Consider the following 57,671-nt stretch of genomic DNA (forward strand, 5'->3'; position numbering starts at 1 on the left):
CTTCTCCTTTTTGGGTTTCGTCGCCTTCCAGCTTAGCTAGACGGTTAAGCTGGAGGAGAAGGCTCAATGAATATCAAGGCTATAAACAGGGACGCTTTGTCAATGCGGTAGCTTTTCAACGTGTTGTGAATACAAAGGATTAAAGCAGTTTTGGGCGGTTTGGTAAGCGCCCGTTATTGCGACGTTATATTTAGATGGAGAAAGTGGTGGAAACAACAAGTGCATTTTTGAAGGTGATATCATCTTTAACATCGGTGAAAACATCAATAAAATTTGTGATTATGGGTGTCCTTTGGATGTCATTTCCTGAGTTAACTCGATTGTTGGAAAAGATGGGGTTAACTTTGCCATTGGAAAATAGTGTTTCAACTTCGATAGTTGTTTTTGGCCTAGGTTCTATTCTCGGGGAAACTTTTTACTTTATTGCAAAAATAATGAAGAAGTATTCGTTTGATATAGTTAAAGAAAAAATTGAAAATGCACATAAGGAAAAAATAGAACAAGAAAAAAAGGAAAAATTTCTTAGTAACTTTACTGAAGTTTTCCAACACTTTGAGCCAAGATCCGTTTTTATGTTGCAGGAACTATCAAAAGGTCAGCAATCTTTTTCTCACGATCCAGAAGGAATTGCTATTTTGAATGGTCTCTTAGATTCAGGATATATTAGAAAGAGTATTGATGTTAACGAATATGAATCTGTATACAGGCTTAATCCTTACCTCAAGGGATTTTTAGAACAACACCTCCAAGATGAACTGGCGTCTAGCCAAAATGCTTTAGATGAATGCTCGTCATCGACTAAAAATATGTTGTTTGAAGTGTTTAAAAATCCTCCATCTGAATTGTCATCAGAAGACTATGACTCTTTGAAAAACTATTGTAAGCACCATTCAAGTATATTTAACTGCCACGAAATTCACGAAGATGGCGATTGGGAAAAGCCGGTTGTTTGCTATCGATTCTATGTTCTTACTCGCTATAGAAGTTTTGTGAAGACAAAGTTCTTACTAGCTAATTTTGATATTGAAGTGCAAGCAACATAAATATAACAATCTGTTTAAGAGTGATTCTGGACCTCCCCCGATTTAGTGGACACGCAAAACCCACACTCGCCATTTATAACAGACAGCTAGCAACTGGAGGGTAGATGAACATTGGCGCTCAGTTATTCGGCATTCCCGAAAAAGTCTTGAAAAGTGACTTGGCACACGTTCTTAAGTTTATAAGTGAAACTGGTTATGATGGCGTTGAATTACCTTTCCTTCTAGAAGCCGAGAGAGAGCTTAATCAGTTTGGGTTAGATTGCGTTGGGGTGCATGTTGCGCCAGAACAACTGGTAAAACATGATGAGCTAATAAGCTATTTAAGCCGGCATGAATGCCGAAACCTGTATGTTTCTGGTCCGTTAGGATGGCACGATAGAAGTCTGGGCAATTTCAAGGCTACATGTGGTTTATTAAATCGTGTGGCCGAACTGTATGCCAAAGAAGGTATTAAAGTTCAATATCACAATCATGACTTTGAATTTTTAATAAACCGTGGCGAAACATCTACTCCTTTTTTAATACTTGAAAATGAGCTTCATTTTGAACATATAGATCTTTGTATTGATGTTGGTTGGCTTCATTTAGCTAACGTAAATATTAATGACTTTCTTCATGAACACAGAGACAAAGTATCACACCTACATTTAAGAGACTTTGCCAATGCAGAGTCTGTTGCTCTAGGCCAGGGAAGTGTTCCGTTGCCCGAAGTATATGAACAACTTAGTGAACTTAATCGGCTTAAGTGGGTAGTCGTCGAGTTTGAGCCAACCTCGAATTTCAAAACGCTCTTTAAACAAAGTTGGCAGAATTTAAACCTTCTACGCGAAAAAATTGCACAATAGACTCTTCAGGCGGATTCGTAACGCTCGGCAATTTTAGCGTCAAATTGGGATTACGTGTTTAAGATGATCAATTTTGGTTCGGTGAGGCGTCACTCGCCACTTGATCGGTTGCTCGCCTCTAGTTATCCGGCGCTGTAAGTAAGGAATACTTTACGTGACAGAGATTCATATTTTTAGACATGGTGAAACTGAATGGAACATTGAAGGCCGCATGCAGGGCTTCAAAGATTCGCCGCTTACGGAACTTGGAAAGGCTCAAGCTGTAGCTGCCCGAAAAAAGATAGAGCACCTAAACTTTGATGCTGTCTTTTGCTCAACAAGTTCGAGGGCTTCTGACACAGCAAAGATCTTAGTCAATGACGTAGATATCCCAATCTATGAGACCGATGAGCTAAGAGAGATCAATATGGGCTCTTGGGAAGGCATGAAACATAGTGATGTTAAAGAACAATTTGCAACGGACTATTATGATTTCTGGAATCGACCTGGTTGCTTTCGAATGACAGGTGCAGAGTCTTTTCATGACTTAAAAGCTCGGTCTACCGCCTGTATTAAGAGAATTTCGCAAGAGCATAAAGGTAAAAAGATACTGGTCGTGTCACACGCGGCATTGATTAAAACATTGCTTACGAGTTTACAGTCGAAGCCCTTGGATGAGATATGGGAAGGGCCATTCGCTACCAACTTATCGCATAGCATAGTTATGGGGGGTGTTGGTTCGGAGTTAGTCGTTAAGCGGTTCTGTGACGAAATTTAGTTATTCGAGCAAACACGAAATTAGCTTGAACAAAGTACTGTGCATCGGTAAATGCCTTGCTGCGCTCCCGGTTTCTTGGCGGGCGCAGCGTCATCACTTATAAACTCATCACCTATACAGAAATCAAATGAAAGAATATTGGAACCCGATGGTACCGGAGCTATCAGTATCGGACTTTGCTAAATCCCTACATTTCTATTGCGAAATCCTCGGCTTCAAAGTTAGAAGCCAAAGGAAAAATCCTGACTTTGTCTACCTTGAACTTGAACTGGTTCAAATCATGTTGGAGCAAATCCATGACAAAGCGTGGGTGACCGGTGAACTTAGTGCTCCACTAGGCAGGGGAGTGAACTTCCAAATTGAGCTCTCAGATATTTCCCCAGTTTATGAACGTATTCAGGCTGCAAACATCAAGCTCTTTAGAGAGCAAAAAGAGACATGGTACGAGGTGGACGAGTCTTTGTCGGGGCAAAGAGAATTTTTGGTGCAGGATCCTGATGGTTACCTGTTAAGGTTTTCGCAGTACTTAGGGGAAAAAGAAATACAAAACACGTAATGAGGTATCCTGATTTTCCGTAATGTCTTCATGACGTTGTTTGGGATCCAAGCCATCATGTCTTAGACATATCGCCTTATAATCCCCTGTTATGCTGACGTCATAGCGCAGGAGGCTCAAGTATCGAAATCCTATTAGGAATACTCGCTTTAGCGACTTCAATGGTTGCTGCGGTCGTGGGCTTCGGCGGTGGTATGCTGCTGATTTCCATTCTTCCCTCATTCTTGGCACCCAGCCTTATTATCCCAATACATGGGCTTGTGCAGTTGGCGAGCAACTCTTCCAGAATGCTGTTTTCACTCAGCAAGGTTAGGTGGGATTTGCTACCGGGTTTCGTCATCGGTTCTGTTCTTGGCGCGGTCGTGATTGGCTATGGCTTGTCGCATATCTCCATGGAATATGTGCCTTTGGCTATTGGGCTTTATATCTTGCTCAACCTTTGGAGTAAGCACTTTTCATCTGCAATCAGTAAATATGAGAGTTTTTATCTTATCGGGTTTCTCCAGACCGGTTTAGGGCTTGTCGTTGGTGCTACGGGGCCGCTTGGACTCAGTGTCCTAACCAAAAAATTAGCCTGCAAAGATGAAATCATTGCGACAAGCTCGCTGTTTATGACCATCAGCCATTTAGCAAAGATACCCGTGTATCTTGTTATCACCACATCACTACTTTCCGAACTTTCTGTGATTGGTTTTATGGTTGCGGGTGCGGTGATTGGCTCTTATTTGGGTACAAAGCTCCGCCTCAAGGCAAAGAACGAGCTTGTGGTAAAAGTGATTAAGGTTCTACTGTCGCTGCTGGCGGTGCGGATGATTGTCGGTGTGGCCTTATAAAGGGCGATCCCTGTCGAATGCCAAATCGATACTACCAGCACCTAACCCAATGAAATTCATTGCTCAATAATGTGTCGGAGAACACGCATCTTTCCCTATCCGCACGTTGACTAGATTTGTTATGGTAAACGCCAGTTAGCGGGTGGAAATAGAACCAGAACGACACTTAATTTAATTGCCACTGCGCATCGGATTCTGAGAATGAGTTAAGGAGAACTAAGATGAACATTATCGCTGTTTTTCAGGGTAAAGCGGCTTCATTGCTGGCTGAGAGCGAACAAAGTGCAAGTGAAAAACTCATTGAGCTCGCGACGTTTTTCTACAAAATTGATAACCGCGTAGCGTTGGCCGAGCAAAAATACATGGATGAGCTTCTGCAAACCATTGAGTGGAAATCGACTGTCAGTGTGGAATCATTCCAACGTAACTGCATTGGTAAGATTAACAGCGTGCTCGATGGTTCAGATGAGGAAGCTTCTGCCTACCTGTCGCAACTGATGCAAGAGCTCTCTGAGTTGGGCGCAGCAGAAAAAGCGAAAACGTTGGCGAAAGAAATTTCTGATGCCGATGGCGAAATCGCTGACGATGAAGTGCGGTATCTCGACCTCATTAAAAGCTTCAAGTAATCCCAATAACCCGCTGCCGAAATCAGCGGGTTTTTTGTCAGGTTGAAACCATGATTCGAGCTGCTTCGGAATCGGATGCTGATGGTATTCGCGAGGTATCAAAACACTTAGGCTACGCTGAGCTTTCTCCCGAACAATCTTTCCTCAACCTTCTGGCAATTCTCTCTTCGCCTAATGATCATATTTATGTTGCCGAATGCGATGGCTCCATTGTTGGGTGGTTGCATCTTTTCTATGCTCAAAGGTTGGCATCGGAGGGCTTCCATGAAATTGGCGGTTTGGTGGTATCGTCACTGTATCGCGGACAAGGTATAGGTCGTGCGCTTGTCGAATATGCTTTGGATAAAAATGACGGTGAAATCCGTGTCCGCTGCAATGCGCAGAGAAGTGAGTCCCATGGGTTCTACGAAGCGATTGGGTTTCGTTGCAGCAAAGCTCAACACGTCTTTCATATCCGAGCACAATAAAGCGTTGTGAATTGTCTCGCGTGTCTTTTGCGGGACCATAGCATTTTAAACCTCATAAGGGCGCAATATCTGTCAGGTAGGAAGCGCTAACATCAATTAAATTTGCGTGTTTATAGTTTCACCTTTAGATAGGCAAACGCATCAATCGCGGAGGACACATGCCCCTTAAAGAACTCATTGAATGGCAATGGAAAGGCTATTCAACATTTCATCAATCGAAGAAAAACCTTCTTATCCATATCATCTTTGTTCCCTGCTTTATCGCTGGGTTTGCGTCTTTTGTGTTTTCACTACTTAGTCTTGATTTGATAGCTGTGCTGATGTCAGTGTTCTTGATGGCAGTTTCATTCGGTTTGCAGGGGTTAGGACACAGCAAAGAGGCAAACCCGGCAGAGCCATTTACAAGCTTTAAAAATGCGATGTCGAGAATCTTGCTTGAGCAACTTTATACCTTTCCTAAATTTGTGGTGACGGGCAGTTGGTACAGGGCGTTTGTCGCATCAAAGCATTAAGCGCTAAAAGGATAGGCGCTTAAGAGAAGCCCAATGCATAACGAGAGATAAACATGAACCCTGAACAGATAGGAAAAGCCTACGATCAAATCACTCATCTCTGGACAGATGAGGGCTTCAACATGACCAATGGTATTGCCCAGCATAAGAAAGCGATGAGCTTTGCAAAGCATCGGGGCAATGCGTTGGATATTGGTTGTGGCTGCACAGGCCGGTTTATGGATCTGCTGGTGAGCGAAGGGTTTACGCCTTCTGGTTTGGATGTTTCTAGTGAGATGCTCAAGATTGCGAGAGAGAAACATCCGGAGATTCACTTCATTCAAGGTGATATCTGTGAATACGTAACCTCCGAGAAGTATGACTTTATCACCGCGTGGGACAGCATTTGGCATATTCCTTTGTCTGAACAAAAGCAGGTTATGACCAAGATCGTCGAGCGTCTCAATGAGGGTGGGGTATTCATTTTTTCGTTCGGTGGTACAGAAGAGCCAGGAGCCCACAAAGATGATTTTATGGGGCCTGAAGTCTACTACTCATCACTTGGCACCAATGGTTTCTTAAATCTGTTCATAGAACTCGGTTGTATTATCAGACACTTGGAGTATGACCAATACCCAGAGTTACACACCTATTTGATCGTGCAAAAAACGTAGCCACCTCTTACATCTGGTCATGGAAATACAAAGCGTATTCGTTGAATATAGTGCGGTTAGGTACAATAAAAACTGAGAAATAGAATGACGAATAAGCTGGAAAGCATCGGATTTAGCCATTGGTTCGAGAGCCGGATTGACGAGAGCAAAGCAGCCAACCATGGTATTGCTCGTGTCGTCTCCGTGCATAAAAACAGCTACACAGTGACAAAAGGCGGGGAGGAGGTCTTTTCTGAACTGTCGGGAAACCTGCTTTACGGTGCAGAGTCCTCAAACGATTTGCCGACCACGGGCGATTGGGTCTATGCAGATTTTTACGACGAGGATTCACACGCCATTATTTATGGCGTCTTTCCACGAAAAACACTCCTGAAACGAAAAGCTCCGGGAAAACAAATCGACGTTCAGCTTATCGCTGCAAACATTGACACTGCTTTTATTGTCCAGTCATTGAATGAAAACTTCAATTTGCGAAGGTTGGAGCGATATTTGGTGATGGTGAATGAGAGCAATATTGAGCCTGTGGTTCTGCTCAGTAAAAGTGACCTTCTATCAACAGAAGAGATTGAGGACATTAAGTCGCAGGTGCTGAGTATTGCTCCTCATGCAACGGTGATTGAATTTAGTAGTCTTAATCAGGAAAACATGGATTCGATTCTTGAGCTGTTGAAGTTCGGACGCACTTATTGCTTGTTGGGCTCATCAGGGGTTGGGAAGACAACACTGCTCAACAAACTCTTAGGCAGTGAAGAGTTCGAAACCCAAGAGGTGAGCAAAATACAAAGCAAAGGCCGCCACACCACAACCAGTCGTCAGTTAGTCCAGTTAGAGAGTGGCGCGTTGATCATTGATACCCCCGGGATGCGCGAGCTCGGCAGCATGTCGCTGGATGAGGGATTAGATGAAACCTTTTCAGAAATCTTAGCGCTATCGCTTAACTGTAAATTCAAAAACTGCTCGCATACGAATGAAAAAGGCTGTGCCATTCTGAAAGCCATCGAAACGGGTGAGTTATCTGAACAGCGGTATAAGAACTACCTCAAGATGAAAAGAGAATCCGAATTTAATCAAATGTCTTACTCTGAAAAGAGAACGAAAGACAAGAACTTCGGAAAAATGATTAAGTCGGTCTTAAAAAACAAGAACAGATAGAGCAAGGGACATCGCGTCCCTTTACTTTATGGGTTGAACCTTTGACCGACCGCTGCTCACCCTCGATATCAATATGACCAGATCTATGAAATTCAAAAGCCAATCTTTGACACCTAACCATAAAGATTTCACTTCGCTTATCGACGAACTCAATGTTTCGCTGGGCAATGTCACGGGTGATTCCGGCGAAAGCTCGTTCGTTGCCGATGATTTCGATTTGAGCTGTGATGGTTGTATCGTGGTGTACTTCGGTAACGAGGCTGTCGCATGTGGTGTGTTTCGATTTCATTCAGACCAAACCTGCGAGCTAAAGCGCATGTATTCAAACTGTTCAGGTGCTGGTGTTTTTCTACTGCGAGGGCTCGAAAAGCTTGCTGCAAACAAAGGTTATCAGTATGCAGTTCTTTCCACGCGCAGGGTGAATCAAAAGGCTGTAGAGTTTTATCGACGTAACGGCTTCGAAGAAATCGAGTCTTATGGTAAGTATGTGGGTTTGGAGAGATCGATCTGTATGGGAAAGCCATTGGCCAGTGAATGAGTCTTGCACATGACTTTGGTAGCAGTCATTTCAGCTCATAACAATAATGTCTTTTTGTTCAAAGTCGCTTGATTTATGGCTACAAAAAGCCTTTTAATCACCTAGTCTGATTGTTCATCACTCAAAAAGAGACGACGAATATGTCGATAACCTTGTTAACAGACGATGAGATTTTGGCCATAGCCATACCCATGATTGATGCGGTTGTGAAGGCATCCAACGATAAGGATTGGGATGCTTTTTGTGTTTATCAAACGAAAGAAGAAGCCGAAGATCCGGAAAACAAAGCAGGCGTTATCAAGGCATGGGAGGAATTTGACTTCTTCTCTTCCTTAACGCTGGAGCGTCAAATTCTCGGTGTCCTCCGAAACGATGATGTTGCACAGATTGTTTGGAAGCAAACAAGCACCAAGGTGGAAGGCGAGTATCTTGCACGTTATTTCATCACAGAAATTGATAAAGAAATCAAAGAAGTGGGCTTCGTGATTAACTAAAGGCTTTTTCTGTGTAGTCTGTTTATGTGTCGAATGGAAAAGGAGAAATGGCCTTGCTGGATGCTTATGAAACGCAGCCGAAACGACTCAGAGAGCTAAATGGTTTTGGACCACGCAGCGAAGAAATCTTGGCGGAAGTTGGCATTCATTCTGTTCAAGACTTTATGGCGATCGACCCTTATGCGCTGTACGCCAAGATTAAACCAATGAAAGGAATGGGTCTGAACTCCATCTATTCCATTATTGGCGCACGGGAAAATATCTCCTGGATTGAAATTAAAAATACCCGCAAAGAAGAAATTCTCATGGTGCTGGATGACATGGGGCTTGCACCCAAATAGTCATTCTCATCAATATCTTGAATGTAAGGTCACGAGCCTTTTCGTCGCCAGTTACTAACTTCCTTTCCTCATCTTTGGGCTCGCAGGCCAGTTCCAGAGTGCCTTGATGGATAAAACCGAATGACCGACCTCGGGTAAACCTCTCATCCCTTCAGCACGATAGCGTTTCCTATTTGCCCTATATATAACAAAATGTGATGTTTTGAATCTATTTTCATGCATGTATTGCTATGGGTTTGCACGTTAGATTAAGCCCATACCCAAAATGAAAACCCCAAGAGGTTCAACATGAAAACTCAATTCGTCCCTTCAGTACTGTCTCTCGCGATCGTTGCGTCTTTCGGCGCTTTTGCCAATGACTATGCATCTATCGATACCTATGAAGGCAAGCCTGCCTCGAAATACACCATTAACGCAAATGCCGCTGTAGCGAAAACATTACCTTGGGAAGACACTACGGCGTTCGAGCGCACAACACGTGGTTTGATTGCTGAATTCGGCACGCATGAAGCGGGCGAGTTGAAAAACCGTTTCGAATACATGACTGACATGTCTGTTGATGATCTGCCGCCAACCGTTAACCCATCTATCTGGCGTCAAGGCATGCTGAACTATGCAGCAGGCGGCTTGTATGAAGTCACTGACGGCGTATACCAAATTCGCGGTGCTGACCTGTCAAACATGACAGTCTATCGCTCTGAGAACGGCTATGTGATTCACGACCCTCTGCTTTCACGCGAAGCGGCAGCAGCTTCTTGGGAGTTTGCGAAACAGCACCTACCGGCAATTAATGGTGAACACAAAATCACCGGCATGATCTATTCACACATGCATGCCGACCATTTTGGCGGCTCTCGTGGTGTCTTTGAATCTGGCGATTTCGCGGCAGACGCCGAAATTTACGCGCCGAATGACTTCATTAAAGAGCTGGCAGACGAGAACGTGATTGCCGGTACTGCGATGGGACGTCGTGCGAACTATCAATACGGCACCACCTTGGACACCAACACCAAAGGCATCGTCGATAACGCGCTTGGTTTGGGGACATCACGCGGCGAAGTGACGCTGGTGGCACCCACACAGGAAATTCAAGAGCGTGAGGCTGTTATCAACATTGATGGTTTAGACTTCCATGCCATCAACATGCCTGGCGCGGAAGCACCTGCTGAGATCGTGCTTTATGTGCCTAAGTATCGCTCGCTGAACACAGCAGAGCTGACTTATGACGGCATGCACAATATCTACACTTTCCGTGGTGCAAAAGTTCGTGACTCGCTGGTTTGGACTAAGTACCTCACTGAGCTGAAGATGCGTTTTGTCGACAGTGGCTTGGTCGACAATATCCATGCGGCTCACTCAGCGCCAGTGTGGAATGATACTAACACTGAAGCGAATGAAATCTCAGACTACATGACGCTTCAGCGCGACAACTATGGCTTTATCCATAACCAAGCGATGCGACTGGCAAACCATGGTGTGACCATTCATGACGTAGGCCGTGAAATCGAGAAGATTGTTCCTCAATCTCAGATTGATACCTGGCACACGAATGGCTATCACGGTTCATACAGCCATAACGCTCGAGCGGTTGTGAATCTCTATCTCGGATATCACGACATGAACCCAGTCAACACCAACCCACTGCAGACCACAGAGAAGTCGTGCGTATACGTTGAAGCTGCGGGAGCGGACGCCTTCTACAAGGCGGGTATGAAGCACTTTAATGCGGGTGAATACCAGGAAGCTTCTCAGCTGTTCAATGATTTGGTTCAGTGTGAGCCAAGCAACATCAAATACCGTTTTGCGTTAGCAGACAGCTTTGAGCAGCAAGGTTATCAGTCTGAAACCATGGCATGGCGTAACAGTTATCTGCAAGGTGCCGTTGAGCTGCGTACTGGTGACATTCAGCCTTCAATCAAACTGGCGTCACCAGATGTGATTGCGAATACGCCAACGGGTATGTTCCTCGACTTCATCGCGGTAAGTTTGAATGCTCCGAAAGCAGAAGCAGCAGGCTTAGACTTTAACTTCGGTGTGTACCACCCAGATTTGGGCGAGCGTTACTATGGTGAAGTGTCTAATGCAAACATGGCTAACATCCAAGTTGATGAGCTGCCAAAAGTAGATTTTGAACTCATCATTCACAAAACCGACTTCACCAAAGTGGTATTGGGTGAAACCAGCTTGGAAGACCTGATTAAATCTGGTCAGGCAGGTGTCAAAGGTGATGCAGAGTTGCTTACGAAACTGGCTGGTACGCTGGATAGCTTCGATGGCATGTTTGAAATCTTGCCAATGCCTAAGAAGTAGCACTGTAAGATACTGAAAAATAAAAAGCCCAGCTTTATGCTGGGCTTTCTGTATCTAACATTTCCATTAAAACGGTGCGTAACTATCCGGGATTGACTCTGGCACTGTCCAGCGCACTTTCGCATCAATTTCTTGGGTCAAACCACGAATAGGGATCTGCCTGCGATCGCCATATAGCCACAACACGATGTTGGTGCGTGAGCCGCTGGTGATGGGTTGTGCAGCATGCGGCACACTGCCACGGTGAATCATTGCAATACCCGGTTCAAAGCTGAGTCGGCGCACCATACCTGTGGCTGGGTCGTAGTAATCAATCTCTGAGCCAGTGAACGCTTCACCCGGCAGGTTGAGATTGATGTTCATTGTCGCCGCGGAAGCATCGGTATGTAGCCGCAGTGACGTATCGACACCAGGTTGATACTGAATCGAAAATCCGAAGGTTTGCGAATCATAGCCCATGACTTCTGGAAACAGCAGTCGAGCGACAGGGCGCATGTATCTATCCATCAAGATTTGATAGAACGCCTGAAACTCCGGTGCGGCCAGATAGCCTTCGGAGCGTTTATCCAACATAGCTCCGTGTCTGTTTAGCGCGATGCCATAAGGAGGACGCAAAGGAATTTCCGCGTTAGCGACGTTTTCCAAATAACCACGGAGCTCTGCCAAACGTTCTGGGTCGAAAATTTGGCATTGGAATACACCCGGAGCCACTTGTTCCCACAGCTCTTTCACATCCAACTCTGTTTTTGGGTTTTCCCATGCTTTGTTCACCGCGTCTCGGAGGTTTGCACTCAGTAAAGAATCATCCAACTTGAATGCATTGCCCTGCTCAGTGAGCTGCCACTCTCTCCACGCGCTGCTGAGCAATTCTCGGTTGTTATCCCAAAACTGTTGAACAACAGGTGCTCGCATTAACATTTCTTGTCTTGAAGGCAGCGTGAGATTACGTGCTTGATCCAAAGCGTTGACTGCTGCTTGGTCATTGATGATGGCTGCATGACTCATCTTTCATTCTCCCATTCTTATTGTTCGTTTTGCCTGAGTAGTGGCGATGGGAAAACGTTATTGCATACTTCATTATTGATAAATGAGCTAAAAGTAAAGACAGTTTCAATAATTTCTAAATAATCAGGGGTGGTTAAGCTTTTCGGGTTTGGAGCAGGCAGGCTGGATTATCGTTGAAGTGGGTTTCATCAAAAGGTAATAAAAAGCCCGGCAAGTCGCCAGGCTTCTTTTGTTCGCTGAGATGTTCTTAGCTGTTTCGAATTACTTTACTTTCCAGCTAACGGTTTCGCCAGCGCGGATTGGCACGACAATGTCAGAACCAAATGGCATGGTATCTGGCACTGGCCACTCTTCTTTGGTCAGCGTTACGGTATCTGTGTTACGTGGCACACCATAGAAGTCTGGGCCGTTTTGACTTGCGAAAGCTTCAAGGTTCTCCAGTTTACCTTCTTGTTCGAACACTTCAGCGTAGAGCTCCAGTGCTGCGTGTGCGGTGTAAGAACCTGCACATCCACATGCGGATTCTTTCGCGCCTTTCGCGTGTGGCGCTGAATCTGTTCCCAGGAAGAACTTCTTGCTGCCGTTGGTCGCTGCTTCAACAAGTGCTTTCTGGTGCGTGTTGCGCTTCAGAATTGGCAGGCAGTAGAAGTGAGGTTTGATACCGCCAACCAGCATGTGGTTACGGTTATACATCAGGTGGTGAGCGGTGATGGTTGCTGCAACGTTCTCGTTCGCGTTTTTCACGAAGTTTGCCGCATCCGCTGTGGTGATGTGCTCAAGGACGATTTTCAGGTTAGGGAAATCGTTAACGATGGGCGCCAGAACGGTATCAAGGAATTCTTTCTCGCGATCGAAGATGTCCACCTCGTGGTGAGTCACTTCACCATGAACCAACAGTAGCATGCCGACTTCCTGCATGGCTTCAAGAACGTGGTAGATGTTTTTCGCATTGGTCACGCCTGAATCCGAGTTGGTGGTTGCACCGGCAGGGTAAAGCTTCGCAGCAACAACAGCGCCAGAGGCTTTCGCTTTGCGGATTTCGTCTGGTGTGGTGTTGTCAGTCAGGTAGAGCGCCATCAGTGGCTCGAATTGCTCAGAAGGCTTTTGCGCCATGATGCGTTCGCGGTAAGCAAGCGCCATTTCAGTGTTGGTCACAGGAGGAACGGTGTTTGGCATGATGAGCGCGCGACCGTTGTAACGGCTGATGTCGCGGACGGTATCTGTCAGCACTTCGCCATCGCGAAGGTGAACATGCCAGTCGTCAGGGCGAGTAATTGTAAGTGTGGTCATTAAGGCGTCCCTCCATAGCTAAAATATCGGATTGGCGCCTGTCGGCAAGGAATGTGAAATAAAAAGCAAACGCTTGCGCTCAGGCGGCAGGATGATAGTGGAAAAGGGCTTTTATTTCATCTTCTTTCTCGAGTTTTACTGTTTCCATGTGTTTTTATGAGAGTCGGAAAAGCCAGATAAACTGACAAATAGGGATGTTTACTGCCGCTAACCGAGTGTTAGCTATTAATACAGGATATTGTTGTAATCCTCTGTATTTACAGGGTTAATGGTTGACTTCCTTATTGGCATTGACAACTATAGGTGTATGAAAACGAATTCAATGCTCAAACTCATCCGAATTATCATCATTCCAAATGGGTCTGTTGGCCTTTGATGGTTGAATTTTGTTCTAGCGAAAAGCGTTTTAGGCGCGGCGAGGTGTATGCAGCCTAGTCATTCTAAGCAAGTACACCTCAACAAAGCATAAAACGCTTTTAGCAGAACCCTTCGGGCAGCGTTTGTGGGAACTTTCTGCTGCGTTATCGGCTTCTCATGTAGGCTAGCTACACATCGAAGCCTCTGCCTTGCATAAAATCCCCACAAACTGCTGCAAAAAACCATCATCAAAGGTCAACAGACCCTTAATGGTGGGGATGCTGTCGCGCGTTATATTTGCAGAACCCACCCAAGAGGTGGGTTTTCTTTTATCTGCTTCTTGGTTTTATCTTGGAGGCGACATGAAGAAAATAGCGGTATTTGGAAAACCGGGAAGCGGTAAATCCACCCTAAGCAAAAAACTGGCGTCTGAGACCGGGATTGATCTCTATCAGTTGGACTCCATGCTTTATCAGAAAAATGGCGAGCAAGTGAGTCACGATAGTTTTGAAGCACGGCATGATGAGATACTGGCCTCGGAGAGCTGGATACTGGATGGTATGGGATTGCTCGGTTCGTTTAACAAACGTTTGGAAGCGGCAGATACGCTGGTGTATGTCGAACTGCCTTATCTGACCAGCTATTGGTTGGTCACCAAGCGACTGCTGAAAGGTTTGCTCATTAAACCGGAAGGATGGCCTGATGGAAGTTCGGTGCTCAAAGGCAGTTTGCAAAGTTACAAGTTTCTCAAACTGTCGCCGAAGTTCTGGAATGACAATTTCCTGAAAAGGCTCGAATTCATGTCCGAGAACAAAAACGTGTATGTCATCCGCTCGGTAAAGGAACTGAATGAATTCGTGCGCGCTAATGTGGAGCTTGAGAAGCGAACGCTTGGAAAGAAATAGGTATACCCAAACGACCTGAAGATGCTCGCATTCAGAGGTCATCAATGCGTTCAATTCGAGGCAAATTTTGCGAGGAATAGTGGTTCTATTTCCGTGGAATTTAACGAAGAAGTGGGCGCATTGAGGGCCTCCCTTCGGGCGAGTTGACTGACGCCGTGCTCTTTGTTGTTCCTTTTTGATGGAGATGACTACACCTGCAAAGGAACGCCGCAATCACAACGCCAGTCAATCTCGCTGAATCTGGCATCTTCAGGTTGTTTGGGTATATAAGGAAATAGGGTCGATATGAAAATCCAGTTTGAGCTAATGGCAAAGTACAACCGGTGGATGAATGAGCAATTGCTGGGTCATATGGAAAATCTCAGTGACGAAGACTTGTATGAAGACAGAAAGGCTTTCTTTGGCTCTGCTTTTCATACCATGAGTCATATTCTGACTGGGGATTTGTTGTGGCTGAATCGCTTTACCCTCGTTCCTAGCGAGGTGATGCTTGAACAGTTGCTAAGCCGTTACCCATCACCCCCAAGTAACACAGTGTATCTAGTGGAAGACTTGGCCTCTTTGAAAGCACTGAGAACGTCGCTTGATGATGATATTTCCCGCTGGGTAGCGTCTATTCCGGAGTCGGAATTCAATAACAGTTTGACCTACCGAAATACGGCAGGGGCAGAGTATTCTGAAAATCTCGCCTCTGTGCTTTTGCATTTTTTTAATCATCAAACCCATCATCGCGGCCAGTTGACAACCTTGTTGAGTCAATCTGGCGACAACGACTATTTCACCGATCTTATTGCGGTTATCAGGCAATAAAACTGTGTAGTTAAGGAGAAAGGAATCATGACCATTGCTTCTGGTATCGCACTGTTTTTCGCTATGGCACTGTCCGCGCTTATTCCAGGCCCGAGCGTGTTTGCGACGATTTCACGTTCGATGGGGAGTGGAATGAAGCAGGGTATGTTGCTCGCGTTAGGGATCCTGATTGCGGATTACATTTTCATCTTCCTTGCGCTTTCAGGGCTTTCCGCACTATCGAAAGTGCTGGGTGAAGTGTCTTTCGTCATCAAGTATGCCGGCATTGCTTATTTGTTTTGGCTCGCCTACGTCAGTTGGACGGCAGAAGTCCCTGAGGACGGAGAATCTGTTCCTTCGCAATCATCGAGGTTTTCGAGCTTGCTGACGGGAGTTGTGGTCGGTCTCTCTAACCCCAAAGCAATCTTGTTTTACATGGGCTTCTTCCCCGCGTTTGTGGACGTCACTCAAATCAGTGGGCTGCATGTGGGTGTCATTCTTCTGATTTCTACCGTAGGTGTGGGCGGTGTGTTGGGGATGTATGCTTATTCCGCAGCTAAAGCAGGCAAGATGCTGAAAAGTAAGCGTGAAAAGCAAATTCTGAACAAGGTGTCCGGCGGCTTTATGGCGTCGTGTGGCGCGTTTTTGTTCGCCAAGTCTTGATAGAACGAGCAGTAATGTAGCTAGGGAGAATGTCATGAAGTGTTTGGTGGTGCTTTCGCACCCTCTTAAGGAAAGCTTGTGCAGTTACCTCTGTCAGGAAACGATTAAACACCTTGAGTCGAAAGGCTATGACATCACCTTGCTGGATCTCTATGGCGAGGTTTTTGATCCAGTGTTAAGTGCAGAAGAAAGGCAAAGTTACTACGCCGAAGACTTTGACCGAAGTCAGCTTAACAAAGAGCTTGAACAGCTGGTGGAGGCGGAATCCTTAGTGCTTGTCTTTCCTACCTGGTGGTTCAGCTTTCCCGCGATGCTGAAAGGCTGGATTGACCGCGTATGGGCCCCTGGATATGCCTACGATCATGATGCGGAACTAGGAGCGATTAAGCCGAGATTGGGCAACCTTAAAGAAGTGAAAGTAGTGACAACACTGGGTTCACCTTGGTGGGTGGATAACCTGGTGATGCACAAGCCGCTGAAGCGCGTATTGAAAACGGCGATTTTAGGTGCGTGCGCGAAAGACTGTAAGGTGACTTTCCTTTCTCTTTATAACGCCGAAAAGGCGGGTAGGGAGCAGGTCGATAAATTTGTCCTGAAGATCAAAGCGAAGTTTTAAGGTCAACAGTAGGGAGAGAAGATGGAAATCCGCAAAGTGGTGTTAAGGGATTTGGAAGCGGCTCAGGAACTAGTGAGCTCGGTATCAGAAGCAGACGTTATTCCTTTGTTTGATGAACAAGGACAGGATGAGTTCAAATCCCGGATCCTGCCAGATCTTGCTACCACTTTTGATGATTCTCGCTTCTACACAGTCATCGCGTTGAACAAGGATGAGGTAGTCGGGTTTGCAGCGCTGCGTGAAGGGAATTATCTGACCCATCTTTTTGTAGCCAAATCTGAACAAGGCACAGGGTTAGGGAAACGCCTGTTAGAGCATGTATTAACAACAACGAGTGCGAAGGAAATATCGCTTCGGTCATCGGTCAATGCTTTGGCGTTTTATGCATCACAAGGTTTTGAGGCAACAGGTGAAGAATCAGATTTCAATGGTATTCGTTTTGTGCCTATGAGGTTATCTCGATGATGTTTGCCTGCTCGTGAGAAAACCAGATATAGGCAGGAAAAGAAAAGGGCGGTTAATCCGCCCTTCGTTGTAGTCAACCGTACAGAGACTGCATGACCAGTTTCGGTGTGCGGTCCACCTTGAACAGACCCCAGTGTTTCTCAGGCTCTTCAGGGTGGTTGTCACCTTTCCACGGCTCGTCAAACGCTTCGAAGACGAAGGTAAGGATCTTCTCATCGCGCGTCCATTGCAGCAGTTGGTCATAGTAAGCAGCCTGAAGTTCTTCAGACGCGTTCCATGCTTCAATGCCGCGGCCATTCGAGGCTGTTGCCCAGCCAGCTTCGGTGATAACGACAGGCTTACCTGGGTGACGATCGGCGACATCGCGGTAGTTTTGCTTGGTGTATTCCAGCGCGTCGTCGATAGTTTTGTATTCCCAAACTGGGTATGTGTGCAGGGAAATGAAGTCAATCACTTCAACCAGTGCGTCCAGTTTGTATGTCCAAGGCACATAGTTTTCACAGAAAGTGACAGGTTGGCTGATGCTGTCTTTTACTTTCTGAACGTGCTCAACCAGTTTCTCTACAGAGATCAGGTGATCAGTCCATTCAACACTCGCTTCATTGCCGACTGATACATAACCCACGATATCTGGGTATGCGTTTGCAAGCTCGATGAGGCGGTCAATTTCTTCCTTGTTGTGCTGGCGGTTTTTCTCCAGCAATTCTTCACTGAATTGTGCGCCCCAAGGGCAATTGGGGTTGTTCATTTCAGCCGCAACATCGGCGCCGAGCATTACTTTGAAATCAAGTCCTTCGTCGCGAATAACATCCAACACCAGTCTTGCATGAGTGCCGCAGTCATATAGACGCAGTGCAGACCAGTTGTGGGAGAGGATAAGAAGGTCTTCTTTGATCTCTTGGTACGTTGGGTAAATTCCCTCACGAGGGTTTTGACCTTCACGATAGCCTGAGTAACAAATGGCGTTTCTGTATTCCATAGCGCTTTTTACCTTAGTTTTCTTATGCCCGCGGATAACCCGCGGGCGCCTTGTAATGTGTTCTGTTAGGTTGAGTACTTAAAGTTGCCGTCTTTATCCCAAAGACCCCAGTACGCACCTACCGCGCCTTCCTTTTCCACCTTCCAGGCTTCATCGAAAGACGAGAAATAGAACACATCAATGTTCTCTTCTTCTGCCCATGCATAAGTTTCAACAAAATACTTAAGGGCATTTTCTTCAGAAGGCACTGAGCCACGCTCAGGAACCCCTTCGTTAGGCCAGCCGGTTTCTGAAATAATCACTGGCTTGCCTTTGCCGGCATTTATGGCACGGCGATACATTTCCTTCATATATGGCACGGCGAAGTCTATCGGACAGCCTTCCCAGAATGGGTAACAGTTTGTCAGGATCACTTCGCAGGCATCAGCTACTCGCGGATGGTTCTCAAAAAGGTAGTAGGCATCCACATAACCCACCTGAACGTCTGGTAGTTCTGCCTTCGCGCGTTCGATGTAGCTGATAAGTTCGTCTTCATGAATGTCTTCGCGAAGCAGCACTTCGTTACCGACACCCAGAATGTCTACATAGCCTTCACGTGCGACTGCGATAGCGTTCTGTAGCTCTTCCTCATTTTTTTCATGTTTGCCGTCAATCCAAACGCCAACCATGGTTTTGAGACCATACTCCTTGGCGATTTTTGGAATCAGCTCGTTACCATCTGTACATGAGAAGGTACGGATCCAATTGACGTGTGGGGCGATAATCTGAAGCCTTTCGTGGATTTGTGCTTCAGTGATCTTTGACCCTGGCCCTTGTCCATCAACATAAGGGCTGAAAGAGATCCCATGGATCTTCGCATCCACCAAATCACGTGTTTTTTGCTTGAGGTAGCTCAGCCACTCCTCTCCATGAGGCGCAGCTCGGTTGATTCTGCTTGACACTCTCCAAACTCCCTTTCGGATAGTCGCACTTTCTTTGAGTGCGGTTATTCACTGTCGGTTTTTTTATTTTTTAGATTGACCTTCGAATCGTTCTTGTCTCGGCACCAAAAAACGAAAAGAAAGCGCTTTCTTTTTCGAATTAAGCCATAGGGAAGAAATATGACAACCCGAAATGTTACGAACATGTACTTAGATCACATTTGAATAGTTGTGAGTCAAAAACAGTTTTATATGCATAATGATTCATTTGGTGGGAGTTAAGATTCTGGAAATTAAGGAGTTGCTCACGGGCTAAACTGGGATTTTGACGTAAGGTATAGCCTTGATGGTGCATAGGTGAAAATGTATAGAAAATTGGGGTTGGGAATATGGAAAAGTTTGATTTTGCCAAATGGATTGGTGTGGATTTCCCCTTGATTCAGGCCCCCATGGCTGGTGTACAAAACAGCAAGTTGGCGCTTGCGGTTTGCAAAGCTGGCGGGCTAGGTTCAGTGCCTTGTGGCATGCTGGATGCCGATGCCGTCGTTGAAGAAATTAAGCGCATGAAAGAGGGAACCGATAAGCCTTATAACCTCAATTTTTTCTGTCATACCTCATATCCCTTTGAAGCGGAGCGCCACCAAGCATGGCGCATTCAGCTTAAACCTTTCTTTCAGCGATATGGAATTGATGAGTCTGCATTGGGAAACAAAGCCAGTCGTCTTCCGTTCAGTCACAAGATGGCTGATGCCATTGAGGACTATGCGCCGCCTATTGTTAGCTTCCATTTTGGTTTGCCAGAACCTTCACTACTGGCACGTGTAAAAGGGTGGGGGGCGAAAGTCTTTTCCTCTGCGACAACGTTGGAAGAAGCACGATGGTTGGAAGACAACGGCGCTGACGCTGTTATCGTTCAGGGTATTGAAGCGGGCGGGCATCGCGGAATGTTTTTGACTGAGTCATTGGATTCTCAGCGGCCGACCATGGAGTTATTGCCCAAGGTGGCCGATGCGATCAATTTGCCCGTGATAGCGGCGGGTGGTCTCGCAATTCGCGATGAGGTGGTGCAGGCGCTGGCTTTAGGCGCAGACGCGGTTCAGATTGGTACGGCCTACTTGCTGAGTGACGAAGCCAGCACTTCGGCGTTACACCGTCGCGCTTTGACGTCGGAAGCAGCAAAAAATACGGCGCTGACCAATGTGTTTTCTGGCCGTCCGGCGCGGGGAATCATTAATGGCGCCATGGCTGCATTGGATTGTATCAGTGAAAAAGCACCGGTGTTTCCTTTTGCCTCTATTGAAATGGGACCACTGCGTGCAGCAGCAGAAAAAGAAGGCAGGGATGATTTCACACCATTATGGTCAGGAGTGAATAACAGCCATTGTGAAGCGATCAGCGCGGCAGCGATCACTCGAAAGTTGATGGGTATCTGAAAGTAGAGACCAATAAAGAAGCGGGCATTTAGCCCGCTTTCTTGTTTGGTGCTTTTGATTACACCGTGAAGCGATGAACCAGTTCGTTCTGGTTAACGGCTTGTTGGTCCAGTCGTTCACTCGCGCCAGCCACGTCTTGCATGGCGGTATAGCTGCTGTCGGCAATAAAGCTGATGTGCTCAACGTTGCGAGCGATATCCGCAGAGGTGGTGCTTTGCTCGGAAGCGGCTTGCGCAATCTGGCTGCTCATGTCGCTGATCATCATGATGATGGCTTCAATTTCTTCCATCGCAGAATTGGCGTCGGACGCCTGCGCAACACTGTTACTCATTTCTTCCACACATTCCTGCATTACCAGAACCGCTTGGCTTGACTGGGTCTGCAGCTTGCTAATCATCTCTTCGATTTCAGACGTTGAGTCGGAAGTACGTTTCGCCAGGACACGAACTTCATCTGCTACCACCGCAAAGCCTCTGCCTTGTTCACCGGCACGGGCTGCTTCAATCGCCGCGTTCAGTGCCAGCAGGTTGGTTTGATCGGCGATGTTGCTGATCACGTCCAGAATGGTTTCGATATTCGCAGTCATCTCTTGGAGTGAGGAAACCACGGCAACAGAATCATCCAGACGGCTTGAAAGCTGGTGGGTCGTGCTGATGTTACGGGTCATGATTTCACGGCCCTTCGTCGCAGCATCGCTCACTTCCATCACTTTATCCATGGTGTGGCGCGCGCTGTTTGCAACGTCTTGCACTGAGTGCTCCATTTGCGTCATGGCCGCAGCGACTGCGGTGGTTTGCTGACGCTGTTCATTAAGCTGAGCTTTTGCGGTTTGCGTGGTGGACTGGTTCGCAGCTGCGACTTCAGCTTGCTCTTCTGCAGCATCGCGGAGCTGTCGCAGAATGCCTTGAAGATTTGAAGCCAGGGTGTTGATGTGGTCTGCCAGCTGGCCAAATTCATTGTGTTCTTTCACTTCGATGCGCTGGGTCATGTCGCCTTCAGTGATTGCTTCCAGAACGTTTAGGGTGCTGCTCAGTGGCTTACGAACGCTTCGAGCAATGTGCCAGCCAATGAAGACGGTGATTGCCAGAATCAGCGCACCAATGAAAATCGTCTGGCGAACACCATTTTTGAAGGTGTCGTTAGCTTGTGCGATAGATGCAGACATCACGCTTTCCGCTTGGCCGCGGAACTGGTCGAGAATGTCCATCGCACTGTCAACTTCTGACGCAAGATTACCGATGTTGGTGTAAAGCTCGTTAGTCGCAACCAGGTATGCATAGTGCTGATCAAGGACACCACCTTCGCGGCTCACGTCGCGGGTAAAGGCATCGATGTCTTTCTGGAATTTCTCTTTCAATTCTGGAAGCTGTGAAGTCAGTGAACGGAAAGAGTAGTTCAGTTGCTTCACGCTACGGCGGTTGCCGTTCATGGCTTTTTCTACATCAGCCAATTTGTTGCTGGCCAGCGCGTCGGAAGTATGGGTTTCCGTTTCCTGAAGCTTTTTGAAGTAGGTTTTTGAAATGATTTTCAGCGTCGTGGAACCATTATTCGCCACGAAGTCCTGCATACCCAGAGCCAGTGACGTATTCATGCGCTGGAACTGACGAGCGGCGGTCACACCCTCTTCTTTTGCAGTTTGCTGGCGTTGGAAGTTACCAATCGCCACCGATGCTTCAGAGAAGTAACGTTTTTCGATCTCACGCAGAGATTCCAATTGCGAAGCCAATTCTGCCTGACCGGAAGAGGCTTGGTAGAGGTTGTTCAGTGCCGTATCGAACTTCTGTCTTGCTGCTTCAAAGTTTTCCAATACTTGTTCGCTTTGTGAGCCATTAGTACTGGTCAGGTAGTCTTTGAATATTTTGTCTGCGGCAAGAAGGCTAACACTGGCTTCGTTAGATAAGGAGACGAGGGGAAGTGCTTCTGAGGTGACGACTTCTAGCTGGTCGTGGATGTCTTGAGAACTTTTAAGGTTAAGGGTGTTGGTTGCCACCAGACTCACTGCGAGTACCGCAAAGCCGGCATACATCCGACGAATCACAGAGCTTTGTCGTTTTTTAGCCATTTATATTCCTCCCACCGGCGATTAACCGATGCTTCCCGAAACGCGCGTTCTAGTAAAAAGAAAAGGAACACGCTTAGTATTATTGCTTGTAGTTATATGCCGAGCTTCCTGCTTCGTAACGGGAAGGTCAGCCCTGTTCTAACACATCGCTTTTCTTGTCATCCGCCAGTATTTCAAAAACTTTAAACTTAAAAAGGTCAATACTTTCCAACCTTTGAAGTGAGACGCAAATTTGTTGAGAGAGTGGTTAATAAAAAGCTAGGGGTTGATAACTGAAGCTGAAAGCTGTTTCTCAGTTGGTATGAAATTGTTACGGAAAGTGAAGAATTGAGGTAGAGGCAACTATCTACGATAAAAAACACTGTTCATTATTGCCCAAACTCTTTGTCTCTAGCATACTTACAGCTCTGTAACCGATTCATTTGGAGTTGCCCGTGGCTGAAGAAACCATATTCAGTAAAATCATTCGTAAGGAAATCCCGGCTGACGTGGTTTACCAAGACGACCTTGTTACTGCCTTCCGAGACATCAATCCTCGTGCTCCAAGTCATATCCTGATCATTCCAAACAAGTTGATCCCAACCGTGAACGACGTTGAAACGGAAGATGAACTGGCACTTGGCCGCATGTTTACTGTGGCGCGCAAATTGGCGGCTGATGAAGGCATCGCAGAAGACGGTTACCGTCTGATCATGAACTGCAATAATCACGGTGGCCAAGAGGTTTACCACATTCACATGCACCTGGTTGGTGGCCGTCCTCTAGGACCAATGCTGATCGGTTAATGATTAAAAAGTCTTTCTTGGCTCTCGCTGGTAAGCGCAGAGCCAATTCGTCATTTTCAAAGAAATTGGTGGCATTCAGTCTGGGACTCAGTCTGGTAGGCTGCGCCAATCTTTCAGCACAGGCGTTATTCAGTCACTACTCCGCTGCGTTGCAACAGCCGCATGCGCTGGTGGCTAGGGGTGAGTATCAGCAAGCGTTGGAGCAACTGCCCGATTCACCCGACGGTGAGATTCTGGATGGCATGGAAAAAGGACGCTTGGCACTGCTTGCTGGCGACCTCGAAAAGAGTAAAGCTGCACTTGAACAAGCAGATCTAGCTGCAACTGCAGAACAAGACAAAGCGATTATCCAGCTTTCTAAAGGCGTCGATCAGATAGGCGCATTGGTGACCAACGACAATGTGCTCACCTACATGCCGCCGGATTATGAACTTGGCTTTCTTCATCTGTATTTGATGCTGAATTACATAAAAGAAAACAATCTTCAAGGTGCGTTGGTTGAGGCACGTCGCGCCAATCAGGTTCAGGAGCGAGCAAAAAGACTGCGAGACAGCGAGCTTCAAAATGCATCAAACACGGCTACACAGAATGGCATCGACGACAATGTCGGCGCAGTGTTGGTGAAATATCCTCCTGCAGGCAAGCTGTTAGGTTCGGTACAGAATGGTTACCTGTTTTACCTCTCAGCGTTGCTCTATGAAGCTGAAGGCAACCTGAACGGAGCATTCATTGATTACAATCGTGCTTTAGCCGTCGAACCTGACAACGCATATATCGCGGATGCCGCGATGCGCGTCGCTTTGCGTCAGGGACGTCGTGATGAATTGAGATTGCTTGAGAAAAAATATGGCCAGTATCAACGTCCGGACAGATCGAAAGGGCAGTTGGTCGTATTAAATGAACAAGGTGTGGTGAATGCCCGTGATTTCTGGCGTTTGCCATTATGGTTGTCTGATAGCCGTGGCTATCTTGAAGCTCATACGGTGAGTTTGCCCTATTACCGTTCGTATACTGCAGCTCCCCAGAAGGCATTCAGTGTGGATGGGCAAACAGTCAAACCAGCACAATTGGCGAACGTGAATGGCATGGCACAGAATGCATTAAGTGAAGCTATGCCGGCGATGGCGGTGCGTCAGATTTTGCGTGTTGTGGCAAAAAACGAGATGCGCAAGTCTCTGACTGAAAAAGATGACAGCGGCATTGGCAATCTCGTCGTCAACATCTTTAATGTGTTGAGTGAGCAACCGGATACCAGAAGCTGGCAGACGCTCCCTGAAAGTGCGGGCGTTTACAGCGGGTTTTATTCTTCAGGTCAGCACACAGTGAATGCTGACGGACAATCTATTAACGTAACCATCGAATCAGGAAAAACCACGTTAGTTTGGCTATCCAGACAGGGCGGTCAAGTGGTTCATTGGCAGGGGATATTAGGAGGCATATGATGAAATATGCGGCAGTTCTGTTATCAGCAAGCATGTTGCTGGCAGGTTGTGCGAACAACACCGCTGGGATCAGCATTGATAGCAGTAACCAAAATGTGGTGTTGGGAAATTCGGTGTTGGCGAAGAACCTCGAATTTGGCAATGCGAAAACCAGTATCGTGAACGAGCGACTGCTGGCACAGGTGATGGTGACCAATAAGAGTGATGAGTCCCAGAACCTGCAGTACCGTTTTAATTGGTATGACGCACAGGGCTTGGAAGTGGATAGCGGCAAGTCGCCGTGGCGCCAGTTTATTGTTTACGGTGGCGATTCAGTGACACTTCAGGGTGTGGCGTTAAACCCGGATGCGAAGAACTTCCGAGTCTCGCTCAGAAATATTCAGTGACTATAACGAAATGGGTAAAGCAATGAAGAAAAGCCTAATTGTGCTAATGGGTGCAGCTGCACTTATCTTGGGAGGATGTGCCAAGCAGGTGAGCTATGGCGATGCTCAGGAAGTGGAAACCACAACGATTGACTTCGGCTCGACCGATCTGCAAAAGATAGCGGTTGAGATGACAGACAGCATGTTGTCCTCTGGATCTGTATCTTTTATCACCCGCAACGAACGTCCCATCGTGTTTGTTGAGTCAATCAAAAACAAAACCGCTGAGCACATTGATACTGAATCTATCACTGACACCATCAGCACTCGTTTGATTAACTCTGGCAAATTCCGTTTTGTTGACATGACCCGCGTTGAAGCGGTGCGTGAACAGTTAGATTTCCAAAACAACGATGCACTGGTGAACCCAGGTACTGCTATCCAATTCGGTAAAATGGTTGGTGCGCAATACATGTTGTATGGCAACCTGTCGAGCATCAACAAGCAAGACGGCAGCGATAAAGACGTTTACTACAAAATGACCATGCGCCTGATGGATCTGGAAACGGGCCTTATCGAGTGGGCTGACGAAACCGAAATCCGTAAGAAGCAGTCTAAATCTCTGATTGGATGGTAATCATTGCTTTCAGCTGATGAAAAAGAAAAGGCCGCAGTCATCGAAAGACTGCGGCCTGATTTTATTATTGAGCAGGCAGAATTTCTTGAGGGCGGGTTAAGTAACCGCTGTATGAAATTGACTGCAGAGGATGGTGGCCAATATGTTTGGCGCCCGGAATCGGCATCTGCAAAGGCATTTGGCTTAAGCCGTCACAATGAATTTGAAGCCCTAACTATAGCGTCAAAAGCGGGCTTGACCGTCCCGCCAGTAAAACGCTATCCGGAGGGGTTACTGAATCCCTGGATTGAAGGCGAGACGATGACAGAGGCTTCGCTGGACATCGCAGCGACGCTTCAAGCTAAGATCCACGAAATGCCGGCTCTTTCGAATACGTTTGATCCCTTCGATAAAGGATTGGTGTATTTCAGCAATCTTTCCGTAAGCTCGTTGAATGATTCATTGAAAGCAGTTCATGAACACTTTCAGAAGCATCGATTTACCTCAGGCTTGCCGCTTGCTACTTGCCACTACGACTTGGGTCACTACAACTTTATCCGCCAGAAAAATGGTGAAATCAAAGTCATAGATTGGGAGTATGCCGCGTTTGGCGACCCAGCCATGGATTTAGTGATGACCTCTCTCGCAAATGGACTAGAACTTGAAACCTTGGTCAATCGATACTGTCAAATTAGACGTATAGATTCTGTTGCTGACTGGCAGCGCGCCTGCAGACAATGGCTACCTGTTGCAAATTATTTGGGTGCCCTTTGGTATGCACTCGGCTTTGAACTGTACGGTGACGAGATTTATCGCGAGAGAAGCGCCTTCTTTTTAGCGAAAGTGGAAGGACATATGGCAGTTTGAAAAAGCCACGGGGGAATCACGGAAATGACATTCAGCAAATCTTCAGTTAGGCATTTCTTTTTGTCGCTGGCCGCTGTATTCCTGCTTTCTGCCTGTACCAATCAGTTTGCCTACAACACACTGCCGTTTTGGATTGATTACTACCTTTCTGACTATGTCGATACCACATCAGCCCAGCAAAAACAGCTGGATGCCGATTTGGAAGCTTTCCACGAATGGCACCGCCAAAACGAACTGTCTAAAATCCAAGCCCTGCTTAATCAGCTTGAAGCGGACATGGCAAAGCCGCTCTCCTACTCGCAGATAGGCGAGTATCACCACATTATTAATGATCGCATTCAAGCTTCTTTGGAAGGCCTCACGCCGGCGCTGGTCAATCTAATCTCCTCGCTAAGCGATGAGCAGGCGCAAGCGTGGCTCGACATTCTCAACACAAATATTGAAGAAGCTGTCGAGAAAGCGAATGAAGGTAGCCTGGGTGAGCAGCACTCTAGAAGGCAGGAACGGCTTATCGAACGTGCGGAATTCTGGGTGAAGTCTGTCAATGCCAAGCAAAAGAAGCAGTTTTTGGAGATGGCCAGTTACCAGATCGAAATGCGTCCGGTGTTTTACAGTATCCGCGATGGACTTATGAGCGAGCTCGAAGGCATTCTGACGAATCGGAAAGACCCGAATCTTGGCGACCGTATCGATGATTACTTTGCGAACGTCATCGCGTTCCAAAGTGAGCAGCACAAGAATGACATGGCGCTGTATCTGGCTAGACGATATGAATTGCTGCAGCGTTTGGATCGCCACCTAACTGAGAGCCAGCGAAAGGCGATGCGCCAGAAATTGGCCTCTTACAGTGAAGATATCACCGCCGTCCTTAACTGATGGAATGTCAGAATCGCCAATTCGTCTCAAAACCTTGAGCCGTACCCGTCTTTCGGTCTTAACCCTTAATAATGTACGTGATTGGGTGATAGTATTTTGGTACCCAAGTTGTTTGACCGCACAAGGTCAACAGTGCCTTGGTTTACTGCATTTCAACGCGGATAACTTGCTTGGGTATAAACAGATTAAAAGCTGGGAACACCAGCGAAGAGTAAGAGGGACTTTTAGTGATTATTTATCTTCACGGCTTTGATTCAAACAGCCCCGGAAACCACGAAAAGGTCATGCAACTGCAGTTTATTGACCCAGATGTTCGCTTCATCAACTACAGCACACTTCATCCTAAACACGATATGCAACACCTTCTTAAGGAAGTGAGCAAGCAAATGGAAATGTCTGATGACAAATCACCACTGATTTGTGGTGTGGGGCTTGGCGGCTTCTGGTCAGAGCGTATCGGTTTTCTCAGCGGCATCAAACAGGTCATCTTTAACCCGAACCTGTTCCCAGAAGAAAACATGGAAGGTCGAATCGATCGTCCTGAAGAGTATGCTGATATTGCGACCAAATGTGTTGAGAGCTTCCGAGCCAAAAACGCTGGCCGTTGTATGGTGGTATTGTCGAAAGAAGATGAAATCTTGGATAACACCCGTTCCGAAGAAGTGTTGAGCCCGTATTATGACATCGTCTGGGACGACACACAGACGCACAAGTTTAAAAGCATCTCCCATCACCTACAGGCAATGAAAGCGTTTAAAGACGCGTAACATTTGGTTTGTAGGGATTACAGAGCATCAGCTGCTAAGGTTGGTGCTCTTTTTGTATCAGCCATGTTATCAATTGGCGCAAAACTCATCAGCCTCGCCTATTTTCGCTGCATTTAGTGCGGATTTAGGGATTTAAAAATTGATTGAGATCAAGTGACCTGTATAATGGTTTCAACAAAAAATGAGCACCATGTCGTAAAAATGCGGGTGTCGGCGTGCAACATAAAATAAACAACAATGCGCGTTTATAACGTTGAAAACAAAAGCTCTTTACCTCTCCAAGCGATATTTATAATCGACCGAATACGAAGGTTGTTTAAACACATTTTCTTTCATCGCGCGATTCTGTCATCGCAGGATGTAGCCCAATTTTTTCGTATTTAAATCATGGTGAGGAAGTAATCGTGACCAAAATTATTGTAGTCGGTGGCGGTGCTGGTGGCCTCGAATTGGCAACCAAACTAGGACGCACACTTGGACGTAAAGGACGCGCCAAGGTCACTCTTGTTGATCGTAAAGCAAGTCATCTCTGGAAGCCGCTTCTGCATGAAGTTGCGACCGGTTCCCTCGACGAAGGTGTGGATGCAATCAGCTACCGCGCCCACGCAAAAAACCACTATTTCGATTTCCAACTCGGTAGCCTGTCCGGCATCGATCGTGATAACAAAACCATCAAATTGGCGGCGTTGCACGACGAAGAAGACGGTGAGTTGCTGATGCCTGAACGCGAACTGAGCTACGACGTTCTGGTGATGGCTATCGGTTCAACGTCAAACGACTTCAACACTGCCGGTGTTCGTGACAACTGTATCTTCCTGGATAGCCCAGAACAGGCGCGCCGTTTCCGTAACGAAATGAACAATGAGTTCCTGAAACTGCATGCGAAATCCGGTAACGGTACCGTTGACATCGCGATTGTTGGTGGCGGTGCAACAGGTGTTGAGCTTTCCGCTGAGCTGCACAATGCCATCAAAGAACTGCACAACTACGGTTTCCAGGATCTGGATAGCTCTAAGCTTAACGTTACTCTGGTTGAAGCCGGTGAGCGTATTCTTCCTGCATTGCCGCCACGCATTTCTGGTGCTGCGCAGCAAGAACTGATTAAGCTGGGTGTGAATGTTCGAACTGCGACCATGGTTGTCAAAGCGGACGAAGATGGTTTGGTCACCAAAGACGGCGACAAGATCCCAGCGCAAATCATGGTGTGGGCAGCTGGTATCAAAGCGCCAGATTTCCTTAAAGACATCGCAGGTCTTGAAACTAACCGCATCAACCAATTGGTGGTGAAATCAACGCTGCAAACCACCCGTGACGAAGACATCTTTGTTATCGGTGATTGCGCAGCTTGTGAGCAACCAGACGGTACTATGGTTCCACCTCGTGCACAGTCAGCACACCAGATGGCAAGTCGTTGTTTCTCGAACATTGTGGCGAAAGTGACTGACCGTGAATTGAAGCCATACATCTACAAAGATCACGGTTCGCTGGTTTCTCTGAGCCGCTTCTCAACCGTAGGTAGCCTGATGGGTAACCTGACCCGTGGTTCGATGATGGTAGAAGGCCGACTGGCGCGTGTGGTTTACATTTCTTTATACCGAATGCACCAGATCGCGCTGCACGGGGTGATTAAAACCGGTTTGATGATGGTAGTTAGCCGCATCAACCGCGTACTTCGCCCGTCGCTGAAACTGCACTAACTGCAGGCTTCGGAAAAAGAAAAGCTGCCAAATGGCAGCTTTTTTTATACCTGGCCTAAATGGGGTTTGAACAGGAGTGGCGTAAAGGTTTTTGGTTTCGTGTTAAGGGCTTCAACGCGATTTGGGACACTACAGGCTGGGTGCCAGTTAAATAATTCTTCAACGGGAAGCGGACGTGAGATGAGGTAGCCCTGAATAGAAATGTCACCTTGCTCTAATAACCAAGCGAACTGCTCTTCTGTTTCCACACCTTCTGCTACCACATCCATTTCCAGGGTTTTTGCTAATTGGATCATTGCTGCGCAAAGCTTGGTGGAGCTTCTATCAGAGTCGATCACATTGGTGATGAAGTGGCGGTCTATTTTCATGACGTCAAAAACGTATTCTCCTAATAGTGAAAGGGATGAATATCCCGTACCAAAGTCGTCGAGATAAAGTCTCACTCCCGCCTTTCTCAATGCTTGCAGTGCCTGCGCGCTGGCTTGTTCATCTTCCATCAACGTTGATTCAGTGATTTCCAGCCCCAACTTGTAGGGGGCAATATTATTATCTTTGATCAATGATTTAACGAAGGTGATGAAGGCAGGCGAGATCAATTGTTTAGCCGAAACGTTGACAGTTACGCCTGGGTAGTCGAAGTCGCTGGCGTGGCTTTGCCAGTGTCCGAGCAATTGGCAAACATTGGCTAATACCCAGCGGCCGATGGTATGAATGAGGTTAGTATCTTCTGCAATTGGAATGAAGTTGATGGGGGAAACTGCCCCCATCTCTGGGTGATACCAGCGCAGCAAAGCTTCAAAATGGAGAACCTTACCGTTCTTACAAATTGGCTGGTACTCCAACGACAATTGATTGAGCTCGAGCGCGTAAGCCAGTTCTTGTTCGATGTTGAAGCGTTGTTGAGCCTTCTCCAGCATGGTGTTGTGGAAAAAGGTGATTGAAGCGCCGCTTTCTTTGGCGTGGTACATAGCAATATCTGCTTGCTGAATGATATCCAGCAAGGTGAAGCTGCAATCCCTGATAGTCGAAATACCAATACTTGCGCCAATTTGAATATCGTGACCGTTGATCAGGTAGGGCTGGTTAATCGCATCAAGATATACACTGGCGCTTCGGTATGCGCCATCCTGAGAGATCACGTCTGACAAGCATACGACGAATTCATCGCCCCCAAAACGAAACACTTTATTGGGTGCCTGTGTCGAAATAAACAGACGATCGGCCACAGATTGTAAAAGTTTGTCTCCAATCAGATGGCCAAGGGAGTCATTCACATTCTTGAATCGATCTAAATCGATAAAGAGGATAGAAAACCCAAAGCTCTCTCCATTTTTCAGTCTCAACTGTTCTTGTTCCAATCGCTTTTCGAGTGCTAAGCGGTTGTTTAATGAAGTTAGATTATCGTGGTATGCCTGAAAGCGAAGTTTCGTGGTCTGTTTTGAAACAAGCTGATTAGCGAGGTCAAGCCGGCTGGAATATGACCATATACAGAAACTGGTGGCGATAGTCAGAAGAAAGCCCAATACCGTCATACCCAGGCTGAATTGATAACTTATTAGATGATTTTTTGGTGCTTCAAATGTAAACCAGATGCCTTCTTCGCTCCCCGGTATTTTAACTAAATGCTCTGCACTAAATGCATTGGTTCCATAACTTTGTTGCTGTGTTTTGAATAGCAACGCACCTTTTTCGTTTCTGGTACTGTATTGCGGCCATACGGCGATTTTCAGGTTATCCAACGCATCATAACTGGACCATATTGCGGAGAAAAAACTGTCGAAATAAATAGAAGTAACCAGATAGCCTCTGAGCTCATCATTTAGAATAACCGCTGAGAATAGTCGAATCCCGTGAATACCATCTTCCTCAAAAAAGCTTGCTTCTGGTTTGCGCTGAAAGAAAGCCCGCTCCATAGCATGTGCGAACTGACACTGTGATTCGGCCCGCCATCCAATATAGTTTTCCACTTGGTTTTGAGGGGAAACATACAACACGGGAAATGCATAATCGCTCAATGCCCAAGAGCACTGATTATCAGGCTGAGGGTAGGTTTGATAGCTGTTGTATGTGCCATCCTCATTTCTCACAACTCGGCTTTCAAAGTCCTCAATGGAGTCCTTGGACACTTTAGGAAGCCAAAACACTGAATGTATCCCCGAGCTTTCACGAGTTCGACTGGAGAGAAATTGCTGGAATTTCTTCTTACTCAGGTTCTTGTCGGTCTGGAAGTAAAGCTGCGCGGAGAGCTGCAACTCGTGGAATGAGTAAAGGGCTTTTTCCAAGCCCTTTAGACGTTGCTCAATCAGTGTGTTGAATGAACTCTGTTGACGCTTTTCGTCAATTTGGTGGACAGCAAAACCGGTGCATAACGCCGCAGCTGTACCAACAACGAACACGATCCAGTGTAGATTTCTGGAAAACATTATTTCTAGTCAGCTAATTATTAATAAGCTTGATTATAGGGAGGGGTGTGACGGTTACCTTTAGATTTGGTTACCGTTCCATGACAAAATCTTAACTTAGAGATTGCTCAATAAATATTGTGAGGGCAGAGACTTATTTCACAGATTTCCACGAGAAGTACCAAAGGTCAACAGACCCTAGGTTTCAATGGAGGAAATCGTTGGGAATGAGGCTGTACACCAAGCCTTCACGGGCTTCACCATCATACATATAACGATTACGTGCACGGCATTCAAAGGTTGCACGGAGCTTTTCTGCAATTCGGATGCTGGCTTCGTTGGCAGGATCCATCACCAGTTCCAGTCGGGTCAACAACAGGTGTCCAAAGGCGAGGGAAGCTGCCACTTCTGTGGCTTCCAAAGCGTATCCTCTGCCCTGAAATTTAGTCGCAATCCAGTATCCGAGGTTTGCCATGTTGGCGACGCTGTCGATACTGGAAACGTAGACACAACCGACGAGTTCACCGGTTTCGATTTCAAATGCAGCTAATTCATAACTTGCCCCGGTCAGCCAACCTTGGCGGCTACGATTCACCCAGGCTTCGGCGTCCATATCATCGAATCCTTCATGGCACCAATCCAGCCAAGGGCTGATGGTGTCTGCTGACTCGGAAATGGCTTTTTTGAGCGGTGCGACATCCGCTTGTTTGAGTGCGCGCAGGATGAGTCGGTCAGTTTGAAATTCAAGGTTGGCTTGCATGGTGTACTCGGCTAGTCCGTATCATTATAGTTTTGGTTAAAAGTACCGAAAAAACAACGCCCTCAAATGAGGGCGTTGTAGAAAAACTCTGTTTCACAAAAGCACTTATTCGACGCGGGTGACTTGAATAATCAGTCCCATCAGAGGGTGATCCAGATAGTGGATTTCACCGCTTCTCATGCGGCGTTTTTGCTCGAAAGCATAAGAGTTCAGGTATTTTTCCACTGAATAAGTACGCTCCAGCTTTTGAAGCCCTGTCAGTGCATTACCCTCAGTTACCGCAGCAATATCTGAGCCTTCAGCAGTGATGCCTTCCACTTCGGTTGCCACTTGGTTATCAAGAGGTACTGGCACCGCCTGAACTTCCTTCAGGACTTTACGTTCGCCTGGCTCACGAAGGGCTAGGTCGGTTTCAATGAACAGGTAGTGCTGAACGTACACACGAATAAAGCCATCCAGCTCATACATTGGGCCGCTGACTTTGTCTGTTGGCTGATATCCATCAGGTGCGGACTCACTGGTCACCAGAGGCGCATCTTTTGAAGTGCCATCTGTGTAGAAACTATCACCGAAGTTACGACCTGCGGTAAAGCGCAGTTTAGGCATCGCGCCGCGGCCACCATCGTTTTGACGCCAAGCGACATGTGCTAGTGGTTTGAAGCCCGCATGGTTAGCCAGGCGATTGTATTCCGCATTCAACTGCCATTGGTTTTTAGGAAGTACTTGCAGGCCACGCGCCGCCAGTGTTTGTTTGTCGAAGACAGAAACAGCACCACTCAGGTTGATGTCCGGCTGCGCATCCGGCCAGTTTTCCTGAACAGCGTCAGGGTTCTGGTTACGCTTGAATACAATCACTTCAACGTCGAACCAACGTTCAGCGAAGGAAGGCCAGCTAATGACACACAGCAGCAGGATAATCAGCTTTTTCAAGGCATTACTCCGTTTTTAAAGCCAGTTGCCTCGTTCTAGGCAACCAATAAATTCTCGGCAAATTGGTTTAATAATGTTTCGATAAACTCAACCCGCTCACGGCGATCAGTGAGCGATTCGACGATTTTGAGTTTGGTTGGTCCTTCGAAACGATAACGGCTTGGGTGGGATTGTAACAGACCCACCAGGAAGCCGGGATCAATTTGGGCGTTTTGAGTAAACTCGATCACACCGCCTCTGTCGTGTGCGTCGATCTTACGTACACCCAGTTTCGCAGCATCCAGTTTGAGCTGCTGTACTTTGAGCAAATTATTCGCTGCATCAGGCAGTAAGCCGAAGCGATCAATTAACTCAACGCGCAACTCTTCGATATCATCGGAAGATTTGGTTCCCGCAATACGCTTGTACAGTGACAGGCGCGTATTGACATCCGGGATGTAGCTGTCGGGTAATAATGCCGGAAGTCGAAGCTCAACATCTGTCTGCTGATTAAGAAGATCGTCAAGTGATGGCTCTTTGCCTTCTTTTAACGCTTCAACGGCTTGCTCCAGCATTTCCATATACAAGGTGAAACCAATCGACTGAATCTGACCACTTTGCTCATCACCCAGCAGTTCACCTGCACCACGAATTTCCAAGTCGTGGGTCGCCAACGTAAAGCCTGCACCCAAGTCTTCGAGTGAAGCAATGGCTTCCAGGCGTTTGACTGCATCTTTGGTCATGCGTTTTGGATGAGGGGTCAACAAGTAGGCGTAGGCTTGATGGTGTGAACGACCAACACGGCCACGCAACTGGTGAAGCTGCGCAAGACCAAGGTGGTCAGCGCGGTCCATGATGATGGTGTTGGCCGTTGGAACATCGATGCCGGTTTCAATGATGGTGGTACACACCAACACGTTAAAACGCTGATGATAGAAATCAGACATGATGCGTTCCAGTTCGCGCTCACGCATCTGACCGTGTGCCACAGTAATACGTGCTTCAGGCACCAGCTCTGCCAATTCATCAGCAGTCTTTTCAATCGAATCAATGTCGTTGTGCAGGAAGTAAACCTGACCACCACGCATGATCTCACGAAGCAGTGCTTCACGGATCAGTGATTTCTCGCGCTCTCGAACAAAGGTTTTTATCGCCAGTCGGCGAGAAGGCGGTGTGGCGATAATTGAAAGGTCGCGCATGCCGCTCATGGCCATATTCAGGGTTCGCGGAATTGGCGTTGCGGTGAGCGTTAGGATGTCGACATCCGCACGCATTGCTTTCACTTTCTCTTTCTGGCGCACACCAAATCGGTGTTCTTCATCGACAATCAACAAACCCAGATCGTGGAACTTAACATCGTTTTGAAGAAGCTTGTGGGTACCGATAAGAATGTCGACTTTACCTTCTGCGCTGTCTGCCAGAATTTGCTTTTGCTCTTTCGCGGACTTAAAGCGGGAAAGCACTTCAACGCGCACTGGCAGGTTAGCAAAACGGTCGCGGAAGTTTTCAAAATGCTGTTGGGCGAGCAGGGTAGTGGGTACCAATACCGCTACTTGCTTGCTGTTATTGACCGCAAGGAAAGTGGCACGCATCGCCACTTCGGTTTTACCAAAGCCCACGTCACCACAAACAAGACGGTCCATTGCAATTGGCTGACACATGTCAGATAGCACCGCATTAATGGCGTTTTTCTGATCGGCGGTTTCTTCAAACGGGAAGCCTGCGCAGAAGTCGAGGTAAGCCTCTCTGTCATGTTTGAACGCAAAGCCCGGTTTGGTGGCGCGCTTGGCGTAAACATCGAGCAGTTCTGCTGCCACGTCGCGCACTTTTTCTGCTGCGCGCTTACGGGCTTTCTCCCATGCTTCACCACCAAGCTTGTGCAGCGGCGCGGTTTCTTCTGCACCACCGCTGTAGCGGCTGATCAAATGCAGAGACGCAACAGGTACATACAGTTTTGAACCTTGTTGATACTCGAGCGTGACATATTCGGTCGTGATGCCGCCCGCTTCCAAAGTTTGCAGGCCAAGGTAGCGGCCAACACCATGCTCAAGGTGAACAACTGGCTGTCCAACCTGGAGTTCTGCCAAGTTGCGGATGATGGTGTCAGAGTTAGTCGTGGCTTTTTTATTGTCACGACGACGTTGCTGAACAACGCGCTCGCCAAGCAGATTGCTTTCACAAATCAGCGCAAATGAAGGGCTTTCGCATTGGAAGCCGATTTCAGCAGGGCCGACAACCATAGCGAAATTGGTGGGCGTATCGAATGCTTCGTTGAGTGACCCGCAAACCATCGGGCGGATTTTGATGCGTGCCAGCAGGTCCAGCATGGCTTCACGGCGGCCTTCTGTCTCCACCGAGAAAATGATTTTGCCGGAAAACTCTTCGGTGAACTGTCTTAGCGCACCCAGTGGTTCTTTGAGCTGCTGATTAACGGTCAGTTCTGGAAGTGGAGTGATAGGCGCGTTGCTTCTGCCCGCTTTGTCTTCCGTCGAGTCGATTTGAACCTTGATGCGTGGGTAGTTCTTAAACGCACCAAACAGTTCATCAACGTTTTGCCAGATGTCGCTTGGTGGCAGCAACGGACGAAGAGGATCAACACGTCGCTGGTCATAGCGGTAATCCGCATCGCTCAAAAATTGTTTGGCGGCTGATTCCACATCGCCTTTTGTCAGTACCAAGGTATTCTTTGGCAGATAATCAAACAGGGTCTCTGTTTGATCAAAGAACAGCGGTTGCCAGTATTCGATACCTGCTGGCCAGGTTTTTTTACTGACTTGCTGGTAGATAGATTCTGGCTCACGGCGCGCTTCAAAACGTTCACGCCATCGCCCGCGAAATTGCTCAACTGCTTCATCATTCGTTGGGAATTCATGGGCAGGCAGAAGGTTGATGCTGTCCAACTCTTGTGTCGAACGCTGGTTCTCGGGGTCAAATTCGCGAATGGTATCCACTTCATCGTCAAAGAAGTCGATCCGGTACGGCTGGTTTGAACCCATAGGGAACAAGTCGAGAATCGAACCACGGCTTGCGTATTCACCATGCTCGATGACTTGATCAACATGACGGTAACCTGAAAGCTCTAGCTGGTAACGCAGTTTTTCCAGTGACAGTAAATCGCCTTTTTTCACCATCAACGCATGCTGAACCAAGAACGAATGCGGCATGACGCGCTGCATCAATGTGCTGACAGGGATCAGCAAGATACCATTGGTTTGTTGCGGCAATTGATACAGGCGCGCGATGCGGTCGGAGATAATGTCCTGATGCGGCGAGAAGTTGTCGTAGGGCAAGGTTTCCCAATCAGGAAAAACGTGACACTCGCGGCCGGTAAACTGTTTAATCTCAGGCTGTAGCTTGAGGGCGGTTTGGTTATCCGGCACCACCATCAAAATAAAGCGGTTCTGCTGTTCGGCAAGAGTCGCAACCGTCAGGGGAAGAGAGGCGCCTATCAGATTAGCGATGACGCGGGTGTCTCCTGCTTTTTCAGGAGCAGGTAAATCAAATAATGCGTTGTTAGTCATGAATTCTGGGGCTTAACTGTTTCTTTCCAATGCGCGTTGACGGAGCAGTTTTTGCTGTTGATGAAGCGCAGCACGGATTAACACGTCTCTGTCTTCTTCCTGAAGGCGGATGTATTTCACGCCGACAGCATACTTACCGTTCTTTTCTTTGCAGCCGTAGACGCTACCGTAGCAGTAAATAGCAGAAGGTGGGTTCTCAAGAAAGAGCTTCAATCGCACATGCTGACCTTTCTCGAAAGCTTTTCGTGCAATGAAGGTAAGGCTGCTTGCGCCGAAGGTTTCGGTTTGGTATCGGAGTTTAGGATCGTCCTGTTGCGAAAGCATGAAGCCAAGCAGCAGGTTGATTTTCTGATTCTGCGCCTGCAGGAATTTAGTCAGCGCTTGGCTGTCATCGTGGTGTAGGGCCTGGATTTCTTTCTCAACGCCGCTGTCGAGGTCACCACATTCGCTCGCAATGCGAAAAGCGACAGGGATTTCTCGGCCAAACTCGGCTTCAGAAGGCACATGCTCGTCGTCTTCAAGTATCTCTACGTTAATCTTGAGGTGCGCATGTACGGAAAAGTATTCGTCCTGGCTCATCTGTAATCCTAAAACCCTGTAGTGCTATTGATTATACCCGCAGTGGCAGGATTTACCCAACCAAGCCTGTTGAAGAAATGTTTAATTTCACAGCACTTAGACAAGTCTGACACGACAGGTAGTTTAAATTACTGAACGTTTAGCTTGAAAAAGCATCTGATTACCGTGTTCCACACGTGGTTTCGTGGCAATTAGCTGACCTAAAAGGTATTCTTCTTGCCAAAGATTGTTATTTGTTTTTGTAGTTCTCTCTTGTACTGCGAAACAACGTTTCGAGATCTCATTTTATGTTTCACCCTTTACCGGTGTTTATAGGGCTGCGCTATCTGAGAGGGCGATCCGGCGATAAATTCGGCCGCTTTGTCTCTTATATGTCAACTGCGGGTATCACCATTGGTGTGATGGCGCTGGTGACCGTGCTTTCTGTGATGAACGGCTTTGAAGGCCAATTAAAGCACCGCATTCTTGGTGTGATTCCGCAAGCCATTGTGGCGGGCGATGCCCAACACGCGCCGGACGTTAACACATTGGCTAAGCTTGATGGCGTGACGGGAACAGCGCCTATCGTCAGCACTGACTCAGTTGTTCAGAGCCCTAAGTCTATTTCTGCCGGTAAATTGCTTGGTGTGGATGTCGGCGCGCGTGAGCCAATCCGTGAATTTATGGTACGGGGCGATTTCGATTCACTCACGCCAGGCAGTTACAATCTGGTTTTGGGGCGCAAAACTGCCCGCGATCTGGATGTTTCCGTGGGTGATAAAGTCCGTGTGATGATCACCAGTGCCAGCCAGTTTACCCCTGTAGGACGTATTCCTTCCCAACGTAATTTCACCGTAACAGGGATCTACGACACGGCGACCGATGTCGATAATCAACTGATGTTCGGTAATCTCAATGATGTCGCTCGTCTCATGCGTCTTCCCCGTTCCCAGCCAGCGGATCTAAGGCTTTTCGTTGAAGAGCCTTTCAACGTACCGACACTGGAAAAAGTCGCAGAGAGCATGGGCTATGAGTGGTCAGATTGGCGAGCATTGCGTGGTGAACTTTTCCAAGCCGTAAAAATGGAAAAGAACATGATGGGATTGATGCTTAGCCTGATCATTCTGGTCGCGGCGTTTAACATCATTTCCGCACTGATCATGGTGGTTATGGAGAAGCAATCTGAAGTGGCCATTCTCAAAACACAAGGTATGAACCATAACGGTATCGTCGCGTTATTCGTCGTTCAAGGGGCTAGCAGCGGTGTAATTGGTGCACTGCTGGGTGGCGTTGCGGGCTCTGTATTGGCGCTGAACATCAACGAAGTGATGGCGATATTCAACTTGAGCTTGCTGGGTGGCGGATTGTCATTACCAGTGGTTCTGAAACCTGAGCAAGTGCTTTCTGTCGTGATTGGTGCTATCGCTCTGAGTCTTATTGCAACCCTGTTCCCGTCGTTAAAGGCGGCTTCTGTTCGTCCAGCCGAGGCGCTTCGCTATGAGTAATGCATTGTTAACCTGTTCCAACGTCACCAAAACTTATCAGGAAGGGGAGTTGGAAACTCACGTATTGAAAGGTGTGTCGTTCTCGATTGAAAAAGGCGAACTGGTAGCAATTGTTGGCGCGTCGGGGTCGGGTAAAAGTACGTTACTTCATATTCTCGGTGCGCTGGATACATTGACCGAAGGTGATGTGTTTTTTGAAGACAAAGACTTGATGAAAATGCGAGCCTCTGAACAGGCGACGCTGCGAAATCAGAGTATTGGCTTTATTTACCAGTTTCACCACCTTCTCGCGGATTTTACCGCTGTAGAAAACGTGGCAATGCCGCTGATGATTGGCGGTGAGAAGCCGGCTGAAGCGAAGCGCCGCGCGATGGAAATGCTGGAAGCGGTTGGCATGGGCCATCGCGGTGAGCATCGTCCGTCAGAGCTATCTGGCGGTGAGCGCCAGCGTGTTGCGATTGCCCGTGCTGTCGTGAATCGCCCTGCGCTGGTGTTGGCAGATGAGCCAACCGGTAACCTCGACCACAAAACCGCGTTGGATATCTATGATCTAATGCGTGAGTTAAACAAAGAATTCAATACCGCGTTTTTGGTGGTCACACATGACCGAGAGCTTGCGCAGAAACTGGATCGTCAGCTCTCGATGCTGGATGGTCAGTTTGTGGAATCGAACGCTGAGGCTGTAGCGTCATGATGGATTCTTTAGCGCTGTTTATCGGGCGCAGATTCAGCAAAGCCAAACGACGCAACAAGCTGGTGTCGTTTATTTCTGTTTCTTCCATGATTGGTATTTCTGTTGGCGTCATGGTTATCATTGTTGGTCTGTCTGCAATGAACGGCTTCGAACGCGAATTGAACAACCGCGTGCTGGCCGTGATTCCCCATGCCCAACTTGAAGGTGTTGAAGCGCCAGTAAAAGCGTGGCAGGAGATGAAAGAAACCGCAGAGGCCAATCCATGGGTTTCTGCTGGTGCACCTTATGTGACGTTCACGGCCTTGTTGGAAAAAGGAGCCAACCTAAAGCCGGTGCAAATCCGCGGTATCGACCCCGAACAGGAAGTGGGAGTCAGCAATATTGGTGACTACGTGCTTGATAACGCCTGGTCGACACTCACTCCTGGAAATCATGCTGTGGTACTGGGTAAAGGCATTGCAGATGGTTTGGGTGTTGAAGTTGGAGATTGGGTGACAGCATTGGTGCCTTCGCCGGATCCAGAGTTAAAGCTGCGTGCACCCCAGCGTATCCGAATGCAGGTGTCTGGTGTGCTGAGTCTGGGTGGTCAAGTCGATCATGGCTTGGCACTGGTGCCTATTGAAGATGCACAGCAATACCTTGATATGGGTGATGCGGTTTCCGGCGTTGCGCTAAGAGTCAAAGACCCACTTGAAGCGCGCAAGATCGTTCGTGAAGTGGGGTATACACTTAAAGAGTATGTGTACCTTAAGAACTGGACGCAGGAATACGGTTTCCTTTACCGCGATATCCAGATGGTGCGCGCGATTATGTATCTGGTGATGGTGTTAGTCATCGGCGTGGCCTGCTTCAACATTGTGTCAACCTTAATGATGGCAGTGAAAGACCGTGCTGCAGATGTCGCAGTGCTGCGTACCATGGGGGCAAAAGATGGGCTGATTCGATCCATCTTTATCTGGCACGGTTTTCTTTCCGGTTTGATTGGCAGCCTGATGGGTTCGATTGCGGGATGTTTGATTGCACTGAACCTGACAACAATTGTTGGTGGGATTGAAACACTGACAGGTCAGGACTTCCTCTCAGGCGATATCTACTTTGTCGATTTCCTGCCAACTCAACTCCAACTGGGGGATGTCTTACTGGTATCCGTCACAGCGATTGTGTTGAGTCTACTGGCAACATGGTATCCCGCACAGAGAGCCTGCAAGTTGCAACCCGCTGCTGTATTGAGCGCAAGGTAACGGTGATAAGTTGCGCGATTACATCTTAAGGCGAAAAGGTCGCATATCGGCTCGCAGCCTGAATCGGAATAAAAAAATACCCCGCCAATGCGGGGTATTTTTTATGTATCTGTTTTCGTTTTCTAGCTGTCAGTTTTGGTTTTTTTCTTCTTTAGCGCTTTGATCTTGGGCAGACGTAAGCGGCGTTTTTGCCAGCTTCTGACCACGGAATATCGCCAGATCCCTCTGACACCAAAATACCCGATAAGACCAAATACCACGCCACAAACGAAGGAACCCAGAAGGAAAGGAGGTCCAATCTGACTCATTTGATTGAACAGGAAGTCCCAAGTCAGCTCAAAGTGGAAGTGGTAGTCGGGCGTGCCCATCAACCATGTTCCGACTTTGTAAGCGCCCCAGAATATCAAAGGCATGGTAATGGGGTTGGTGATCCAAACCAATGCAACAGAAAGAGGCAGATTCACGCCAAACATGATGGCAAGGCCAGCAGCCATGATCATCTGGCTCGGAAGCGGTACGAACGCCATAAACAGGCCAACAGCGAAGGCACCAGACGCAGAACGACGATTCAGGCACCAAAGGTTAGGGTCATAAAGCAGATTGCCAAAGACCGCCAGCGCCTTTTGTTTGCGAATGACGTCGTGTCTGGGGAGAAACTTTTTAATTATTTTTCTTGGCATAGATCTTCATTTCACACGAAACGGCTACCGATATGAAAATCATACTCGGCATCGTGGTGGCTATTGTCTCGCTTAGATGGTGGCCAGCGCTCCCGGAACCCACGCTAATACTTGGGCTTCTCGCTGTCATCCTTGTCCAATGCAAACGCGTTCCCCTGTTTGTAATTGGTCTCACCATTGGCTGTCTGGTGGCGTCCAGCGCAGCGTCACTGCATTTGTTTAAAACCAGTACCGCTTTGACAGTGGTTCAGAATACTACCATAGCGGGCAAAGTTGGCAGCCTTTTTACAGGGGAAAATCAGCAAACAAGTGTAATCTTTGATGTCGACACGGTGAATGGACGGAAATTGAGCGCCTTTGAGAAATTCCGTGCCCGTTTTTATTGGCGCAGTGAATTTCCCGTAAAACAAGGGCAACACTGGGAGCTGAAGGTCCGAATCCGTGAACCTTATGGTAGGGTAAACGAAGCAGGGTTTGATGCAGAAACCTATTTTCTTTCAAAACATATTCATGCCAAAGGCACCGTGCTTTCTGCGAACCTGATTGATGAAGGAATATCAGTCAGGCAGTGGCTATTTGATCGGGTACTTCCCCAAATCCTACCTTTCGAAAACAGCGCATTCCTCGTTGCACTAGCGTTTGGTGAAAGGGCACTGCTAACCAGCCAAGATTGGATGACGCTCAGAAACTCGGGGCTGGCACACCTGCTTGCGATTTCAGGGCTTCATATCGGTTTAGCATTTTTCTTTGGTTACAGGGTCACTAACGCTTGCCTGCCGCTATTCAATCGATCAGATAGATATCTATGGCTTTCGATACTGGCAGGTTTGGGGTGTGCGATCACCTATGCTTGGTTGGCGGGCTTTTCTTTAACGGCTCAAAGAGCGCTGATTGCTTTGGTCGTTTTCATGGCGATTCGACAATCGGGATTTAGCGTCAGTCCTTTCAATACCTTTTTGTTAGTGCTGGGCATTGTATTACTTATTGATCCGCTGTCGGTGTTCTCCGTCAGCTTCTGGCTTTCCTTTGGAGCGGTGATGGTTCTTTGCATCATGACGTTTACGACTGGACGAGGAGAGTCGAAAGTTCCGTTGAATTACGTCATCCAGTTATTTCGCATGCAATGCTATCTCATTGGCGGCATGTTACCTCTGACTTGGGCTTGGTTTGGAGGAGTCAGTTTCCTTTCTTTACTCTGCAATCTGATTGCCGTGCCCATCGTGAGTCTGTTGACGGTGCCAATCATTTTGCTCTCGCTTGTTGCGAGTTCAGTATTTAGCGCTGTGTGGTTATGGCATCTCGCTGATTATTCACTTTGGCCCATTCGTCAGATGTTAAACCACGCCGATATTGGATGGCTGGATATTCAAAGCACTTCGTTGGGTTTCGTTCTCGTTCTTGTCCTGATGCTGTATTTGCTATCTCTGGGTGCATTTCGAAAGTTCAAATTGCTTTCTGTGGTGATGATCCTTAGCTTGGTGGGCTGGCGCGGTTCTGCAGAGAAATCAAACGAATGGCAGGTCGATGTTCTTGATGTTGGACACGGACTGGCAGTGTTGGTCGAAAAGAATGGCGAAGCAATCCTCTATGACACAGGTGCTGCATGGTCAACAGGGAGTATTGCGCAATCTGTGGTTGAACCTATTCTTTCCTCTAGAAACAGCAAACTAACCGAGTTGATTCTCAGCCATGGAGACAATGATCACTCTGGTGGTGCGGATTGGGTCATCGAAAATCTATCGCCAGATTGGGTGAGAGCACCTGAAGTTGGTGGTGGCTATATTCCTTGTGTCCGCGGAGCAGACTGGCAATGGCAATCACTGAACTTCGAGGTGTTATATCCCAACGAAGTGACTGAAGAGGCCAAAAACGAGGACTCTTGCGTTGTACGCATCTCAGACGGAAACTATTCAGTTTTGCTGACGGGAGACTTACCCAAAGAGCAGGAGAACTGGCTGGTAGAGCGTGACGCTGATGTCAGTGCAAATGTACTGCTGGTTCCCCATCACGGTAGCAAGACATCTTCATCATCAGGATTTATCGATGCCGTCAATCCCAACGCGGCGATCGCATCGACGGGTCGATATACTCCGTGGAACTTGCCGAACCCAGATGTTGTCGATAGATACCGCGAGCGCAACATTTCCTGGTATGAAACCGGACAACACGGCCAAGTGAGTGTACATTTCTCAGACAAGGGTTGGCGGGTTAGTAGCCAACGTCTTGATATCGAGCCTTTTTGGTACAGGAAGATGTTTGGACCACCCCAAATAAAAGAGTAGAATGCCCGCTACTTGCAAGAATATAAGCAAATAACATGTCATCAAACTACCAAGACAAAACTACCTGGGAAACCTTTAAGCAGCTGTGGCCATACATCGCTAATTACAAAGCGGGTTTGGTGGTTGCTGTTATTGCGTTAATTGTTAACGCTGCGGGTGACACCCTTATGGTTTCTATGCTTAAGCCTCTGCTTGATGAAGGCTTTACGTATGATGCAGTCGAAAGTGATTTCCTGAAATGGATGCCGCTCTATCTCGTTGGCTTAATGCTGATTCGTGGTGTGTCGAGTTTCGTTTCTGCATACTGCCTTTCTTGGGTATCCGGTAAAGTCGTGATGACCATGCGACGCCGCATGTTTAACCATTTCATGAAGATGCCGGTGAGCTTCTTTGATAAAGAATCTTCCGGTGCGCTTCTCTCCCGTATTACTTACGACTCAGAACAAGTTGCCAATGCGACCAGTGGTGCTTTGGTTAGTTTGGTGCGTGAAGGTGCGTCAATCATTGGTCTGATGATTCTGATGTTCTATAACAGCTGGCAGCTTTCGGCGATCCTTTTGGTGATCGCGCCAATCGTTGCTATTGCTATTCGCATCGTTTCCAAGCGTTTCCGTAAAATTTCTTCCAACATGCAGGAAGCAATGGGTTCGGTGACCTCATCTGCAGAGCAAATGCTGAAAGGCCACAAAGTGGTATTGAGCTTCGGTGGTCAGGAAGTCGAAAAGGCGCGTTTTGAGGATGTATCTAACCGCATGCGCCAGCAAACGATGAAGCTGGTATCTGCTCAGGCGATTGCTAACCCTGTGATTCAGTTGATTGCGTCTTTTGCTCTGGTTGCTGTGCTTGTTTTGGCAAACACAGATGCTATCCGCAGTGAGTTGAGCGCCGGTACTTTTGCTGTTGTATTTGCTGCCATGTTCGGTCTGATGCGTCCTCTGAAAGCACTGACTAACGTGACCTCACAATTCCAGCGTGGTATGGCTGCGTGTAACAGTTTGTTTGAGCTGATGGAACTGGAAACAGAGAAAGACAATGGTAAACACGTTGCTGAGCGCGTAAAAGGTGATGTTAAAGTCAACGATGTTGTCTTCACTTACCCAACCAAAGATGCGCCAGCACTGAACCACGTGACTTTTGATTTACCTGCAGGGCAGACGTTGGCGCTGGTGGGCCGCTCTGGTTCCGGTAAGAGCACCATTGCTAATTTGCTGACCCGTTTCTATGACATCGACAGCGGTGATATCACCATTGACGGCGTAAAAATCGAAGATTACACCCTAAGTAACCTGCGTGACCACGTTGCCATCGTTTCCCAGAATGTTCACCTGTTTAACGACACCATCGCCAACAACATTGCTTACGCGGCTGAGAATGAATACACCCGCGAAGAGATTGAGCGAGCAGCAGACTTGGCTTATGCGTCCGACTTCATCCGCAATATGGACAATGGTTTTGACACAATCATCGGTGAGAACGGTGTGAGCCTCTCTGGTGGTCAACGCCAACGTATCGCTATTGCCCGCGCTTTGCTGCGTAACGCGCCAGTGCTGATTCTCGATGAAGCAACCTCTGCGTTGGATACCGAGTCAGAGCGTGCTATCCAGGCTGCGCTGGATGAACTGCAAAAAGACCGTACAGTGCTGGTGATTGCGCACCGACTGTCGACCATTGAAAACGCTGATCAAATTCTGGTTGTCGATGAAGGTGAGATTGTTGAGCGTGGCACTCACGCCGACTTGCTCGCCAAAGATGGTGCTTACGCACAGCTTCATCGTATCCAGTTTGGAGAATAACACTTGGCGGGTTTGGTCGAAAAAATCTGGTTTGAAAACCACCCGCTAGGTTGGATTGGCGCGCCACTTTTGTGGCCGCTGAGCAAGTTGTTTGGCGCGATTGCGAAAAAGCGTCGCGCAGCATTTTTAGCTGGCACCAGTGATGCCTATCGAGCGCCCGTACCTGTCATTGTGGTGGGTAACATCACAGTGGGCGGCAATGGCAAAACCCCCGTGGTGATTTGGCTTGTGGAGCAATTGAAAGCCAAAGGCTTCAACCCTGGCGTGGTTTCCCGCGGTTATGGCGGTAAGGCGGAAAGTTATCCGTTTGTCGTTGATGAAAACACCAACACCGACAAAGCAGGAGATGAGCCTGTTTTGATTTACCAGCGCACCAAGGTACCTGTTGCTATTTCTCCTGTTCGCAGTGATGCCGTAAAGGCGCTGTTGCCATTGGGCGTAGATATCGTCATCACTGATGATGGCCTTCAGCATTACAAACTGGCGCGAGATATTGAATTCGTCATTGTTGATGGTGAGCGTCGTTTTGGTAACGAACAATACATGCCATTTGGTCCGTTGCGCGAACAGACTGATCGCTTGGGCAGTGTCGATTTCGTTGTCTGTAATGGCGGTGAAGCAGAAGCGGATGAAATCGCGATGTCGCTGAAACCGGCTGATTTCATCAACCTGAAAACAGGCGAACGTGCTGCTGCTGATTCACTCGACGCCTCTGTTGCCTTGGCAGGAATCGGGAACCCACAGCGCTTTTTTAACACTTTGGCGTCACTTGGTGTTAAGGCAGTGCACTGCGAGCCTTTTGCTGATCATAAAGCGTTTGAATATACCCAATTGGACGCATTGGCGAGGAAAGGCCAGAATTTGCTGATGACGGAAAAAGACGCAGTGAAATGTCGCGCCTTTATCAACCAGTACCCAGACATTGAAAATTGGTGGTATCTGCCTGTTGACGCTGCATTTAGCGACACAGATACGGCCAACATTTTGAACAAAATCATGAAAGTGAAGGATGGATATGGATCACCGACTGCTTGAAATCGTTGCTTGCCCTGCTTGTAAGGGAAAGCTCAACTACAACAAAGAAAATAACGAGTTGGTATGTAAATTCGACCGCTTGGCTTATCCAATCCGCGAAGGTATTCCAGTCATGCTGACAACAGAAGCACGCGAAATGTCTTCTGACGAGGTTAAACAATGAAATTCACCGTGGTGATCCCGGCGCGTTATGCGTCGAGCCGGCTACCTGCAAAACCACTGGTTGATATCGGTGGCAAGCCGATGATCCAATGGGTTTATGAACAGGCAATGAAGTCAGGCGCAGACAAAGTCATCATTGCGACTGACGATCAACGCATTGTTGATGCAGCAAATGCCTTTGGTGGTGAAGTATGCATGACACGCGAAGATCACCAGTCAGGCACTGAGCGCTTGGCGGAAGTGGTTGAGAAATATAACCTTGCTGCTGATGAAATCATCGTGAATGTTCAAGGTGATGAACCACTGATCCCGCCTAGTGTTATTCGTCAGGTGGCAGAGAACTTAGCCCGCAGTGAAGCGCCGATGTCGACACTGGCGATCAACATTGATCATGCAGACGAAGTGTTCAACCCGAATGCCGTGAAAGTGGTGACGGACAAAGACGGTTACGCATTGTATTTCAGCCGTGCAACGATTCCTTGGGATCGTGATAATTTTGCTAAAGCGCCAGCTGAAATCCATCACAACCTGAAACGTCATATTGGCATTTATGGTTACCGTGCGGGCTTTATAAATACCTACATCAACTGGGAACCAAGCCCAATTGAGCATATCGAATGTTTGGAACAGCTTCGTGTGCTTTGGTATGGCGAGAAAATCCATGTGGATGTTGCTATTGAAGCGCCGCCAGCGGGTGTTGATACCCCGGAAGATTTGGAAGTGGTGCGTAAGCTGGTTGCCGCTCAATAATCTGATTATTGATAGAAAAAACGCCCTGACTCAGTCAGGGCGTTTTTATTTCTGGTTCAAAAAGCGTGTTAATTGGCAGGAGCCAGATTATCCGCATTGGGATTGATAGCCTGATCCAGCTCTTCGATATCTTCCATCACTGCATCTTTAGTTTGCTCCGGAGAGGTAACGGGGTCACCGTCAAGCACCGCTTCCTGTTGGGCGACTTTGTCCCTTAGGCGTTGCCATAATTGTCCCAGGTTTTCGTGCCAGTAACGTTCGAACTGCTCAAGGTACTGCGCACGAGGGCCGTACTTGATCCACGGTTGGTGAATCTCTTTCTGCGCCATGAAGTTGGTTGGTGCTGGAATTGGGTTCAAACCTGCATTCTCGAACTCATACATTGCACGTGGCATATGGTTTGCCGACGTTACCAGAACCAGATTGCTGTCACCGACAACTGATGCAGCCTGGAAAGCCTCTTCCCAGGTGTCTTTTGCGGTTTCGAGTAACAGGATATTGTTCTTGTTGACACCTAGCGCCATTGCCACCCGCGCGAGCATGCGAGCATGGCTCACTTCATATCCACCGTCATAGCCAGACAGGATAAGCTTTGAGGTTGGGTACATAAAGTGAATGCGAACACCTTCAGCAAGACGCATGAGCGCCACACGTGACAATTCTGAGGTTGGCGGAATCTCATCATCAACGACATGTCCGTGACCTAACACCATCACGTACTCGACGGGATCCTCCGGTGGAAGGAATGGCTCATATTGCCTTTCCAGCTTGATAAGCAGTGAAGAGGTGAAAGGCTGAAAAGATGCCAAGAAGATTAACAGCAGCGAAACAAAAACGAGGAACGAACCGAAGCCTTTGCGCTGGGTAAACCAGATCAAAAAGAGACCGAAAAATCCAAGAAGCAGTAGCGCAGGCAAGGGCATCAGTAAAGTTGATATAAGTTTTTTTAGTTCAAACATGAAATGTCGCCCGAAATATAGTCAAACAGGGGCCAGAAAGTGCATCAGACCTTTATTAACGGCAGGCTTATGCGAAAATAAACCCCTTAGCAGACAATGATAACGAAGGCACTGTGACAGAGGATAGAAATTTCGACGACATTGCCCACAAATTTGTTAAAAACATTTATGGCTCGGGCAAGGGAGAAATCCGCCAAGCCGTTGTTTGGCAAGATCTCGAATCAATACTTAGCCGCTTGGGTGAATCCAGTCCATTAGACATTTTGGACGCTGGAGGCGGTTTAGCGCAGTTATCGCAACAAATTGCACATCGTGGACACAAAGTCACCTTGTGTGATCTTTCTTCACAGATGCTCGAACTGGCGGAGAAAGATATCGAAGAAGCAGGCCTTCTACAGCAATATCGCTTCGTCCACGCGCCTGCGCAGGAAATCGCACAGCATGTTGATAAACCATTCGATTTGATGCTTTTTCATGCGGTGATGGAATGGTTGGCAGATCCACGTGAAGCACTGGATGTCGTACTGTCACAAGTTAAGCCGGGCGGTGTTGCTTCGGTCATGTTCTACAACCAAAATGGATTGCTGTTTAAGAATTTAATTTGCGGCAATTTGACCCATGTAGAAGAAGGCATGCCGCACAGAAAACGTTTCAAACTCCAGCCTCAAAAAGGTCTTCAATCGGAAGATGTTTACCAGTGGATTGAAGAGGCCGGTTTTACCATTTTAGGGAAAAGTGGTGTCCGCACGTTCCATGACTATATGAAAGACACGAGAACGGGCGAGTTCACCTTTGAACAGGTGGTGGCGATGGAGCAAAAGCTTTGCCGTCAGGAACCTTTTATCTCGTTAGGTCGCTACATTCACGTGTACGCGCAAAGGCCTCTAGAGCCATAACGATTACAAGATTACACGTATACAACAAGGAAAACGGATGAGCGAATTCTCTCAGACTGTTCCTGAGTTGGTTGGTTGGGTGAAAACGAATGACTTCTCCCTCAATCTGCCGCCGGAACGGCTGGCATTTCTCCTTGCCGTTGCTGTACTTAGCAGCGAGCGCTATGAGGAGGAGCTAGGGGAAGGGGAGCTGATTGATGCATTCCGAATCGTCAGTGACCAATTCGATCAAGCTAGCGAAACCATCGCGTTTCGTGCGAACAATGCCATCAACGACTTGGTACGCAGCCGCCTGCTAAGCCGTTTCACCAGTGAAATGACGGACGGTGCGAGTATTTACCGACTCACACCGCTGGCACTGGGTATCAGCGATTACTATGCGCGTCACCGCGAATACAGCTCTCTCAAGCTCTCAATCCAACTGTCCATGGTGGCAGATGAAATTGAAAAAGCCCTGACCGCTGCAGAAGAAGATGGTGATGCAGATTTCTGGCGTAAGAATGTTTACGGCGTACTGAAATATTCAGTGGCCGAAATTTTCGATCGTATCGATCTGAATCAGCGCACCATGGATGAACAGCAGCAGAAAGTGAAAGAAGACATTGCTGCGCTGTTGAACCAAGACTGGCAGGCGGCGATTGCCAACTGTGAGCAGCTGCTGAACGAAACCTCCAGCACACTCCGCGAACTTCAGGACACCCTGCAATCAGCAGGTGACCAACTGCAAACCCAGCTTTTGAATATTCAGGAACAGGTACAAGGCCGCGACGATTTAGATTTCGTTGATGCCATGATCTACAACCTGCAAATGAAGCTCGATCGCATTGTGAACTGGGGCCAGCAGGCTATCGACCTGTGGATCGGTTATGACCGCCACGTTCACAAATTTATTCGTAATGCCATCGACATGGACAAGAACCGCGCGTTTAGCCAGCGTCTTCGCCAGTCGGTGACAGAATACTTCGATAACCCATGGTTCCTGACCTTTGCCGATGCAGAGCGTTTACGCGATATGCGTGACGAAGCACTGGTACTTCGTGATGACGAAGTGACTGGCGAAATGCCGGCAGAAGTCGAGTTTGAGGAACTAACACTGGTTAACGACCAATTGAGCGACCAAATCTCTGACATGCTGTCTCGTCACCGTACGACGGGCGAGGGCATTGATTTGGGCGTGGTACTGAAAAACTATCTGGCTCAACACCCACAAGCACGCCACTTCGACTTAGCGCGGATTGTGATCAACCAAGCGGTTCGCCTTGGTTACTCGCAATCTGACTTGAGTGCGATTCAGCCGGACTGGCAGGCAATTAACGATTATGGAGCCAAGGTACAAGCGAATGTCATCGATAAATATTGAAGAATTTATGCCGGAAGAATTGGCCAAAGCGATTGCCAATCCTTTATTCCCGGCTTTGGATAGTGCGCTGCGTGCTGGCCGCCATATTGCCAGCGAAGATCTGGACAATCATGCATACCTGATTGAATTTGAAAACCCGTTGCAGCACTTCTACCAGCGTTATAACGCTGAGTTGGTGCGTGCGCCGGAAGGCTTTTTCTATCTGCGTCCGCGTTCAACCTCATTGATCGGACGCGCAGTGTTGTCGGAACTCGACATGCTGGTGGGTAAGGTCCTTTGTTTCCTTTATCTGAGCCCAGAGCGTCTGGCGCAGGAAGGTATTTTCACCACTCAGGAACTGTTTGACGAGCTGCTGACACTGGCAGACGAGAAAAAACTGATGAAGCTGGTGACACTGCGTGCATCTGGGTCTGACTTAGACCGTGAAAAACTGTTCGACAAAGTGAAGACCTCACTGCGTCGTCTTCGCCGCTTGGGCATGATTGTGCCAATCGGTGAGAACGGTAAATTCCGCGTGAGCGAAGCGACATTCCGCTTCGGTGCCGATGTGCGCGCGGGAGACGATATCCGCGAAGCACAACTGCGTCTGATCCGTGATGGCGAAGCTGTCATCCACACCCAAGAGCACGCTCAATCAAGCCTGCTGAAAGATGAAGAACACGACGAAGAGCGTGAAGATGATGATCAGGAGGTTCAGGCATGACCCAACGCGGTAAATTCCAATCGCTGACTATGGTCAACTGGAACGGTTTCTTTGCCCGTACTTTTGACATCGACAACCTGGTCACGACGCTTTCTGGCGGTAACGGTGCGGGCAAATCCACCACCATGGCTGCGTTCATCACCGCGATGATCCCTGACCAAAGCCTGCTGCATTTCCGTAACACCACAGAAGCGGGCAGTTCTAACGCGTCACGCGATAAAGGCCTGCACGGTAAATTGAAGCCGGGTGCCTGTTATGCCGCGCTGGATGTGGTGAACTCGCGTAACCAACGTATTCTGTTCGGTGTTCGTCTGCAACAAGTGGCGGGTCGCGATAAGAAAGTTGATATCAAGCCTTTCATCGTTCAGGGTTTACCATCTGGTGTGAAGCCAACTGACATCCTGATCGAAAACGTGTCAGCGAATCAGGTTCGCGTTCGTCAATTGAACGAGGTGAAAGACGCGCTGGCAGATTACGATACGGCGCATTACAAAGCGTTCAACTCCGTGACTGACTATCACGCGCAGATGTTCGAGTTCGGTGCTTTGCCGAAGAAGCTGCGTAATAGCAGCGATCGTTCTAAGTTCTACCGCCTGATTGAAGCATCCCTTTACGGTGGTATTTCGAGCGCAATTACCAAATCCCTCCGTGATTACCTGTTGCCACAAAATGGCGGCGTGAAGAAAGCTTTCCAGGACATGGAAGTAGCGCTTCGCGAAAACCGTATGACGCTGGAAGCGATCAAGCTGACCCAGCGTGACCGTGACCTGTTCAAGCACCTTATCACTGAATCAACCAACTATGTGGCGTCCGATTACATGCGTCATGCCAACGAGCGTCGCAAGAAGCTTGAACTGGCACTGCAGCGCCGCGGCGAACTGTTAGGTTCTCGTCGCCAGTTGGATGATTTCCAATCCACGCTTGGCCGCATGACGGATGAATTGGATGCACTGACTGATAGCCAGACTCACTTAGAGCAAGACTATCAAGCCGCGTCTGACCATCTGCAATTGGTTCAGACGGCGGTGCGTCAGCAAGAGAAAGTTGAGCGCTATCAGGAAGATCTGGAAGAGCTGGCGGTTCGCCTAGAAGAGCAAATGATGGTGGTGGAAGAAGCCACTGAACAGCTCGCGATGGCGGAAGAACAGGCGCACCTTTCTGAAGAAGAAGTGGACAGCCTGAAAACCCAGCTTGCGGATTATCAGCAAGCGCTGGATATGCAGCAAACCCGCGCGCTGCAATATCAGCAAGCGGTGAAAGCGCTGGAAAAAGCCCGTGAACTAACCGGTAATCACGAGCTATCACAAGAAAACGCAACCGAATATTTGGGTTCACTGAAAGCGCAGGAAGAAGCACAAACCTCTGAGCTTTTAAGCCTGAAACACAAGCTGGATCTGTCTTCTGCTGCAGCTAAGCAGTTCGAGCGTGGCCTTGAATTGGTGCGCAGTATCGCTGGCGAAGTCAACCGTTCCGATGCAGGCGCGAAAGCCCGTGAAGTGATCGCAAAAGGCCGTGAATTCGCAAATCTTGCGGCAAATGCTGAACAGCTAGCTTCACAGCATCGCGACCTTGAGCGTCAGATGCGCAATTTCCAGCAGGCGAAAACTCTGTCTGAGCAGTATCAACGTCAGTTCAATGAAACCGTGGCTTCGGAAGAAGCGGTTGAGTTGGAAATGGCGCGTCAGCAAGAGCGTCTGGAAACCGCAGAAGAAGCGATTGGCGAACAAGCGGAGAAAGTCCGCGAACTGCAGCGCAGCGAAAACGAAATCAATGCTAAAGCGGTTGAGTTCGAAAAAGTCGCGCCAGCTTGGATTGCCGCGCAAGAAGTGCTGGAGAAACTGGCAGAACAGACTGAGGCTGAGCTTTACGACAATCAGGCGGTGCTGGATACCATGCAGCGCGTGATGGCGGATGAGCGTGAAACTATCTCGACCCGCGATAAGCTGCAAGCTGAGAAACAAGCGCTGGAAGCAGAAATCGAACGTCTGGCGCAGCCGGGCGGCAGCGATGATGCCCGTCTGCAATCTCTGGCTGACACACTGGGCGGCACGCTGCTTTCTGAAATCTACGATGACATCACCATTGATGATGCCCCGTATTTCTCAGCGCTTTATGGCCCGGCACGTCACGCGATTGTTGTACCTGATCTGAAAGGCATTAAAGAGAAGCTGCTGGATCTGGATGATTGTCCGGAAGACCTCTATGTCATCGAAGGTGATGCAGACGGTTTTGACGACAGTGTATTCGATGTTGAAGAGTTGGAAGATGCGGTTTGTGTTCACCTGAACGACCGTCAGCTTCGCTACTCTCGCTTCCCGAAAATTCCGCTATTTGGCCGCGCGGCGCGTGAGCATCGTTTAGAAATCTTGCGTGAGAAGCGCGAAGAGTTGGTAGAAAACTATGCCAAAGCTTCGTTTGATGCGCAGAAGCTTCAACGTCTGACCCAAAATTTCAACCAGTTCGTGTCGAACCACATGAATGTGGCATTCAACGAAGACCCAGAAGCAGCACTGAAAGACCTGCGCGAAAGACGTGGCAGCGTTCAGCGTCAACTGGCTCAACTTCGCGAGAGCGAGCAGCAGGTTCGTAGCCAACTGACCGGTTCAAAAGAAGCGATTGCACTTTTGAACAAACTTCAACATGTGGTTAACGCACTTGAAGACGAAACGCTGGAAGGTCGTCTGGAAGAAGTGGAAAGCCGCCTGTCTCAGGCAGACGAAGCTCGCCACTTTACCCGTGAGCATGGCAAAGCGCTGGCTGAACTGGAGAATCTGGTTTCAACGCTGGATGCCGACCCAGAACAGTTTGATGCACTGAACGCTGCTTACCAGCAAGCGGACGAAGCACTGCAATCGCTGAAGAAAACGCTGTTTGCGTTGTCTGATCTGGTTGAGCGTCGTCACCACTTTGGTTACGCCGATGCGGTTGAGCTTCTTGATAAAAGCAGCGAACTGAATGAACAGCTGAAAGCTAAACTGGTGGACGCAGAGCGAGCCCGTACCCGTTCACGTGAACACGTGAAGCAGGTTCGTGATCAGGTGAACCAATACAACCAGCTTCTAGCGTCTCTGAAGAGCTCGCACCAAGCGAAACAAGAAACGGTGGCTGAGTTCAAACGTGAGCTGGTGGAGCTTGGTGTTCGCGCCGATGTAGAAGCGGAAGAGCGAGCACGTGTTCGTCGTGACGAACTGAATGCACAGCTATCACAATCGCGCAGCCGTAAGAGCGAGCTGGAAAAAGGCCTGACGTCGATTGAGCTGGAGATGAAATCTCTGGTGAAAACGCTGAAGAAAGCCAGCAAAGAATACACCGAACTACGCACTTTCGTCGTCAATGCAAAAGCGGGTTGGATGGATGTACTCAAGATTGCCCGCAGCAGTAATGTAGAGAAGCAGCTGAACCGCCGCGAAATGGCGTACATGTCTGCTGACGAGTTGCGTTCACTGTCGGATAAATCCTTGGGTGCGTTGCGTCTGGCAGTGGCTGACAACGAAACACTGCGCGATGCACTGCGTGCATCTGAAGACATGGCGCGTCCTGAGCGTAAAGTTCTATTCTACGTAGCGGTTTACCAGCACCTGCGCGAGCGTATCCGTCACGACATCATTCGTACCGACGATCCGGTCGAAGCGATTGAAGAAATGGAAGTGGAACTGGCACGTTTGACAGAAGAACTGACTCAGCGCGAGAAGCGTTTGGCGATCAGTTCAGAGTCTGTGGCGAACATTATCCGTAAGACTATTCAGCGCGAACAGAACCGCATTCGCCTGTTGAACCAAGGCTTGTCTAACATTGCCTTTGGTCAGGTGAAGGGCGTGCGCCTGAATGTGTCGATTCGTGATACTCACGCGCAATTGTTAGAAGGCTTGGCGGAGAAAGCTGAACAGCATCAAGACTTGTTTGGTAACAACCGTCTGACCTTCTCTGAAGCGATGGCGAAACTGTTCCAGCGTTTGAACCCGCATATCGATCTGGGTCAACGCTCTCCTCAGACTCTGGGTGAAGAGTTGCTGGACTACCGTAACTATCTGGAACTGGGTATTGAAGTTAACCGTGGTACTGACGGTTGGCTGCAAGCGGAATCTGGCGCGCTGTCTACCGGTGAAGCGATTGGTACCGGTCAGGCAATCCTGTTGATGGTGGTGCAGAGTTGGGAAGAAGAATCCCGCCGTTTGCGCGGTAAAGATGTGATTCCTTGTCGTCTGCTGTTCCTTGATGAGGCCGCTCGTCTGGATGCGAAGTCAATCTCGACCCTTTTCGAGCTTTGTCATCGTCTGGATATGCAGCTTTTGATTGCAGCGCCGGAAAACATCAGCCCAGAGCAGGGTACCACCTACAAGCTGGTACGTAAGATCTTTAACGATAAAGAACACGTGCACGTTGTCGGTTTGCGTGGATTTGGAGAGATGGCTAAAACCAATCCCCCGATTCAGGAAGCATTGGAAATCGCTGAGTAAGCAAGATTCAAACAGAACGAAAAGGCCAGCAAATATGCTGGCCTTTGTTTTACTGCAACATGGACTAGGCGATTTTGAACATCCCGATTTGTTCGGTGAGTTTCTTTGCCTGTTCGTTAATACTGATGGCAGTGCCATCGGTATTGACCGTTTTCTCCGAGACGGTTTCGGAAGAACGGGCAATATTCGTCACGTTCATCGAAATTTCCTCCGTCACTGAAGATTGCTCCGTGGCCGCTGTGGCAATCTGGGTGTTCATGTCATTAATGTCCACCATCATGCCTTCAATCTGCGCCAGCATTTCGTTGTTTCGGTTACCGTTTTCTACGCTGCTTGCCACAAACTGGTTAGCTCCCCTGATTCCATTGACCACTTTGTCTGTTTCCGCTTGAAGTGATTCCACTTTGGCGCGGATTTCTTCTGTCGATGTTTGGGTTCGAATTGCCAGCGAACGTACCTCGTCAGCAACCACCGCGAAACCGCGTCCTTGTTCACCCGCACGCGCAGCTTCTATCGCAGCATTCAGTGCCAAGAGGTTGGTTTGCTCTGCGATGCCCTGAATAACATCAAGCACGGTGCCGATCGAGTGACTTTCGGCAGAAAGTTGCTCCATGGATTGGGTTGCTTCGTTCATTTTGTCAGACAACGACGAAATTTCGTTGACCAACTGCTTGCCGACATCGGCGCTTTTGCGCACTGACTGCACCACACTCTCAGAAGACTCTGAGGCGGTATTGGCAAAATTCGCGACTTCTGAAATTGACGCGTTCATTTCGGTTGCGGCAGTGGCTACTTGGCTTGAATTAGATGCTTGCTGGTCAACCTCACCGCGCATCGAACTGATGTTTTGTTGGATATCCGAAGATGCGTCGCCAAGTGCTTTGACGGTGGCATCTGCGCCTTTAATAACTGTCATAAAGTCATCAAGCATGGTGTTCATTGATGACGAAAGCTGGGCAATTTCATCCTTGCCGCTGG

The 57,671-nt window shown here is 48.0% G+C and carries 53 protein-coding genes (1 of these 53 running past the window's edge); 40 read left to right on the top strand and 13 right to left on the bottom strand.

The window, feature by feature from the left end; all coding sequences use genetic code 11:
- Positions 1-206 precede the first annotated feature (206 nt).
- The 14 genes from QL223_RS09660 to QL223_RS09725 all read left to right on the top strand — a co-directional run bounded on the left by QL223_RS09660 (position 207) and on the right by QL223_RS09725 (position 11,127).
- Entirely contained in the window at positions 207-1,043 is an 837-nt protein-coding gene (locus QL223_RS09660) for a hypothetical protein (RefSeq protein WP_002541372.1), read from the top strand.
- Positions 1,044-1,147: 104 nt separating this feature from the next.
- Positions 1,148-1,888, top strand: coding sequence for a sugar phosphate isomerase/epimerase (locus QL223_RS09665; RefSeq protein WP_281544601.1), 741 nt, complete (start codon positions 1,148-1,150; stop codon positions 1,886-1,888).
- Positions 1,889-2,042: 154 nt separating this feature from the next.
- Positions 2,043-2,645, top strand: coding sequence for a histidine phosphatase family protein (locus tag QL223_RS09670; protein WP_039850437.1), 603 nt, complete (start codon positions 2,043-2,045; stop codon positions 2,643-2,645).
- 127 nt (positions 2,646-2,772) lie between these two features.
- On the top strand, positions 2,773-3,201 hold the full coding sequence (locus tag QL223_RS09675) for a VOC family protein (RefSeq protein WP_039850439.1): 429 nt from the start codon (positions 2,773-2,775) through the stop codon (positions 3,199-3,201).
- Between the two features lie 140 nt (positions 3,202-3,341).
- Entirely contained in the window at positions 3,342-4,034 is a 693-nt protein-coding gene (locus QL223_RS09680; protein WP_275041003.1) for a sulfite exporter TauE/SafE family protein, read from the top strand.
- A gap of 221 nt (positions 4,035-4,255) precedes the next feature.
- Positions 4,256-4,660: a hypothetical protein gene (locus QL223_RS09685; RefSeq protein WP_002541377.1), complete on the top strand. Its 405-nt coding sequence runs from the start codon at positions 4,256-4,258 to the stop codon at positions 4,658-4,660.
- 50 nt (positions 4,661-4,710) lie between these two features.
- Complete coding sequence (locus QL223_RS09690) at positions 4,711-5,127, top strand: GNAT family N-acetyltransferase (RefSeq protein ID WP_039850441.1); 417 nt, start codon at positions 4,711-4,713, stop codon at positions 5,125-5,127.
- A gap of 158 nt (positions 5,128-5,285) precedes the next feature.
- Entirely contained in the window at positions 5,286-5,639 is a 354-nt protein-coding gene (locus tag QL223_RS09695) for a hypothetical protein (protein WP_002541379.1), read from the top strand.
- Positions 5,640-5,692: 53 nt separating this feature from the next.
- Entirely contained in the window at positions 5,693-6,292 is a 600-nt protein-coding gene (locus QL223_RS09700; protein WP_002541380.1) for a class I SAM-dependent methyltransferase, read from the top strand.
- 84 nt (positions 6,293-6,376) lie between these two features.
- Positions 6,377-7,444 carry a ribosome small subunit-dependent GTPase A gene (gene rsgA / locus QL223_RS09705; RefSeq protein ID WP_002541382.1) on the top strand — a complete coding sequence of 356 codons (1,068 nt, stop codon included), beginning with the start codon at positions 6,377-6,379 and terminating at the stop codon, positions 7,442-7,444.
- Between the two features lie 85 nt (positions 7,445-7,529).
- Positions 7,530-7,982, top strand: a complete 453-nt coding sequence (locus QL223_RS09710) for a GNAT family N-acetyltransferase (protein WP_281544602.1) — start codon at positions 7,530-7,532, stop codon at positions 7,980-7,982.
- Positions 7,983-8,173: 191 nt separating this feature from the next.
- On the top strand, positions 8,174-8,476 hold the full coding sequence (locus QL223_RS09715; RefSeq protein WP_197076310.1) for a hypothetical protein: 303 nt from the start codon (positions 8,174-8,176) through the stop codon (positions 8,474-8,476).
- Positions 8,477-8,523: 47 nt separating this feature from the next.
- On the top strand, positions 8,524-8,817 hold the full coding sequence (locus QL223_RS09720; protein WP_002541387.1) for a TfoX/Sxy family DNA transformation protein: 294 nt from the start codon (positions 8,524-8,526) through the stop codon (positions 8,815-8,817).
- A gap of 288 nt (positions 8,818-9,105) precedes the next feature.
- A complete protein-coding gene (locus QL223_RS09725) occupies positions 9,106-11,127 on the top strand; it encodes an alkyl sulfatase dimerization domain-containing protein (protein WP_281544603.1) in 2,022 nt (673 codons plus the stop codon).
- A 66-nt stretch (positions 11,128-11,193) separates the two neighbouring features.
- Here the strand turns inward: QL223_RS09725 and QL223_RS09730 are convergent, their stop codons facing one another.
- The gene (locus QL223_RS09730) at positions 11,194-12,132 is read right to left on the bottom strand and encodes a 2OG-Fe(II) oxygenase (RefSeq protein WP_281544604.1); all 939 of its coding nucleotides are present in this window, start codon (positions 12,130-12,132) and stop codon (positions 11,194-11,196) included.
- Positions 12,133-12,393: 261 nt separating this feature from the next.
- Positions 12,394-13,422 carry a dihydroorotase gene (gene pyrC, locus QL223_RS09735; RefSeq protein ID WP_281544605.1) on the bottom strand — a complete coding sequence of 343 codons (1,029 nt, stop codon included), beginning with the start codon at positions 13,420-13,422 and terminating at the stop codon, positions 12,394-12,396.
- 719 nt (positions 13,423-14,141) lie between these two features.
- Here pyrC and QL223_RS09740 point away from each other — a divergent pair.
- The 5 genes from QL223_RS09740 to QL223_RS09760 all read left to right on the top strand — a co-directional run bounded on the left by QL223_RS09740 (position 14,142) and on the right by QL223_RS09760 (position 17,217).
- Positions 14,142-14,684, top strand: coding sequence for an adenylate kinase (locus QL223_RS09740; protein WP_281544606.1), 543 nt, complete (start codon positions 14,142-14,144; stop codon positions 14,682-14,684).
- Positions 14,685-14,969: 285 nt separating this feature from the next.
- Positions 14,970-15,494, top strand: coding sequence for a DinB family protein (locus tag QL223_RS09745; protein WP_281544607.1), 525 nt, complete (start codon positions 14,970-14,972; stop codon positions 15,492-15,494).
- A gap of 27 nt (positions 15,495-15,521) precedes the next feature.
- Positions 15,522-16,136 (top strand): LysE family translocator, encoded by a 615-nt coding sequence (locus QL223_RS09750; protein WP_281544608.1) that lies wholly within the window; start codon positions 15,522-15,524, stop codon positions 16,134-16,136.
- Between the two features lie 34 nt (positions 16,137-16,170).
- A complete protein-coding gene (locus tag QL223_RS09755; protein ID WP_281544609.1) occupies positions 16,171-16,752 on the top strand; it encodes an NAD(P)H-dependent oxidoreductase in 582 nt (193 codons plus the stop codon).
- A gap of 21 nt (positions 16,753-16,773) precedes the next feature.
- Entirely contained in the window at positions 16,774-17,217 is a 444-nt protein-coding gene (locus tag QL223_RS09760; RefSeq protein ID WP_281544610.1) for a GNAT family N-acetyltransferase, read from the top strand.
- A gap of 73 nt (positions 17,218-17,290) precedes the next feature.
- On the opposite strand, the gene QL223_RS09765 is transcribed toward QL223_RS09760, so the two are convergent.
- On the bottom strand, positions 17,291-18,196 hold the full coding sequence (locus tag QL223_RS09765; RefSeq protein ID WP_281544611.1) for a glycosyl hydrolase family 17 protein: 906 nt from the start codon (positions 18,194-18,196) through the stop codon (positions 17,291-17,293).
- 65 nt (positions 18,197-18,261) lie between these two features.
- Positions 18,262-19,137, bottom strand: coding sequence for a glycosyl hydrolase family 17 protein (locus QL223_RS09770; protein WP_281544612.1), 876 nt, complete (start codon positions 19,135-19,137; stop codon positions 18,262-18,264).
- 368 nt (positions 19,138-19,505) lie between these two features.
- Between QL223_RS09770 and QL223_RS09775 the strand changes: the two genes are divergently transcribed.
- On the top strand, positions 19,506-20,549 hold the full coding sequence (locus QL223_RS09775; protein ID WP_281544613.1) for a nitronate monooxygenase: 1,044 nt from the start codon (positions 19,506-19,508) through the stop codon (positions 20,547-20,549).
- A 58-nt stretch (positions 20,550-20,607) separates the two neighbouring features.
- Here QL223_RS09775 and QL223_RS09780 read toward each other — a convergent pair whose 3' ends face one another.
- Positions 20,608-22,611 (bottom strand): methyl-accepting chemotaxis protein, encoded by a 2,004-nt coding sequence (locus QL223_RS09780; protein WP_281544614.1) that lies wholly within the window; start codon positions 22,609-22,611, stop codon positions 20,608-20,610.
- Positions 22,612-23,045: 434 nt separating this feature from the next.
- Here QL223_RS09780 and hinT point away from each other — a divergent pair, with 434 nt between their 5' ends.
- From hinT to QL223_RS09820, 8 genes are all read left to right on the top strand, one after another.
- Positions 23,046-23,396 carry a purine nucleoside phosphoramidase gene (gene hinT, locus QL223_RS09785; protein ID WP_002540486.1) on the top strand — a complete coding sequence of 117 codons (351 nt, stop codon included), beginning with the start codon at positions 23,046-23,048 and terminating at the stop codon, positions 23,394-23,396.
- Entirely contained in the window at positions 23,396-24,838 is a 1,443-nt protein-coding gene (locus QL223_RS09790; protein ID WP_281544615.1) for a hypothetical protein, read from the top strand. Before hinT ends, QL223_RS09790 begins: the two co-directional genes overlap by 1 nt.
- Positions 24,838-25,224 (top strand): YcfL family protein, encoded by a 387-nt coding sequence (locus tag QL223_RS09795; protein WP_281544727.1) that lies wholly within the window; start codon positions 24,838-24,840, stop codon positions 25,222-25,224. Before QL223_RS09790 ends, QL223_RS09795 begins: the two co-directional genes overlap by 1 nt.
- Before the next feature lie 22 nt (positions 25,225-25,246).
- The gene (lpoB, locus tag QL223_RS09800) at positions 25,247-25,840 is read left to right on the top strand and encodes a penicillin-binding protein activator LpoB (RefSeq protein ID WP_039850289.1); all 594 of its coding nucleotides are present in this window, start codon (positions 25,247-25,249) and stop codon (positions 25,838-25,840) included.
- Between the two features lie 3 nt (positions 25,841-25,843).
- On the top strand, positions 25,844-26,686 hold the full coding sequence (locus QL223_RS09805) for a phosphotransferase (protein ID WP_281544616.1): 843 nt from the start codon (positions 25,844-25,846) through the stop codon (positions 26,684-26,686).
- 24 nt (positions 26,687-26,710) lie between these two features.
- Complete coding sequence (locus QL223_RS09810) at positions 26,711-27,562, top strand: DUF6279 family lipoprotein (protein WP_281544617.1); 852 nt, start codon at positions 26,711-26,713, stop codon at positions 27,560-27,562.
- 227 nt (positions 27,563-27,789) lie between these two features.
- Positions 27,790-28,329, top strand: a complete 540-nt coding sequence (ycfP, locus tag QL223_RS09815; RefSeq protein WP_281544618.1) for an alpha/beta hydrolase YcfP — start codon at positions 27,790-27,792, stop codon at positions 28,327-28,329.
- A gap of 404 nt (positions 28,330-28,733) precedes the next feature.
- Positions 28,734-30,026 carry an NAD(P)/FAD-dependent oxidoreductase gene (locus QL223_RS09820; RefSeq protein ID WP_002540495.1) on the top strand — a complete coding sequence of 431 codons (1,293 nt, stop codon included), beginning with the start codon at positions 28,734-28,736 and terminating at the stop codon, positions 30,024-30,026.
- Positions 30,027-30,070: 44 nt separating this feature from the next.
- On the opposite strand, the gene QL223_RS09825 is transcribed toward QL223_RS09820, so the two are convergent.
- From QL223_RS09825 to QL223_RS09845, 5 genes are all read right to left on the bottom strand, one after another.
- A complete protein-coding gene (locus QL223_RS09825; protein WP_281544619.1) occupies positions 30,071-32,449 on the bottom strand; it encodes an EAL domain-containing protein in 2,379 nt (792 codons plus the stop codon).
- Between the two features lie 184 nt (positions 32,450-32,633).
- The gene (locus QL223_RS09830) at positions 32,634-33,188 is read right to left on the bottom strand and encodes a GNAT family protein (protein WP_002540497.1); all 555 of its coding nucleotides are present in this window, start codon (positions 33,186-33,188) and stop codon (positions 32,634-32,636) included.
- 105 nt (positions 33,189-33,293) lie between these two features.
- The gene (locus tag QL223_RS09835) at positions 33,294-34,118 is read right to left on the bottom strand and encodes a peptidoglycan binding protein CsiV (RefSeq protein ID WP_002540499.1); all 825 of its coding nucleotides are present in this window, start codon (positions 34,116-34,118) and stop codon (positions 33,294-33,296) included.
- Between the two features lie 35 nt (positions 34,119-34,153).
- Positions 34,154-37,618: a transcription-repair coupling factor gene (gene mfd, locus QL223_RS09840; RefSeq protein WP_281544620.1), complete on the bottom strand. Its 3,465-nt coding sequence runs from the start codon at positions 37,616-37,618 to the stop codon at positions 34,154-34,156.
- A gap of 12 nt (positions 37,619-37,630) precedes the next feature.
- Positions 37,631-38,197, bottom strand: coding sequence for a PilZ domain-containing protein (locus QL223_RS09845; protein WP_002540501.1), 567 nt, complete (start codon positions 38,195-38,197; stop codon positions 37,631-37,633).
- A gap of 287 nt (positions 38,198-38,484) precedes the next feature.
- Between QL223_RS09845 and lolC the strand changes: the two genes are divergently transcribed.
- The 3 genes from lolC to lolE are packed head-to-tail and all read left to right on the top strand — an operon-like array spanning position 38,485 to position 41,616.
- The gene (gene lolC / locus QL223_RS09850; protein ID WP_039850280.1) at positions 38,485-39,681 is read left to right on the top strand and encodes a lipoprotein-releasing ABC transporter permease subunit LolC; all 1,197 of its coding nucleotides are present in this window, start codon (positions 38,485-38,487) and stop codon (positions 39,679-39,681) included.
- The gene (gene lolD / locus QL223_RS09855) at positions 39,674-40,375 is read left to right on the top strand and encodes a lipoprotein-releasing ABC transporter ATP-binding protein LolD (protein ID WP_281544621.1); all 702 of its coding nucleotides are present in this window, start codon (positions 39,674-39,676) and stop codon (positions 40,373-40,375) included. The genes lolC and lolD overlap by 8 nt, the downstream gene beginning before the upstream one ends.
- A complete protein-coding gene (lolE, locus tag QL223_RS09860; RefSeq protein WP_281544622.1) occupies positions 40,372-41,616 on the top strand; it encodes a lipoprotein-releasing ABC transporter permease subunit LolE in 1,245 nt (414 codons plus the stop codon). Before lolD ends, lolE begins: the two co-directional genes overlap by 4 nt.
- Positions 41,617-41,738: 122 nt before the next feature.
- Here lolE and QL223_RS09865 read toward each other — a convergent pair whose 3' ends face one another.
- Positions 41,739-42,296 (bottom strand): DUF2062 domain-containing protein, encoded by a 558-nt coding sequence (locus tag QL223_RS09865; RefSeq protein WP_046305865.1) that lies wholly within the window; start codon positions 42,294-42,296, stop codon positions 41,739-41,741.
- Between the two features lie 32 nt (positions 42,297-42,328).
- Here QL223_RS09865 and QL223_RS09870 point away from each other — a divergent pair, with 32 nt between their 5' ends.
- Genes QL223_RS09870 through kdsB form a run of 5 tightly spaced genes read left to right on the top strand, consistent with a single transcriptional unit; the run spans position 42,329 to position 48,318 of the window.
- On the top strand, positions 42,329-44,578 hold the full coding sequence (locus QL223_RS09870) for a DNA internalization-related competence protein ComEC/Rec2 (protein ID WP_281544623.1): 2,250 nt from the start codon (positions 42,329-42,331) through the stop codon (positions 44,576-44,578).
- Between the two features lie 35 nt (positions 44,579-44,613).
- Positions 44,614-46,371 carry a lipid A ABC transporter ATP-binding protein/permease MsbA gene (msbA, locus tag QL223_RS09875; protein ID WP_281544624.1) on the top strand — a complete coding sequence of 586 codons (1,758 nt, stop codon included), beginning with the start codon at positions 44,614-44,616 and terminating at the stop codon, positions 46,369-46,371.
- Between the two features lie 3 nt (positions 46,372-46,374).
- On the top strand, positions 46,375-47,406 hold the full coding sequence (gene lpxK / locus QL223_RS09880) for a tetraacyldisaccharide 4'-kinase (protein WP_281544625.1): 1,032 nt from the start codon (positions 46,375-46,377) through the stop codon (positions 47,404-47,406).
- A complete protein-coding gene (locus QL223_RS09885; RefSeq protein WP_002540511.1) occupies positions 47,387-47,569 on the top strand; it encodes a Trm112 family protein in 183 nt (60 codons plus the stop codon). The genes lpxK and QL223_RS09885 overlap by 20 nt, the downstream gene beginning before the upstream one ends.
- Positions 47,566-48,318 carry a 3-deoxy-manno-octulosonate cytidylyltransferase gene (gene kdsB, locus QL223_RS09890; protein WP_281544626.1) on the top strand — a complete coding sequence of 251 codons (753 nt, stop codon included), beginning with the start codon at positions 47,566-47,568 and terminating at the stop codon, positions 48,316-48,318. The genes QL223_RS09885 and kdsB overlap by 4 nt, the downstream gene beginning before the upstream one ends.
- A 68-nt stretch (positions 48,319-48,386) precedes the next feature.
- Here the strand turns inward: kdsB and elyC are convergent, their stop codons facing one another.
- Positions 48,387-49,277: an envelope biogenesis factor ElyC gene (gene elyC / locus QL223_RS09895; protein WP_002540515.1), complete on the bottom strand. Its 891-nt coding sequence runs from the start codon at positions 49,275-49,277 to the stop codon at positions 48,387-48,389.
- 113 nt (positions 49,278-49,390) lie between these two features.
- Between elyC and cmoM the strand changes: the two genes are divergently transcribed.
- From cmoM to mukB, 4 genes are read left to right on the top strand one after another with little or no spacing between them, the layout of a single operon-like run.
- Positions 49,391-50,173 carry a tRNA uridine 5-oxyacetic acid(34) methyltransferase CmoM gene (gene cmoM / locus QL223_RS09900; RefSeq protein WP_281544627.1) on the top strand — a complete coding sequence of 261 codons (783 nt, stop codon included), beginning with the start codon at positions 49,391-49,393 and terminating at the stop codon, positions 50,171-50,173.
- Positions 50,174-50,210: 37 nt separating this feature from the next.
- Positions 50,211-51,533: a chromosome partition protein MukF gene (gene mukF, locus QL223_RS09905; protein WP_165012327.1), complete on the top strand. Its 1,323-nt coding sequence runs from the start codon at positions 50,211-50,213 to the stop codon at positions 51,531-51,533.
- Positions 51,514-52,236, top strand: a complete 723-nt coding sequence (gene mukE / locus QL223_RS09910; RefSeq protein ID WP_046305878.1) for a chromosome partition protein MukE — start codon at positions 51,514-51,516, stop codon at positions 52,234-52,236. The genes mukF and mukE overlap by 20 nt, the downstream gene beginning before the upstream one ends.
- The gene (gene mukB / locus QL223_RS09915) at positions 52,233-56,693 is read left to right on the top strand and encodes a chromosome partition protein MukB (protein WP_281544628.1); all 4,461 of its coding nucleotides are present in this window, start codon (positions 52,233-52,235) and stop codon (positions 56,691-56,693) included. The genes mukE and mukB overlap by 4 nt, the downstream gene beginning before the upstream one ends.
- A gap of 64 nt (positions 56,694-56,757) precedes the next feature.
- Here mukB and QL223_RS09920 read toward each other — a convergent pair whose 3' ends face one another.
- Positions 56,758-57,671 carry the final stretch of a methyl-accepting chemotaxis protein gene (locus QL223_RS09920; RefSeq protein ID WP_281544629.1) on the bottom strand. 1,402 nt of this gene lie beyond the right edge of the window, so only the last 914 of its 2,316 coding nucleotides appear in the window; the start codon falls outside the window, past its right edge — the gene reads right to left on this strand; its stop codon occupies positions 56,758-56,760.

Origin of the sequence: Grimontia sp. SpTr1, from assembly GCF_947387585.1 — a bacterium.
Lineage (GTDB): Bacteria > Pseudomonadota > Gammaproteobacteria > Enterobacterales > Vibrionaceae > Enterovibrio > Enterovibrio indicus.

Coding starts and splice junctions, on each gene's coding strand:
- mukE (WP_046305878.1), top strand. CDS start 51,514: ATGTCATCGATAAATATTGAAGAATTTATGCCGGAAGAATTGGCCAAA.
- QL223_RS09720 (WP_002541387.1), top strand. CDS start 8,524: ATGGCCTTGCTGGATGCTTATGAAACGCAGCCGAAACGACTCAGAGAG.
- QL223_RS09765 (WP_281544611.1), bottom strand. CDS start 18,196: ATGGAATACAGAAACGCCATTTGTTACTCAGGCTATCGTGAAGGTCAA.
- QL223_RS09700 (WP_002541380.1), top strand. CDS start 5,693: ATGAACCCTGAACAGATAGGAAAAGCCTACGATCAAATCACTCATCTC.
- mukF (WP_165012327.1), top strand. CDS start 50,211: ATGAGCGAATTCTCTCAGACTGTTCCTGAGTTGGTTGGTTGGGTGAAA.
- QL223_RS09745 (WP_281544607.1), top strand. CDS start 14,970: ATGAAAATCCAGTTTGAGCTAATGGCAAAGTACAACCGGTGGATGAAT.
- QL223_RS09725 (WP_281544603.1), top strand. CDS start 9,106: ATGAAAACTCAATTCGTCCCTTCAGTACTGTCTCTCGCGATCGTTGCG.
- QL223_RS09710 (WP_281544602.1), top strand. CDS start 7,530: ATGAAATTCAAAAGCCAATCTTTGACACCTAACCATAAAGATTTCACT.
- QL223_RS09690 (WP_039850441.1), top strand. CDS start 4,711: ATGATTCGAGCTGCTTCGGAATCGGATGCTGATGGTATTCGCGAGGTA.
- lpoB (WP_039850289.1), top strand. CDS start 25,247: ATGAAGAAAAGCCTAATTGTGCTAATGGGTGCAGCTGCACTTATCTTG.
- QL223_RS09695 (WP_002541379.1), top strand. CDS start 5,286: ATGCCCCTTAAAGAACTCATTGAATGGCAATGGAAAGGCTATTCAACA.
- msbA (WP_281544624.1), top strand. CDS start 44,614: ATGTCATCAAACTACCAAGACAAAACTACCTGGGAAACCTTTAAGCAG.
- lolC (WP_039850280.1), top strand. CDS start 38,485: ATGTTTCACCCTTTACCGGTGTTTATAGGGCTGCGCTATCTGAGAGGG.
- QL223_RS09775 (WP_281544613.1), top strand. CDS start 19,506: ATGGAAAAGTTTGATTTTGCCAAATGGATTGGTGTGGATTTCCCCTTG.
- QL223_RS09795 (WP_281544727.1), top strand. CDS start 24,838: ATGAAATATGCGGCAGTTCTGTTATCAGCAAGCATGTTGCTGGCAGGT.
- QL223_RS09865 (WP_046305865.1), bottom strand. CDS start 42,296: ATGCCAAGAAAAATAATTAAAAAGTTTCTCCCCAGACACGACGTCATT.
- QL223_RS09675 (WP_039850439.1), top strand. CDS start 2,773: ATGAAAGAATATTGGAACCCGATGGTACCGGAGCTATCAGTATCGGAC.
- QL223_RS09685 (WP_002541377.1), top strand. CDS start 4,256: ATGAACATTATCGCTGTTTTTCAGGGTAAAGCGGCTTCATTGCTGGCT.
- QL223_RS09715 (WP_197076310.1), top strand. CDS start 8,174: ATGATTGATGCGGTTGTGAAGGCATCCAACGATAAGGATTGGGATGCT.
- rsgA (WP_002541382.1), top strand. CDS start 6,377: ATGACGAATAAGCTGGAAAGCATCGGATTTAGCCATTGGTTCGAGAGC.
- QL223_RS09760 (WP_281544610.1), top strand. CDS start 16,774: ATGGAAATCCGCAAAGTGGTGTTAAGGGATTTGGAAGCGGCTCAGGAA.
- elyC (WP_002540515.1), bottom strand. CDS start 49,277: ATGTTTGAACTAAAAAAACTTATATCAACTTTACTGATGCCCTTGCCT.
- QL223_RS09870 (WP_281544623.1), top strand. CDS start 42,329: ATGAAAATCATACTCGGCATCGTGGTGGCTATTGTCTCGCTTAGATGG.
- QL223_RS09810 (WP_281544617.1), top strand. CDS start 26,711: ATGACATTCAGCAAATCTTCAGTTAGGCATTTCTTTTTGTCGCTGGCC.
- QL223_RS09830 (WP_002540497.1), bottom strand. CDS start 33,188: ATGCAAGCCAACCTTGAATTTCAAACTGACCGACTCATCCTGCGCGCA.
- QL223_RS09730 (WP_281544604.1), bottom strand. CDS start 12,132: ATGAGTCATGCAGCCATCATCAATGACCAAGCAGCAGTCAACGCTTTG.
- lolE (WP_281544622.1), top strand. CDS start 40,372: ATGATGGATTCTTTAGCGCTGTTTATCGGGCGCAGATTCAGCAAAGCC.
- QL223_RS09790 (WP_281544615.1), top strand. CDS start 23,396: ATGATTAAAAAGTCTTTCTTGGCTCTCGCTGGTAAGCGCAGAGCCAAT.
- QL223_RS09750 (WP_281544608.1), top strand. CDS start 15,522: ATGACCATTGCTTCTGGTATCGCACTGTTTTTCGCTATGGCACTGTCC.
- lolD (WP_281544621.1), top strand. CDS start 39,674: ATGAGTAATGCATTGTTAACCTGTTCCAACGTCACCAAAACTTATCAG.
- kdsB (WP_281544626.1), top strand. CDS start 47,566: ATGAAATTCACCGTGGTGATCCCGGCGCGTTATGCGTCGAGCCGGCTA.
- QL223_RS09825 (WP_281544619.1), bottom strand. CDS start 32,449: ATGTTTTCCAGAAATCTACACTGGATCGTGTTCGTTGTTGGTACAGCT.
- QL223_RS09885 (WP_002540511.1), top strand. CDS start 47,387: ATGGATCACCGACTGCTTGAAATCGTTGCTTGCCCTGCTTGTAAGGGA.
- pyrC (WP_281544605.1), bottom strand. CDS start 13,422: ATGACCACACTTACAATTACTCGCCCTGACGACTGGCATGTTCACCTT.
- mukB (WP_281544628.1), top strand. CDS start 52,233: ATGACCCAACGCGGTAAATTCCAATCGCTGACTATGGTCAACTGGAAC.
- QL223_RS09740 (WP_281544606.1), top strand. CDS start 14,142: ATGAAGAAAATAGCGGTATTTGGAAAACCGGGAAGCGGTAAATCCACC.
- QL223_RS09755 (WP_281544609.1), top strand. CDS start 16,171: ATGAAGTGTTTGGTGGTGCTTTCGCACCCTCTTAAGGAAAGCTTGTGC.
- QL223_RS09780 (WP_281544614.1), bottom strand. CDS start 22,611: ATGGCTAAAAAACGACAAAGCTCTGTGATTCGTCGGATGTATGCCGGC.
- QL223_RS09665 (WP_281544601.1), top strand. CDS start 1,148: ATGAACATTGGCGCTCAGTTATTCGGCATTCCCGAAAAAGTCTTGAAA.
- mfd (WP_281544620.1), bottom strand. CDS start 37,618: ATGACTAACAACGCATTATTTGATTTACCTGCTCCTGAAAAAGCAGGA.
- QL223_RS09845 (WP_002540501.1), bottom strand. CDS start 38,197: ATGAGCCAGGACGAATACTTTTCCGTACATGCGCACCTCAAGATTAAC.